The organism is Mycolicibacterium gilvum (genome assembly GCF_900454025.1).
GTDB lineage: Bacteria > Actinomycetota > Actinomycetes > Mycobacteriales > Mycobacteriaceae > Mycobacterium > Mycobacterium gilvum.
Map to the genome: position 1 here is coordinate 1 of NZ_UGQM01000008.1, position 50,603 is coordinate 50,603.

The 50,603-nt window shown below is 65.4% G+C and carries 49 protein-coding genes and 10 pseudogenes; 37 read left to right on the top strand and 22 right to left on the bottom strand.

Annotated features, from left to right (window positions below):
• Positions 1-793 (bottom strand): annotated as a pseudogene (locus DYE23_RS29945) (hypothetical protein); the annotation flags it as partial.
• Positions 794-1,320: 527 nt separating this feature from the next.
• Complete coding sequence (locus DYE23_RS29955; RefSeq protein ID WP_115329290.1) at positions 1,321-2,610, bottom strand: ISL3 family transposase; 1,290 nt, start codon at positions 2,608-2,610, stop codon at positions 1,321-1,323.
• Positions 2,611-2,996: 386 nt separating this feature from the next.
• Between DYE23_RS29955 and DYE23_RS29960 the strand changes: the two genes are divergently transcribed.
• Entirely contained in the window at positions 2,997-4,049 is a 1,053-nt protein-coding gene (locus DYE23_RS29960; protein WP_115329291.1) for a S1C family serine protease, read from the top strand.
• A 268-nt stretch (positions 4,050-4,317) separates the two neighbouring features.
• Positions 4,318-4,548 (top strand): annotated as a pseudogene (locus tag DYE23_RS29965) (SCO1664 family protein); the annotation flags it as partial.
• Between the two features lie 3 nt (positions 4,549-4,551).
• Here DYE23_RS29965 and DYE23_RS29970 read toward each other — a convergent pair.
• Positions 4,552-4,932 (bottom strand): STAS domain-containing protein, encoded by a 381-nt coding sequence (locus DYE23_RS29970; RefSeq protein WP_235660700.1) that lies wholly within the window; start codon positions 4,930-4,932, stop codon positions 4,552-4,554.
• 341 nt (positions 4,933-5,273) lie between these two features.
• On the opposite strand from DYE23_RS29970, the gene DYE23_RS29975 reads away from it, so the two are divergent.
• On the top strand, positions 5,274-5,726 hold the full coding sequence (locus tag DYE23_RS29975; RefSeq protein ID WP_115329292.1) for a DUF1931 family protein: 453 nt from the start codon (positions 5,274-5,276) through the stop codon (positions 5,724-5,726).
• 142 nt (positions 5,727-5,868) lie between these two features.
• The gene (locus DYE23_RS29980; RefSeq protein ID WP_115329293.1) at positions 5,869-6,333 is read left to right on the top strand and encodes an Hsp20/alpha crystallin family protein; all 465 of its coding nucleotides are present in this window, start codon (positions 5,869-5,871) and stop codon (positions 6,331-6,333) included.
• Here DYE23_RS29980 and DYE23_RS29985 read toward each other — a convergent pair.
• Positions 6,330-7,697 (bottom strand): PucR family transcriptional regulator, encoded by a 1,368-nt coding sequence (locus DYE23_RS29985; protein WP_115329294.1) that lies wholly within the window; start codon positions 7,695-7,697, stop codon positions 6,330-6,332. The two genes, DYE23_RS29980 and DYE23_RS29985, sit on opposite strands and share 4 nt — an antisense overlap.
• 721 nt (positions 7,698-8,418) lie before the next feature.
• On the opposite strand from DYE23_RS29985, the gene DYE23_RS29990 reads away from it, so the two are divergent.
• Genes DYE23_RS29990 through DYE23_RS30030 form a run of 9 tightly spaced genes read left to right on the top strand, consistent with a single transcriptional unit; the run spans position 8,419 to position 17,606 of the window.
• Positions 8,419-8,922, top strand: coding sequence for a YflT domain-containing protein (locus DYE23_RS29990; RefSeq protein ID WP_115329295.1), 504 nt, complete (start codon positions 8,419-8,421; stop codon positions 8,920-8,922).
• A 3-nt stretch (positions 8,923-8,925) separates the two neighbouring features.
• Positions 8,926-10,809, top strand: coding sequence for a molecular chaperone DnaK (gene dnaK, locus DYE23_RS29995; RefSeq protein ID WP_115329296.1), 1,884 nt, complete (start codon positions 8,926-8,928; stop codon positions 10,807-10,809).
• Positions 10,810-10,815: 6 nt separating this feature from the next.
• On the top strand, positions 10,816-11,340 hold the full coding sequence (locus DYE23_RS30000) for a nucleotide exchange factor GrpE (RefSeq protein ID WP_115329297.1): 525 nt from the start codon (positions 10,816-10,818) through the stop codon (positions 11,338-11,340).
• 6 nt (positions 11,341-11,346) lie between these two features.
• The gene (locus DYE23_RS30005) at positions 11,347-12,276 is read left to right on the top strand and encodes a DnaJ C-terminal domain-containing protein (protein WP_115329298.1); all 930 of its coding nucleotides are present in this window, start codon (positions 11,347-11,349) and stop codon (positions 12,274-12,276) included.
• Positions 12,273-12,590, top strand: coding sequence for a chaperone modulator CbpM (locus DYE23_RS30010; RefSeq protein ID WP_115329299.1), 318 nt, complete (start codon positions 12,273-12,275; stop codon positions 12,588-12,590). The genes DYE23_RS30005 and DYE23_RS30010 overlap by 4 nt, the downstream gene beginning before the upstream one ends.
• Entirely contained in the window at positions 12,572-15,196 is a 2,625-nt protein-coding gene (gene clpB / locus DYE23_RS30015) for an ATP-dependent chaperone ClpB (RefSeq protein ID WP_115329300.1), read from the top strand. Before DYE23_RS30010 ends, clpB begins: the two co-directional genes overlap by 19 nt.
• 13 nt (positions 15,197-15,209) lie before the next feature.
• Positions 15,210-15,662, top strand: a complete 453-nt coding sequence (trxA, locus tag DYE23_RS30020; RefSeq protein ID WP_115329301.1) for a thioredoxin — start codon at positions 15,210-15,212, stop codon at positions 15,660-15,662.
• On the top strand, positions 15,659-15,922 hold the full coding sequence (locus DYE23_RS30025; protein WP_115329302.1) for a UBP-type zinc finger domain-containing protein: 264 nt from the start codon (positions 15,659-15,661) through the stop codon (positions 15,920-15,922). The genes trxA and DYE23_RS30025 overlap by 4 nt, the downstream gene beginning before the upstream one ends.
• Positions 15,906-17,606: an FAD-dependent oxidoreductase gene (locus tag DYE23_RS30030; RefSeq protein ID WP_235660701.1), complete on the top strand. Its 1,701-nt coding sequence runs from the start codon at positions 15,906-15,908 to the stop codon at positions 17,604-17,606. The genes DYE23_RS30025 and DYE23_RS30030 overlap by 17 nt, the downstream gene beginning before the upstream one ends.
• 234 nt (positions 17,607-17,840) lie before the next feature.
• On the opposite strand, the gene DYE23_RS30035 is transcribed toward DYE23_RS30030, so the two are convergent.
• Both DYE23_RS30035 and DYE23_RS30040 read right to left on the bottom strand, forming a co-directional pair.
• Positions 17,841-18,308: a hypothetical protein gene (locus DYE23_RS30035; RefSeq protein WP_147292312.1), complete on the bottom strand. Its 468-nt coding sequence runs from the start codon at positions 18,306-18,308 to the stop codon at positions 17,841-17,843.
• 295 nt (positions 18,309-18,603) lie between these two features.
• Entirely contained in the window at positions 18,604-19,065 is a 462-nt protein-coding gene (locus tag DYE23_RS30040; RefSeq protein ID WP_115329305.1) for a hypothetical protein, read from the bottom strand.
• Positions 19,066-19,132: 67 nt separating this feature from the next.
• On the opposite strand from DYE23_RS30040, the gene DYE23_RS30045 reads away from it, so the two are divergent.
• Complete coding sequence (locus tag DYE23_RS30045) at positions 19,133-19,357, top strand: hypothetical protein (protein WP_172527972.1); 225 nt, start codon at positions 19,133-19,135, stop codon at positions 19,355-19,357.
• Here DYE23_RS30045 and DYE23_RS30050 read toward each other — a convergent pair.
• Entirely contained in the window at positions 19,345-19,719 is a 375-nt protein-coding gene (locus DYE23_RS30050; RefSeq protein ID WP_115329324.1) for a hypothetical protein, read from the bottom strand. The two genes, DYE23_RS30045 and DYE23_RS30050, sit on opposite strands and share 13 nt — an antisense overlap.
• Before the next feature lie 347 nt (positions 19,720-20,066).
• Positions 20,067-20,312: a hypothetical protein gene (locus DYE23_RS30055; protein WP_235660702.1), complete on the bottom strand. Its 246-nt coding sequence runs from the start codon at positions 20,310-20,312 to the stop codon at positions 20,067-20,069.
• A gap of 523 nt (positions 20,313-20,835) precedes the next feature.
• Between DYE23_RS30055 and DYE23_RS30060 the strand changes: the two genes are divergently transcribed.
• Positions 20,836-22,923, top strand: coding sequence for an alpha-1,4-glucan--maltose-1-phosphate maltosyltransferase (locus tag DYE23_RS30060; protein WP_115329307.1), 2,088 nt, complete (start codon positions 20,836-20,838; stop codon positions 22,921-22,923).
• A complete protein-coding gene (locus DYE23_RS30065; protein ID WP_235660704.1) occupies positions 22,924-23,208 on the top strand; it encodes a hypothetical protein in 285 nt (94 codons plus the stop codon). It begins immediately after the preceding gene.
• Between the two features lie 553 nt (positions 23,209-23,761).
• Here the strand turns inward: DYE23_RS30065 and DYE23_RS30070 are convergent.
• Positions 23,762-24,214 (bottom strand): annotated as a pseudogene (locus DYE23_RS30070) (ATP-binding protein); the annotation flags it as partial.
• 121 nt (positions 24,215-24,335) lie between these two features.
• Here DYE23_RS30070 and DYE23_RS30075 point away from each other — a divergent pair.
• Genes DYE23_RS30075 through DYE23_RS30085 form a run of 3 tightly spaced genes read left to right on the top strand, consistent with a single transcriptional unit; the run spans position 24,336 to position 28,125 of the window.
• The gene (locus tag DYE23_RS30075; RefSeq protein ID WP_115329308.1) at positions 24,336-25,517 is read left to right on the top strand and encodes a tyrosine-type recombinase/integrase; all 1,182 of its coding nucleotides are present in this window, start codon (positions 24,336-24,338) and stop codon (positions 25,515-25,517) included.
• Positions 25,514-27,685: a tyrosine-type recombinase/integrase gene (locus DYE23_RS30080; RefSeq protein WP_115329309.1), complete on the top strand. Its 2,172-nt coding sequence runs from the start codon at positions 25,514-25,516 to the stop codon at positions 27,683-27,685. Before DYE23_RS30075 ends, DYE23_RS30080 begins: the two co-directional genes overlap by 4 nt.
• Positions 27,682-28,125 carry a DUF6262 family protein gene (locus DYE23_RS30085; RefSeq protein ID WP_115329310.1) on the top strand — a complete coding sequence of 148 codons (444 nt, stop codon included), beginning with the start codon at positions 27,682-27,684 and terminating at the stop codon, positions 28,123-28,125. Before DYE23_RS30080 ends, DYE23_RS30085 begins: the two co-directional genes overlap by 4 nt.
• 45 nt (positions 28,126-28,170) lie before the next feature.
• On the opposite strand, the pseudogene DYE23_RS30090 reads toward DYE23_RS30085, so the two are convergent.
• The 4 genes and pseudogenes from DYE23_RS30090 to vapB all read right to left on the bottom strand — a co-directional run.
• Positions 28,171-28,497: pseudogene (locus DYE23_RS30090) on the bottom strand (ATP-binding protein); the annotation flags it as partial.
• A 63-nt stretch (positions 28,498-28,560) separates the two neighbouring features.
• A pseudogene (locus DYE23_RS30095) lies at positions 28,561-29,580 on the bottom strand (IS21/IS408/IS1162 family transposase); the annotation flags it as partial.
• 59 nt (positions 29,581-29,639) lie between these two features.
• Positions 29,640-30,050 (bottom strand): PIN domain-containing protein, encoded by a 411-nt coding sequence (locus DYE23_RS30100; RefSeq protein ID WP_115329311.1) that lies wholly within the window; start codon positions 30,048-30,050, stop codon positions 29,640-29,642.
• The gene (gene vapB / locus DYE23_RS30105; RefSeq protein WP_115329312.1) at positions 30,041-30,268 is read right to left on the bottom strand and encodes a type II toxin-antitoxin system VapB family antitoxin; all 228 of its coding nucleotides are present in this window, start codon (positions 30,266-30,268) and stop codon (positions 30,041-30,043) included. The genes DYE23_RS30100 and vapB overlap by 10 nt, the downstream gene beginning before the upstream one ends.
• 143 nt (positions 30,269-30,411) lie before the next feature.
• Between vapB and DYE23_RS30110 the strand changes: the two genes are divergently transcribed.
• Positions 30,412-31,383 carry a DUF4226 domain-containing protein gene (locus DYE23_RS30110; protein ID WP_115329313.1) on the top strand — a complete coding sequence of 324 codons (972 nt, stop codon included), beginning with the start codon at positions 30,412-30,414 and terminating at the stop codon, positions 31,381-31,383.
• Positions 31,384-31,428: 45 nt separating this feature from the next.
• Here the strand turns inward: DYE23_RS30110 and DYE23_RS30115 are convergent, their stop codons facing one another.
• Positions 31,429-31,653, bottom strand: coding sequence for a hypothetical protein (locus DYE23_RS30115; RefSeq protein ID WP_115329314.1), 225 nt, complete (start codon positions 31,651-31,653; stop codon positions 31,429-31,431).
• A 103-nt stretch (positions 31,654-31,756) separates the two neighbouring features.
• Between DYE23_RS30115 and DYE23_RS30120 the strand changes: the two genes are divergently transcribed.
• Complete coding sequence (locus DYE23_RS30120) at positions 31,757-32,134, top strand: hypothetical protein (protein WP_235660706.1); 378 nt, start codon at positions 31,757-31,759, stop codon at positions 32,132-32,134.
• A gap of 78 nt (positions 32,135-32,212) precedes the next feature.
• Here DYE23_RS30120 and DYE23_RS30125 read toward each other — a convergent pair whose 3' ends face one another.
• On the bottom strand, positions 32,213-32,758 hold the full coding sequence (locus DYE23_RS30125; RefSeq protein ID WP_235660708.1) for a hypothetical protein: 546 nt from the start codon (positions 32,756-32,758) through the stop codon (positions 32,213-32,215).
• A 215-nt stretch (positions 32,759-32,973) separates the two neighbouring features.
• Between DYE23_RS30125 and DYE23_RS30130 the strand changes: the two genes are divergently transcribed.
• A complete protein-coding gene (locus DYE23_RS30130) occupies positions 32,974-34,209 on the top strand; it encodes an IS256 family transposase (protein WP_115329316.1) in 1,236 nt (411 codons plus the stop codon).
• Positions 34,210-34,226: 17 nt separating this feature from the next.
• On the opposite strand, the gene DYE23_RS31820 is transcribed toward DYE23_RS30130, so the two are convergent.
• The 4 genes from DYE23_RS31820 to DYE23_RS30145 are packed head-to-tail and all read right to left on the bottom strand — an operon-like array spanning position 34,227 to position 35,418.
• Positions 34,227-34,352, bottom strand: a complete 126-nt coding sequence (locus tag DYE23_RS31820) for a hypothetical protein (protein ID WP_264033199.1) — start codon at positions 34,350-34,352, stop codon at positions 34,227-34,229.
• The gene (locus DYE23_RS30135; protein ID WP_235660710.1) at positions 34,352-34,798 is read right to left on the bottom strand and encodes a hypothetical protein; all 447 of its coding nucleotides are present in this window, start codon (positions 34,796-34,798) and stop codon (positions 34,352-34,354) included. Before DYE23_RS30135 ends, DYE23_RS31820 begins: the two co-directional genes overlap by 1 nt.
• 18 nt (positions 34,799-34,816) lie before the next feature.
• Complete coding sequence (locus DYE23_RS30140; protein WP_115329317.1) at positions 34,817-35,176, bottom strand: type II toxin-antitoxin system PemK/MazF family toxin; 360 nt, start codon at positions 35,174-35,176, stop codon at positions 34,817-34,819.
• Positions 35,173-35,418 (bottom strand): hypothetical protein, encoded by a 246-nt coding sequence (locus DYE23_RS30145; protein WP_115329318.1) that lies wholly within the window; start codon positions 35,416-35,418, stop codon positions 35,173-35,175. Before DYE23_RS30145 ends, DYE23_RS30140 begins: the two co-directional genes overlap by 4 nt.
• A 136-nt stretch (positions 35,419-35,554) precedes the next feature.
• Here DYE23_RS30145 and DYE23_RS30150 point away from each other — a divergent pair, with 136 nt between their 5' ends.
• The 8 genes and pseudogenes from DYE23_RS30150 to DYE23_RS30185 all read left to right on the top strand — a co-directional run.
• Entirely contained in the window at positions 35,555-36,754 is a 1,200-nt protein-coding gene (locus DYE23_RS30150) for a helix-turn-helix domain-containing protein (protein ID WP_115329319.1), read from the top strand.
• Positions 36,755-36,759: 5 nt separating this feature from the next.
• Positions 36,760-37,677, top strand: a complete 918-nt coding sequence (locus DYE23_RS30155) for a hypothetical protein (RefSeq protein ID WP_115329320.1) — start codon at positions 36,760-36,762, stop codon at positions 37,675-37,677.
• Positions 37,678-37,788: 111 nt separating this feature from the next.
• Entirely contained in the window at positions 37,789-38,091 is a 303-nt protein-coding gene (locus DYE23_RS30160; protein ID WP_235660714.1) for a hypothetical protein, read from the top strand.
• A 203-nt stretch (positions 38,092-38,294) separates the two neighbouring features.
• Positions 38,295-39,082 (top strand): annotated as a pseudogene (locus tag DYE23_RS30165) (IS3 family transposase); the annotation flags it as partial.
• A 291-nt stretch (positions 39,083-39,373) separates the two neighbouring features.
• Positions 39,374-40,597 (top strand): IS110 family RNA-guided transposase, encoded by a 1,224-nt coding sequence (locus tag DYE23_RS30170; protein ID WP_115329321.1) that lies wholly within the window; start codon positions 39,374-39,376, stop codon positions 40,595-40,597.
• Positions 40,598-40,619: 22 nt separating this feature from the next.
• A pseudogene (locus DYE23_RS32050) lies at positions 40,620-41,021 on the top strand (DDE-type integrase/transposase/recombinase); the annotation flags it as partial.
• A pseudogene (locus tag DYE23_RS30180) lies at positions 40,961-42,309 on the top strand (IS30 family transposase). The pseudogenes DYE23_RS32050 and DYE23_RS30180, both read left to right, overlap by 61 nt.
• Before the next feature lie 7 nt (positions 42,310-42,316).
• Positions 42,317-42,616, top strand: a pseudogene (locus DYE23_RS30185) (integrase core domain-containing protein); the annotation flags it as partial.
• A gap of 196 nt (positions 42,617-42,812) precedes the next feature.
• Here DYE23_RS30185 and DYE23_RS30190 read toward each other — a convergent pair.
• From DYE23_RS30190 to DYE23_RS30200, 3 genes are all read right to left on the bottom strand, one after another.
• Positions 42,813-44,018 (bottom strand): MFS transporter, encoded by a 1,206-nt coding sequence (locus tag DYE23_RS30190; RefSeq protein ID WP_051444579.1) that lies wholly within the window; start codon positions 44,016-44,018, stop codon positions 42,813-42,815.
• A gap of 37 nt (positions 44,019-44,055) precedes the next feature.
• Positions 44,056-44,559: a Chromate resistance protein ChrB gene (locus DYE23_RS30195; RefSeq protein WP_051444578.1), complete on the bottom strand. Its 504-nt coding sequence runs from the start codon at positions 44,557-44,559 to the stop codon at positions 44,056-44,058.
• Positions 44,560-44,778: 219 nt separating this feature from the next.
• Positions 44,779-45,180: a heavy metal-responsive transcriptional regulator gene (locus DYE23_RS30200; protein ID WP_036460033.1), complete on the bottom strand. Its 402-nt coding sequence runs from the start codon at positions 45,178-45,180 to the stop codon at positions 44,779-44,781.
• 114 nt (positions 45,181-45,294) lie between these two features.
• On the opposite strand from DYE23_RS30200, the gene DYE23_RS30205 reads away from it, so the two are divergent.
• The 7 genes and pseudogenes from DYE23_RS30205 to DYE23_RS30225 form a co-directional block, all read left to right on the top strand.
• Positions 45,295-46,647, top strand: a complete 1,353-nt coding sequence (locus tag DYE23_RS30205) for a dihydrolipoyl dehydrogenase family protein (RefSeq protein ID WP_036460031.1) — start codon at positions 45,295-45,297, stop codon at positions 46,645-46,647.
• A gap of 220 nt (positions 46,648-46,867) precedes the next feature.
• A pseudogene (locus DYE23_RS30210) lies at positions 46,868-47,117 on the top strand (recombinase family protein); the annotation flags it as partial.
• A 46-nt stretch (positions 47,118-47,163) separates the two neighbouring features.
• Positions 47,164-47,346, top strand: coding sequence for an abortive infection family protein (locus DYE23_RS30215; protein WP_163886446.1), 183 nt, complete (start codon positions 47,164-47,166; stop codon positions 47,344-47,346).
• A gap of 399 nt (positions 47,347-47,745) precedes the next feature.
• The gene (locus DYE23_RS30220; protein ID WP_308207181.1) at positions 47,746-48,504 is read left to right on the top strand and encodes a site-specific integrase; all 759 of its coding nucleotides are present in this window, start codon (positions 47,746-47,748) and stop codon (positions 48,502-48,504) included.
• 19 nt (positions 48,505-48,523) lie between these two features.
• Positions 48,524-48,664 (top strand): tyrosine-type recombinase/integrase, encoded by a 141-nt coding sequence (locus DYE23_RS31875; protein ID WP_308207180.1) that lies wholly within the window; start codon positions 48,524-48,526, stop codon positions 48,662-48,664.
• A complete protein-coding gene (locus DYE23_RS31880) occupies positions 48,661-48,783 on the top strand; it encodes a hypothetical protein (protein WP_308207179.1) in 123 nt (40 codons plus the stop codon). Before DYE23_RS31875 ends, DYE23_RS31880 begins: the two co-directional genes overlap by 4 nt.
• A gap of 308 nt (positions 48,784-49,091) precedes the next feature.
• The coding region (locus tag DYE23_RS30225) for a hypothetical protein (RefSeq protein WP_174905255.1) at positions 49,092-50,603 on the top strand (1,512 nt) is incomplete at its 3' end.

Here is a 50,603-nt window from a genome sequence, read left to right on the forward strand (position 1 = left end):
GGCGCTCCCACAAGTCGGCTCCCAGGATCAGGGTGGCACTCACCGCCCCGATCGCCATCACCGCCAGCAGGACCAGGCGCACCGGCCCGTAGGCCATGGCCAGTACCCATAGGTCCGAGGCCACCAATGTCAGCATGCCGGTGGCCGCTGCCACGACCATCGCCCGGGAGAGCCGGGCCACGAAGGCCCAAGGCTGGTTGGCGCGGATCATGCCCAGCAGCAACCGCACGTTGCCGCTCAGCACTCGGGCCGTGAACTGCACGACGTTGTCGTCCGGGCGTTCGTCGAGATCGGTGGACAGCTGGTGGGCTCTTCGAGCAAGATCCCGCTGGGCGTTGAGGTCTTCGGCGTCGTAGCCCAGGAGCTGCCCGACCACGTGCACGGTGGTCTCTTGCACCTTCTGCCGCACGTGCACGGCTCCCAGGGTTGGGACGGAGACCAGTCCTACCCCGTGCACGGGGCTGAGCTGGGTGAGCACCGGACGTCGGCCGGTCTTCAGGGGGATCTCGGTGAGCACCACGGCCAAATCCCAGTTCTCCTCCAGCACGCGGTTTCGGGCCGCCTCCAGCAGGTCCAAGGTCTCGGTGGGTGGATCGACCAGCCGGTCTTCGGCCATCTTCAGTTGCCAGCGCACTCCCGGATACCGCTGCACCAAAATCTTGCGCACCGAGGTGGTGACCTCGGGGCCGAGCATCGCACTCAGGGATGGTGAGACCACCAGGCCGATGAGCAGCTCGGCATCGGAAAGGGGTTCGGCAGGATCGGCGGTGGATCGGCAACGCTTAGCAGTCACCGCTCCATGGTGAGGCAACCACGGGCCGATTGCCACTGGCTCGATGGAGCCCCAAGGTTTCGTGCAGCACCGCGGGCCGGATTCGGTGGTCGCCTCGATCCCGGAGAGAGCGGTGCTGCTCACTGCGAAATCCTCTCCCCGCCGACGCCGCCAGCGCGAAGACATCACAGCCAGCGGGCCCGGGACCTGCCGGTGTCGAGGACGGCTTCTCGATGATGCTGCAGTGACGGATCGGTTGAAGTGCTTCGGCGGTGTGGGAGCAGTGATCAGCGTGGGGCCGGTCGATTCCGTTCGGACAGGTGATGCATCGACTGCCCAGCGGCAGGTGCGGTACTGATGCGGGGGTACCCGGTGCAGGGGTGTCAAGGCCCAGCTCCGAAGACGGCAAGCCGGGCACGTGAAAGGCGAATTATGGCCCGCCGCAACCCGAGCGGGAAGGCATGTGTGGCACGAGGCGCCGAAGACGGGCCGGGCGTTTACTGCAGAGATAAATGGCTCTCCGCATTTGAGCGGGGCGTGTGCTGATTTCATGCTGCTGGTCTCTGCCCTCGGGTGAGGGCGATGTGGACCATGATGCGCCTTCGGTAGTTGTCCATGTTGGTGAAGCCGCATCCGACACGCTTGGTTTGCTTGATGATCCGGTTGAAGCCCTCGGTGCGGGCGTTGGTCACGTCCTCGGTGAGCGCGACGAGCACCGCTGGCCACCAGGTGTCGATCGTGGTCGCCAGGCGGCTGGTTTCCTCCATGTCGGCGCGGGCGGCGGCGTCGTAGAAGTCGTACAGCCTGCGCCGGATCTGGTGCGGCTGGTGTTCGGCCAGCAGCAGGCGCAGGCGTTCCTTGACGGCATGCGCGGCGGCGATCTCGTTGGTCGGATCCTCGGCGGCGAGGGCGGCGTTGAACCGGGCCTTTTGCTTCACGGTGAGGTGCTCGTAGCCGGTGAGCAGCAGTTGCCGGCTGGCCCAGACTTTGTCGGTGGCGGTGCCGCGGCGGCCGTGCAGTTGCCGGGTGATCCGTTGACGGACCTGGGTGACCATGAGGTTGGCGAGGGCGACGAGATGCCACTTGTCGACTGCGATCCGCGCGTCCGGCAGGGCGGTGCGGATCCCGCCCGCGTACGGCGCGGACGGGTCGATCACGACCAGGTCGATGCCGGCCCGGAACGCGGGTGTCTGCAGCGCGAGCCAGTCGATCACGCACGCCCCGGAGCGTCCCGGGGTCAGCCCGAGAAGGTGCCCGGGCAGGGTGGGGTCGGCGTTGACGAACGAGGTCATCCACGGGTTCGACCGTGTCCAGCCGGCCTCTTCGAGCACCCAGCGCACCGACCGGGCGCGGGTCTCGTCGATGCCGAGCACGCGGGTGGATTCCGGCTCGGGCAGCCACTGGTTGGCCAGTGCGATGAGCGCCCGGTGCGCGGTCGACCACGCCACCTGGTACTCGCTAGCGACCTCGCTGACGGCGCGGTTGCCCGACGCGATCGCCGAACCGATCTTCTCTCGTAGCCGGGTCGTGAGCCGCGACCGTGCCGGCACAGCGCGGGACTGCTGCGTGAATGTCGCTGTCCCACAGGCCGGTTCGCGGCACACCAAGCGCCGTTTGAGCCACCACAGATCGGTTCTTTGGCCGGAGGCAGGCAAGTCCTTGACTCGAACCAGTGGCCGCTCCTTGATCCTTGAGGTGAGCACCCCGCACTCGGGGCAGGCGCCCTCCGGGTCGATGACCTCGATGACGACACGCACCGTGTCGGCATCGATTCGTTCGAGCTGCAGGACGGTGAACTCGTCCTCCAGCCCGAGCAGCACTGACGTACCCTCGTTCATGCTCGTGGCCTCGCTGTTGTCGCGTTGTGAGAGACCAACAGCATGTCGGGGCCACGAGCCCCATCAACTACCGGGCACCCCGCTCAAGCGCGAAGAGCCACTTTGGGGCTGCGCCCGTGGAGCAGGGATTTGGGGTTTCGTCGGCCTGTCAGGCCAGGTGACTGCATCGGGCTTGGGACTGACAGGACCATGTCGATCATGGCGTCGGGGTGCGAAGGTTCTCATACAGACGGTCGCGTCGGTAACGGGCTGGTACGGCCCCGAAGGGGACACACCACCGGGATTGATTGACGTACGCATCGATCCCGCAAGGACGCCTCCTCTAGCGGAGTGCTCCGCCGTAACCGGCACTGAAGTTATTGAGTGGAGACGGAGGCGCTGAGCTGATGCACCCATCGTCGACCGTACGGCCCGGGGTTTGGATACCGCGGCTGCTCGCCGTCACGTTCATCTTTCTTGCCGCATGCAGCAGCTCTACCAACTCCGGCTCGACCAGCACCACCGCAGCACCCACCAACTCCACTGCCCCAGCAACGGCAGCCGGCGCGGATCTACCGGCACTGGTCCGACAGGTCGAGCCCTCGGTGGTCACGGTGCTCACCGAGGGGGGCGTGGGCAGCGGCATTGTCTATAAAGCCGACGGCATTATCGTCACCAATGCGCATGTGGTCGCCGGCGTGCAGGACGTCACCGTAGCCCTCGCCGACGGGCAGCAGGTGCCGGCAAAGGTTCGTGGCGCCGATGAGGTTTCCGACCTCGCCGTCATCCAAGCCGACCGTACGGGACTGCCCGCTGCGACATTTCAGAAACCGCTGCCCCAGGTCGGTGAACTCGCCGTAGTCATGGGCAGCCCGCTGGGATTCGAGGCCACGGTCACATCCGGCATCATCTCGGGACTACACCGCCAGATCCCCGGGTCGGCTTCCACCGGCGCACCGCTGGTAGACCTAATCCAGACCGACGCCGCCATCTCGCCGGGTAACTCTGGCGGCGCGGTGATCGATGCGCAAGGAGAAGTTGTAGGTATGAGCGTGGCCTACATTCCGCCGACGGCGGGTGCGGTAGCCCTAGGTTTCGCCATCCCGGCCGCGACCGTCGTCGACGTCGCCGACCAGCTGCTGGCCACCGGGACCGCCCGCCACGCGTATATCGGTATTCAGCCCGCCACCCTGACCCCAGAAATTGCCCGGCTGCTGGGAATCAACCGCACCAGTGGTGTGGTCGCCATGCAGGTCGCGACGCGAAGTCCGGCAGCGGAGGCAGGCATCCAACCCGGCGACATCGTCATCGCATTCAACGGTCAGGAAACCGCGACGGCGGAAGAGCTTATAGCGGCACTTCGCGGCACCAAACCGGGCGACCGCGTCCAGTTGACCGTGCAACGCGGAGCCAAGACCGAACAGATCACGGTCACAGTGGCGGAGCGCCCCGCCACCTAGAGCCGATCTTCGGTGCCCATCTGACTGATGTCTTTCGACGACCGGTACACACGCTGCGAACGACTCAGTCCCCGATGTCACCGCTAGCTAGCGCCCGGTCCGCCTCCGCCGTCATCAGACACGCCGCTGCACGCGGATCACTCGACGCCGTCGACCATACCGACACCGCGCGGAATGTCTGAACAACAGTGCAGGGGTGGATTAGTGGGCACGAACCGGCTCTCAACCAGGTCACGAAGAACGCCCGACCCGGCGCGCACCGCAGAGAAAGCTGCGCACGGTGCTGTGCGGCCGGGCCGGTAAGCCGGTCGACGATGAGACGCTGGAGGAGGTGGCACGGCTGCGTGAGGCGTTGCGCGGTGACCTGGGTGAGCCGCTGTGCGGGCACCTCACCTGCCGAGCGGTGGACGCTCTGCACGCCAGAGTCGTTGCGCTGCTGGATAATCCGGTGATGACGACACCGGACCGGCGGCGGCCGATCTCGTGGCCCTCGTTCTGACGCTTACGTGTCGCTGTCTGCTGCGACGATCTCAAAGAGTTCCGTCAGCTCGGCGTCGGCGAGCGCGGTCCCGACAGGGTGTCCGTGCACCCCGACGAGGCAGAACGAGATATCGGATTCGCCGGCTTGCGTCGCCGCCGATACCAAGGCATCGATTCCCTCGGCGTCGATGCGGTTCACCCCGGTCAGATCGAGCGCCAATAGTGCCGGCGATCGGTTCAATTCATTGGCCACGACCCGGCGCATCGTCGCGGTTGCTCCGCGGAGCAGCTCACCGCTGACGTATATGACGCTCTTGTTGGTTGGGGATCGCTTCACGTCGACGGTGACGGAGCAGGTTTGTGCTTGCCGTCCTTCCGCCTGATTGTTCAATTCACCCTCCAAGTGCGCATTCTTATGGCGTTAGCGGAATCCATTGACGGCAATGGGATTAGCCACTGGGGCCCGATGTGCATGGCGTTAATGGTGGGAAGGCGGGCTCGGCGCCACACCGGCCCGGCGGATCGAAAAACACCGTTGAGGGTAGGCACGCCGGAACAGCATGTGGGCGCGGCAAGAGTGCTGCTCCGTTGCTTCTTCCGAAGTGCGTTCCCTAGTGCGTATTGACCTGTTAGGCCGAACCGGCCTGGCCAGATTGCACCTGCGGGTCCGGTTCGGTGTCAGCGGCAAACTGCCAGCCTTGGGTGCTGGAAGTCAGTCTGGATCTATGGACCAGGAGGTAACGCGTGACCCATCCGTCGGGTATTCCGGTGTTCGAACGGTTCTTCCGCTCGGTCGCAAGTATCAAGATCGACAAGAACGACGTACGTCGCTTCCGCGAATTCGTCGACGAGCAGATCGATGACATTGCCATTGCCGGGCGCAACTCGGCCAAGTGGAACGGGCGTGACGTGATCGTGGCGCAGGACCTTCCGATCACCAAGGGCATTCAGGAACGAATGCGCGAGTTCGACAAGCTCGAGGAGGCCGAGGAGATCCGCGAGCTGCTGCGCCAGGTGGTGCGGCAACCACCTGGGGAGGTTACGTTCGGCGAGGACACCGAGCAGCTGCTGCCAGAGCTGTTCGGCGGGTTGAGCATCGCGCTGGCTCGTTCGTTTCGCGTAGTGGACCCAACGGTGTCCAACCCGTCGACTGAGCACTGGAACCGGGTGTTCACGCTATTCCGGATGGTGTTCTGATGCCGACGGTCCCCACCGATCGTGACTGACCCCAGCGTGTGAAATCGCGGGCCTGAAATCGTCCCGACAGTGCGAGGCGCCCGGCCATTTCGACCGGGCAGTCTTTGACTACAACCGCTGATGAATTAGAAGGGGAGCTGACATGACTCTGTCCGTGAAAGGTTCTGCTGGTCAGGCGCAGTGGCGCCCGTTTCGCGAGTTCGAGAATCTCTATGCGGAGATGGATCGGCTGGCGCAGTCGGTATTCGGAGGCCTCACCGGTGAGGGTGCCTGGTTGCCGGCGGCCGACGTCGTAGAGACCGACAGCGCTTATGTCATCGAAGTCGAACTTCCGGGTGTGCGACGCGAGGACGTCGACGTCGAGCTGAACGGCGACGAGTTGGTGGTAACCGGCGAGGTGAAGGAGCGCAAGCGCGAGGGTCTGTTCCGCCGCCGGACCCGACGAGTCGGTGAGTTCGAGTTTCGCGTCACGCTGCCGGGCTACCGTCGGGACGGCGACATCGAGGCGTCGATGGCGCATGGCGTGCTGACCGTTCATGTACCCAAAGCGGAAAGCGCCAAGTCAAGCAAGATCACGGTGCGTGAGTCGGGCAACGGCTCACCCTAGAGGCCGTTGCGGCGGATCCCCGCCCAGTCATCGGGGTTCAGGAATCGCCACGCCCGCGTCGCGGCGTGCAGGTTGAACCGGGTATCGACCTTGCGGAGGTCGTGGCCGGTGAGTTCAGCGATGCGCGCCAGCCGGTAGCGCAGCGTGCTGCGATGAATGTGCAGCGCGGCCGCGGATTCGTCATAATTCCCACCGCACTCCAGGTAATCGCTCAGGGTCATCACCAGTTCGGAGTTCTTGCTGTCGTCGTAATCCAAGAGTGTGCCCAGCCATTCGCGCACGAAACTTTCGACCTCGCCGTGGCCATGGGCGGCGTCGATGAGGCGATAGAAACCGAGTTCGTCGAACGCCGCGGCGCCTTCCGGACTGACTGAGCGCAGCCGGATGTTCATGGCGCGACGCGCTTCGATGAAGGATTGCGGAAAATCGTTGGGCACCGCGCATCGAGAGCCGATACCGATCACGCTGGTGGTCCTGCCAAGGATTTCACTGATCGCGTGGTACAACGCCCGCGGGTCCGGGCGGCCGTCGGTGAGCAGAACAACCAGATCCGCATGACGCCCGAGCAGATAGTTCAGATCCAACGCGGTCGCGGCCCGCCCGGCGGCAACTGGCAGCGTGCTCTCGGTGCGACCGGTACTTTGCATCACCACCACATGGTGGGGCCGTCGTAGGTCATGGCCCAGGGCGTCGGCACGAGCGTAGGCCCCGTCCCGGTCGGTGCCGGCCAACAGATCGTCGACAAGATCGCGGCTCAGATTGAGTTCGATTTCAGCGACGGCTCGCTGGTGGGAAAGCTCCAACGCCAAAACGGTGCTGCCGTAGCGCAGGGCGAACAAGTTGTCCTCGGTCACCCTGACGTCCGGGTCGTTCAACGCGAGGACACCGAGGATCTCGGCCCGTGGCTGGACAAGTGTGAGTACTCGCCCTCCGATTCGTGCCTGACCGGTCTGTGCGGCCAGCTCGTGCAGCAGGAGTTCGCGCGCGTCCGCAGATTGTTTGGGGTAGGGCTTCGGTTGCCCGGGTCCGGCCCAGCAGCGCAGGTTGCCGAACCGATCCTCGATACCCACCGAATGTCCAGTCAGGTCATACAGCGCATCCGCAATACCCTGCTCGCCCATACCCGCGGCCACCGCCGTGCTCAATGTTTCGTGCACGTTCGTCTGCCGCTGCAGCCGCGACACCGTTGTGACAAGTTCACGGTTCGCTACCTCCAGATCGGCGTTCGCCCTTTCCAGCTTCGCCGCGCTACCGGAGTCGCGGTCATGCATTGCGGCATGTGCCAGGGCGGCGCCGGTCAGCTGGGCCAGGATGGTCAGCAACTGGATCTGATTTTTCGACGGTGCACTGGCGGCACTGACCACCAAACACCCGTTGACGGTGCTTCGGTGACTCAGCGGGAACGCCCACCCCCACCGGCCCGTCTTTTGCGTCGACCTGGCCGTCCCAGCCGGACTCGCGGTGCCGTTCGATGTCGCGGTGTGCCGGCTGGGAAGGTGGAAAGCGAACGAATCCGCCGTTCACCGACCGGTAACTGGCCTCGACTTGGCAGGATGCGAGGCCGCCGACGGCGGCCGTGGCGACGCGGAAGATCTCGCCGGCGTCGGAGTCACTGAAAGTGACACGCGACAGCGCGGCCAAACCCCCCGACGAAGCCCGTTCGGCCTGGGTGCCCTTTGCCGGGCTGTGCGATTCATCGTTCATGTTGGAGCGGCCAGGCACGGCTGCCTCCTCTCGAGCCACCGTGGCCGGAGGGGTCCGCTAAGGCGCCACGGGGGAACAGCATACCCGAAGTTGGCGTTCCGAACCGCCTTTCCGGGCCCGCAAGTGCCCACCCGGCGTCCGAAACGCAACCCTACTCCAGGGTGGTGCTGACAGGACGAATCAGAGTCCAGATTTTCGGCTCACCGGGAGCACGCGACAGCCGCTGCGGGTTGCCAGACTCCTTGTTTGGGAGCGAAATACGACGCGCGTTACAGCGCGTGCGCTGCTTTCCGCCGTTGTCGGCGCTTCCGTGAAACGACCTTCGCAACTTAGGAGACGCCATGACTGTGATCCGTATTCCCGGCAGGCGTAGGAGGAGTGATGGCTGAGCATTCGACGGTTTCAACGTCGGCGGTGCGGCCCAACGAGCCCGCCCGCCAGGTGATCGCCACCTTCGACAATTACGCCGACGCCGAACGCGCGGTCGACTACCTGTCCGACCAACGATTCGAGGTGAACCGGTTGGCAATCGTGGGCCGCGATCTCGAGTACGTCGAGCAGATCCTGGGCCGGTTGAACTACGGCGGAGCCGCGCTACGCGGTGCCGGTTCTGGCGCACTCGTCGGCACGCTGATCGGCTGGATCTTCGGGCTGTTCAGCTGGATCGAACCCATCATCTCGGCGCTGATGCTGGCCGGTTACGGCCTGATCTTCGGCGCTGTCTTCGGCGGCCTGATGGGACTGCTGCTTCACGCGCTACAGGGTGGCCGCCGCGACTTCCGCTCCGTCAGCGCACAGGTGCCTCGTCACTACGACCTCGTCGCCGACGTCGAAGTGGCCGACCGGGCATTGCAACTGCTCACCAGCAACAACCGGAAGGAATAGACCATGGCCGTAGCGGTAGGCATCGACCTGGGGACAACCAACTCGGTGATCGCCGCCTGGCAGGGCGGGGAGCCGATAGTGATCCCGAACGCCGAAGGCGCGCGTACGACGCCGTCGGTGGTGGCATTCACCGAAAGCGGCGAGCGCTTGGTGGGGCAGCTGGCCAGACGCCAGTCGATCATGAATCCGAAGGGAACCATCTCTTCGGCGAAGCGCTTCATCGGCCGCCGCTACGACGAGATATCGGAAGAAGCCAAGGCGGTCAGCTTCGACGTCGTCGAGGGCGAAGGGGGCGCCGCCCGGTTCGACGTGCGCGGCAAGCTGTACTCCCCTGAGGAGATCAGCGCACTGGTGCTGCGCAAACTCGTCGACGATGCCGGCAAGTTCCTCGGTGAACGGGTCAAGGAGGCCGTGATCACCGTCCCGGCGTATTTCAACGACGCCCAACGCAACGCCACCAAGGATGCCGGCCGAATCGCCGGCCTGGAGGTGTTGCGCATCATCAACGAGCCCACTGCCGCTGCTCTGGCCTACGGGCTGGACAAGAAGGGGCACGAGACGGTACTCGTCTTCGACCTCGGCGGCGGCACATTCGATGTCAGCCTGCTTGACGTGGGTGACGGTGTGGTCGAGGTTCGCTCCACAGCAGGTGATTCGCATCTGGGTGGTGATGACTTCGACCGCCGGCTCGTCGACTACCTGGCCGACGAGTTCCAGCGCGAGAACAACATCGATCTGCGGAAAGATCCGCAGGCGTTGCAGCGACTGTTCGAGGCGGCGGAGAAGGCGAAGGTGGAACTGTCGTCGGTGACACAGACGCAGGTCAACCTGCCGTTTGTCACTGCCGACGCCAACGGCCCCAAACACCTCACCATGACCATCAATCGGTCGAAGTTCGAGGAACTCACCCACGATCTGGTGGAGCGCTGCATGGGCCCGGTCAAGCAGGCGATGGACGACGCCAAAATGACGGCCAACGACATCGACGAGGTCATCCTGGTCGGCGGGTCGACCCGCATCCCCGCCGTGCAGGCCCTGGTGCGCCGGCTCACCGGCGGCAAGGACCCGAACATGACCGTCAACCCCGACGAGGTGGTCGCAATGGGTGCCGCGATCCAGGCGGGTGTGCTCAAGGGCGAGGTCTCCGACGTCTTGCTGCTCGATGTCACCCCACTGTCGCTGGGTGTGGAGACCGCCGGCGGCGTGATGACCAAGATCATCGAGCGCAACACCACCATCCCGGCCCGGCGCAGCGAGGTGTTTTCAACCGCCGCAGACAACCAGCCGGCCGTGGATATCGTTGTGCTGCAAGGCGAACGCGAGATGGCCAAGGACAATCGCGTACTCGGCAGGTTCAAGCTGGAGAACATCCGACCGGCCCCGCGCGGTGAGCCACAGATCGAGGTCACCTTCGACATCGATGCCAATGGCATCCTGCATGTCACCGCGCGCGACAAGGATACCGGCGCCGAGCAGGGCATCACCATCAGCGAACAGTCGAACCTCGATAAGAGCGAGGTGGAACGGATGCTCGCCGAGGCCGAGGCCAACCGCCGCGAGGACGAGCAACTGCGCAAGGCCGTCGAAGCGCGTAACGAACTCGACTCGGCGGCGTACCAGGTGGAGCGCCGGCTCGCCGAACTGGGCGACTCGGCGGCGCCGCACGACCGGGCACGCGCCGAAATGCTGATCGCCGACGCGCGCCAGGCCGTCAAGGAAGAGACCCCGCTGGACCGGGTGCAATCGCTGACATCCGAACTGCAGCAGGTGCTTTACGGGCTGCAACCCACGCCGTCCGGTGGCGGCAACGGGCAACCATCCGGCGACGGCCGGGGCTCTCCCGTCGGTGACGACGACGTGGTCGACGCCGAGTTCGACCGGGGCTGAGCCGCCATGGTCAGTTCGACAGAACATTCCAAAACCGACGAAAATGACGACCGGGTAGACCAAAATCCGCCAGAAGCGGTTGCCTCCCAACCCGATTCGGACGCCGAGCTGGCCAAGCTCGAGGACCGCTGGCGACGCGCGGTCGCCGATCTGGACAACCTGCGCAAGCGGTATGCCCGCGAGCTGGACCGCGAACGAACAACGGAACGGTCCAGGGTGGCCGGCGCGTGGCTGCCCGTCGTGGACAACCTGGAGCGGGCGATCAGTCATGCTGGTGACCAGTCCGACGCGGTCGTCGAGGGCGTGCGGAGCATTCTCGAGCAAGCGCTACAGGTTCTCGAGCAGCTCGGCTATCGGCGCGATGCGGAGGCAGGGGTGCCCTTTGACCCGGAGCGTCACGAGGTGGTCGGTGTGGTGGACCATCCGGACAGCGCGCCCGGGACGGTTGTCGAAGTACTTCGACCGGGCTACGGGCAAGGATCGAGGCAACTGCGGCCGGCGGCCGTGGTGGTCAGCCGACGCGGGGAGTGACGCCTCGTGGCCCGCGACTACTACGAAGTCCTCGGGGTGTCGCGGGACGCGACCGCCGATCAGATCCAGCAGGCGTTCCGCACACTGGCCCGCAAGCATCACCCGGACGTCAACAAGGATCCAGCGGCCGAAGAACGGTTCAAGGAGATCAACGAGGCCTATCACGTGCTGTCGGACCCCGAAACCCGCAAGCGCTACGACCGATTCGGCGAAGACTTCCGGAAGGTGCCCGAGGACTGGGAAGAGCGGGTGGGCGCGGGTGCCGGCGGCTTCCAGGGCGGCGGCTTCAGCGGCGCAGGGCCCTCCGGCGCGCGGGTGCGCTACGGCCAGGGCTTCGGCGGCGCCGGCGGCATCAACATCGAAGACCTTTTCGGCGACATGTTCGGCGGCAGTGGCGGATTCGGGCCGATTGCGGGCGCCGACCAGGAAGCGGTGCTGGAGCTGACCGTCGAGGAGGCCTACCGGGGCGGCAAACGGCAGATCTCACTAAATGGCCGCAACTACGGGGTCAACATTCCCGCCGGTGTCATCGACGGCCAGCGGATACGGCTGGCGGGAGAGGGCGGCCGAGGTAGCGGCGATGGACCGGCCGGAGATCTCTACCTGCGGGTGCGCATCAAGCCGCATCCCCGATTCCGGCTCGACGGACGCGACGTCACCGTCGATCTGCCGGTGGCGCCATGGGAGGCGGTGCTGGGGACCACCGTCGCTATTCGAACTCCCGGCGGCGAAGCGAAAGTTAAGGTGCCCCAAGGATCGTCGACCGGTCGGCGGTTGCGGCTACGCGGCGAAGGGATGCCCAACCCGCGCGGTGCCGCCGGCGACCTCTACGCAGAAATCAAGGTGATGGTGCCACCGAAACCCACTGCGCGGGAACGCGAGCTATTCGAGCAACTCGCGGCGGAGTCCACGTTCGACCCCAGGAGGGGACGATGACCGCACCACGCTATGTCCTGGCGCGGCGGCCCGGAATTCAACTCGACGTCTTCGCAACACGCTGCGGGTTGCATCCCGACATGGTGCGCCGGCTGGTCGCGCTCGGCCTCCTCGCTTGCCAACAGGATGCCCGCGGCGATCTCTGGTTCGAACCGTCTGCGTTGGTGACGGTCGCCCGCATCCAGCGGTTGAGGACCGGTCTGGGACTGAACTACGCGGCGATCGGGCTGGTGCTCGACCTGCTGGACCGCATCGAAGAGCTGGAATCCGGTTCCCGCCGAAGGAGGACATCACCGTGGACATCAACAAGCTGACCCAGAAGTCGCAAGAGGCGTTGGCCGAAGCGCAGAGCATCGCGACCCGGATGGGTCATATCGAGGTCGACGGCGAACATCTGTTGATGGCGCTGATCGACCAGCCCGAGGGTCTCGTACCGCGGCTGCTCGATCAGGCGGGCGCCGACACCGCGGACCTGCGCGCGGACCTGGAACGCGAATTGAATCGGCGGCCGAAGGTGAGCGGCCCGGGCGCCGCGCCGGGTCAGGTGTCTGTCACCCGGCGCCTGGCGAACGTTCTGGAGGCCGCCGAGCGGGAAGCCAAGCGGCTCAAGGACGAATACGTGTCGGTGGAGCACCTGGTGATCGCCCTCGCCGAAGAGGGTTCGGCGACTGCAGCCGGACGGATTCTGGCCTCTCACAACGTGACTCGGGACTCATTCCTGACTGCGCTGACCAAGGTCCGCGGTAACCAACGGGTCACCTCTGCGACCCCGGAGGGTGCCTACGAGGCGCTGGAGAAGTACGGCCGCGACCTGGTCGCCGAGGCCCGCGCCGGTAAGCTTGATCCGGTGATCGGCCGCGACGCCGAGATCCGCAGGGTGATCCAGATTCTGAGCCGCAAGACCAAGAACAACCCGGTTCTGATCGGCGACCCCGGAGTCGGCAAGACGGCGATCGTCGAGGGGTTGGCCCAGCGGATCGTGCGCGGCGATGTCCCGGAAGGCCTGCGGGACAAGACGATCTTCTCCCTCGACATGGGTTCGCTGGTGGCCGGTGCGAAGTATCGCGGTGAGTTCGAGGAGCGGCTGCAGGCGGTGCTGTCGGAGGTGAAGGCGGGCGAGGGCCGAATCCTGCTGTTTGTCGACGAGTTGCATACCGTGGTCGGCGCCGGGGCGACGGAGGGGTCGCTGGATGCCGGGAACATGCTCAAGCCGATGCTCGCGCGCGGCGAGTTGCACATGATCGGCGCCACCACCCTCGACGAATACCGTAAGCACATTGAAAAGGACGCCGCGTTGGAGCGGCGGTTCCAGACGGTGCTGGTCGACGAACCGGACGTGGAGGACACCATTTCGATCCTGCGCGGCCTCAGGGAACGCCTCGAGGTGTTCCATGGAGTGAAGATCCAGGATGCCGCCCTGGTGGGCGCCGCCACGTTGTCGCATCGCTACATCACCGACCGCTTCCTGCCGGACAAGGCGATCGACCTGGTGGACGAGGCGTGTGCGCGGCTGCGCACCGAAATCGACTCGTTGCCAGCCGAATTGGACGAGATCACCCGGCGGGTCACCCGGCTCGAGATTGAGGAGGTCTCGCTGGCGAAGGAATCCGATCCCGCGAGCAAGGCGCGCCTGGAAGAGTTGCGCAGGGAGCTGGCCGACCTGCGCGCTGAGGCCGACGCCAAGCACGCGCAGTGGGACGCCGAGCGGCAGGCGATCAAGCGGGTACAGGAACTGCGCGGACAACTCGAGCAGGTGCGACACGAGGCCGAGGAAGCCGAGCGAAACTATGACCTGAACCGGGCCGCCGAGTTGCGCTATGGCCAGATCACCGAACTGGAACGCAAACTGCAGGCCGCCGAGGAGCAGCTGAAGTCCAAGCAGGGCGATCGGCCGTTGCTTCGCGAGGTCGTCACCGAGGACGAGATCGCCGAGATCGTGTCGGTATGGACCGGTATCCCGGTCGCGCGGTTGCAGGAGGGCGAACGGGAAAAGCTGCTGCGGCTCGACGAAATACTGCACGAGCGGGTGATCGGCCAGGATGAGGCAGTCCAGTTGGTCGCCGATGCGGTGATTCGAGCCCGATCCGGGATCCGGGACCCTCGCCGCCCGATCGGCTCGTTCATCTTCCTGGGACCCACCGGGGTCGGTAAGACCGAGCTCGCCAAGACACTGGCCGCCGCATTGTTCGACAGCGAGGACAACATGGTTCGGCTGGACATGAGCGAGTACCAGGAGCGGCACACCGTCAGCCGCCTGGTCGGCGCACCACCGGGATACATCGGCTACGAGGAGGGTGGCCAGCTCACCGAAGCGGTGCGCCGCAAGCCCTACTCGGTGGTGCTGCTCGACGAGATCGAAAAGGCCCACGCCGACGTGTTCAACACGCTGCTGCAGGTGCTCGACGACGGCCGGCTCACCGACGCACAGGGACGTCAGGTCAACTTCCGCAACACGGTGGTCATCATGACCTCCAACATCGGATCGCACCACCTGCTCGACGGCGTCACCGCAGAGGGGGAGATCAAGCCCGATGCCCGCGAGCGGGTGATGGCGGAGTTGCGCGGGCACTTCCGGCCCGAGTTCCTCAACCGGGTCGACGACATCGTGTTGTTCACTCCGCTGTCAATGCTGCAGCTCGAACGGATCGTCGAGCTTCAGTTGGCCGAGCTGCGGGATCGGTTGGCGGAAAGGCAGATCGAGCTCGACATCACGCCGGACGCGCGCCGGCTGATCGCCGAACACGGCTACGATCCGGTGTACGGGGCGCGGCCGCTGCGCCGCTATATCGCCCACGAGGCCGAGACTAAGATCGGCCGGGCGTTGCTGCGCGGCGACATCGCGGGCGGCGGCAAGATCCGCATCACCGTGGAGAACGGTGAACTCGCCGTGGGCTATTCGGAACCGGCCCTGGCGGACTGACCGAGGAGGCGCCATGGAAACCGACATCGTGACGTGCCCGCACTGCGGAAAGCGCAATCGGGTACCCGCGGCGGCCGCGGGCAAGCCCCGGTGCGCCAACTGTCACCAGTGGCTGCCGTGGATCGCTGCGGCGGGTGACGGGGACTTCGCCGACGTCGCCGAGAAGTCCTCGGTTCCAGTGCTTGTCGACCTGTGGGCGACGTGGTGCGGGCCGTGCCGGATGGTGAGTCCGGCGCTGGAGCAGCTCGCCACCGAACGGGCCGGACAACTCAAACTGGTCAAGGTCGACGTGGACAAGGCACCGGCGATTTCGCAGCGGTTCACGGTGCAGGCGGTGCCGACACTGCTGGTCCTCGACCACGGGCAAATACTGGCGCGGCAGTCGGGTGCCGCTCCCGTTGCGGCGCTGCGCAATTGGCTGGATCAGGCGCTATCGGCCGGCAGTGCGAAGGAGGCACGGTCATGACATCTGTGGGTATCGATCCCCATGTGGCGGCGATCCGCCAGGTGCGCCCGCGCACGAACGGCTGTGAGGAATGTCTGCGGCTCGGTACACCGTGGGTGCACCTACGGCTGTGCCTGACGTGCGGGCATGTCGGCTGCTGCGACTCGTCACCGATGCGGCATGCCCGGGCGCACGCCGGCACCATCGGGCACCCGGTTGTGCAGTCCATGGAGCCCGGCGAGAACTGGCGCTGGTGCTACGTCCATGAGAACTATGTCTGAGGTCGCCGCCGCCGACCAGCGCACATCGATTCTGCTGGCCGAATCCCCCGACATATACGGCGCGTACCCGCGACTGGCTGACGAGCAGATTGCGACCCTCGAGGCGGGCGGCGCCCGGCGAGCAGTCAAAGCGGGAGAGACGTTGGTCCGCGAGGGTGAGCGCTCCGACTACTTTTTCGTCATTCTGTCCGGCAAAGTCGCCGTCACCACCACGGACGACGCGGGCAATCGGCACGTGATCCGGGTGCACGGCCCCGGGCGGTGCCTCGGGGAGCTGGGCGACCTCGAAGGCCAAGCGGCGTTCTACACCGCCGAAGTGGTGGAACCCGGCGAAGTGCTCGTGGTCCCGACAGAACGGGTGCAGGCTCTGGTCGCCCACGATCCGGTGCTCAGTGACCTCATCCTGCGCGCGTATCTGTTGCGCCGCTCGCTGCTCATTCAGGAGGGATCCGGATTCCGGATCATCGGCTCCTGCTATTCGCCGGACACCGCCCGGTTGCGCGAGTTCGCCGCGCGAAACCGATTGCCGCACCGCTGGCTTGACCTGGAACGTGACAAGCACGCCGAACGGCTGCTGCAGCGGTTCGGAGTATCGCCCCAAGACACCCCGGTGGTGATCTGGGGCGGTGAGGTGCTGCGCAACCCGACCAACACCGAGCTGGCCCGCCGGGTGGGACTGCCGGTACCCGACACGGTGCCCGACGAATCCGACGTCGTCGTGGTGGGCGCCGGTCCGGCGGGGCTGGGCGCTGCGGTGTATGCCGCGTCGGACGGCCTGACCACCGCGGCCATGGAGCGGATCGCAACCGGCGGCCAGGCCGGGACGTCGTCGAGGATCGAGAACTATCTCGGGTTCCCCGGCGGAATCTCCGGAGCCGACCTTGCCGAACGGGCAGTTCTGCAGGCCGGCAAGTTCGGAGCGCGGATCTTGGTGTCCGCGGAGATCACCCGGCTGGAATCCGGCGGCGGCCAGCACCGGGTAACGCTCGCGGACGGTGGGTCGGTGGTGGCCAGGGCCGTGGTGCTGGCCACGGGAGCCAGGTATCGAAGGCTCGCCGTCCCGGGAATCGAATCGTTGGAGGGCAACGGCGTGTACTACGCCGCCACCTTTCAAGAGGCGTTGATGTGCGGCACGGGGCCCGTCGTCATCGTTGGGGGTGGTAACTCCGCGGGCCAGGCGGCGATCTTCCTCGCCGCGCGGGTTTCCCGGGTGTACGTCGTGATCCGCGGCGACGACCTGAACAAGAGCATGTCCCGGTATCTCGTCGACCAGATCAACCGGCACCCCCGCGTGACCGTCCGGTCGTGCACCGAGATCCGGGAGGTGCACGGAAACGGTGCACTCAGCGCGGTGGTGACCGAGGACAAACGAACAGGCGAGCGGCACTCGATCCAGACCCGCGCCCTGTTCGTCTTCATCGGCGCGGATCCCAATACCTCATGGCTCGCCGGCGCCATCGAACTCGACGACCGCGGCTTCGTGCCGACCGGTCCGGCAGCGCTGTATTCGGACGCCGACGGTGCCCGGCGCAGCACCCAGCGCCAGCCGGGGATGCTGGAAACCAGCCAACCCGGTGTGTTCGCGGCGGGAGACGTGCGAAGCGGCTCGGTCAAACGGGTGGCCTCCGCGGTCGGCGAAGGCTCAATGGCAATCCGCCAAATCCACGAGTACTTCGGGACGTAGTCGGCAGCGCGGACCGCCCCGACCGGTCACCTGCCCGGCATTCGGCAATACTGAACCGGTCAGCCTGACTCAGACCGGTCTGTCTTGGAGTGCCCTGGCCACCTCCGTATCGGTGGGAGCACAGTGGCAACGCGCCGGCGACGGAGATCTTTCGAGGCGCAGGCCGCGATCGACCGGCTGGCTGCCGTCCCGACCCACCCCGGATTCGTGCCGCACGAGATAGCACTGCTACGGCTACGCGCGCTGCTGGCTCGAGCCCACGGCGATGAAGCCTCCTCTCGAGACCATCGGGACCGCTACCGAGCCATGGCGATATCGCTTGGATTTGAAGGGCAGATCGAGTGGGCCGAGGCGATGACAAGACCGCGGCCGAGTGGCGTCGCGGCGTGCGGCACTAAGACCAGCGAGATGGTGAAGTGCGAGGATGCTCACGCCGAGCAGCTGGCGCTCCACTTTGGTGGCGATCGCCAGGCCGCTACGGGCCTCCTGGACCGCAGCGAAAGTGGCCGCGACCACGCCGTCCGCACCAACGGCGACTTCTTCCTTAAGACCAGCGAGATGGTGAAGTGCGAGGATGCTCACGCCGAGCAGCTGGCGCTCCACTTTGGTGGCGATCGCCAGGCCGCTACGGGCCTCCTGGACCGCAGCGAAAGTGGCCGCGACCACGCCGTCCGCACCAACGGCGACTTCTTCCTCGCCCATGCGTGTAATCGGGAGCGCGCCCGCCTGCCGCTGTGCGACAAATTCGTGCGCGCTCACCCCCACTACGGGTGGTTAGCTACCGCAACGTCAGGTTTGTCACAGACCGTCGGAAGTCGCCGCAGGTCACCAGAAAGACCTCTATCTGCGTGTTCATTGCGCGACGACTGCAATCACCGCAGGGCAGGGAGGTTGCCACGATACGATTCACAACCCGTCGAGTGTGAGTTCGAATCTCACCGAGTGCACCACAATAACCACAGTTCACAGGCTATTGCTTGAGCCCAGATCGGCGGACTCAAGAGGTTCGGCACCCCCGCCACAGCCGGGCCGTCGCCAGGGTCACCGCGACAGCGGTGCCCAGCGTGAGCAGTTGCAGCACGTTGTGCTGGGCGTCGACGACTACGTCGTGGTTGTCGATCCCCGGCAGCAGCTTGGTCGTCTTTTCGTAGCCGTGGACGCGGTACCAGGCGGCGGATGTACCGAACAGGTAGGGCGGGTACCAGGTAGCGATTTGCAGTGCCAGCAACACCCAGCAGTAGCCGGCCATGAAGACGGCCGGCCACCGCCACCTGGCCAGCAGCGCCGCCGCGGTGACCGTGTAGGGGATCACCATCGACAGCGTGCTGCCAAGCTGGGGCCCCGCCTCGGTGAGGTTGTTCCACGGGTACAGCGGCACGTAGTTGTCGATCACAAAGTAGGCCGACGTGAGGGCCAGTAATGTCACCGCCGCAGCGGTGGCGCTGTCAACGCGGCGCATCGGCCATCACCCGCCCAAGGCATCAACGCCATCATTGCCCATTTCCCGCCCCCAGGTGCTACGGCTGTTGATCGAGGCAGCGTGGCATCACCGCAAGCCCTACCGCAATCCTGGCCCGACGATGCGGGCCCGCTGGGACATGACCCAGTCCGACTCGTCGTCGAGTTCGGGAGTCGTTTTCGTTGATTACGCGGGCAACGGCGCCCTGCTCAGGTTCGCGTACCCGACCGTGGCACCCCGCGGCGCGCTGCAGTGGTCGTCGGGCAGGCGCTCGGCCTGTTACTGCGGGTGAGTGGCAGCTGACCTCAGCAACGCTTCCAGCATGCCATGCAGGTGAGCCACCGCGAGTTCGATGTCGTAGTACTTGCGTTGTCCGGCACGCGATTCCGCCGCCAGCAGCCCGCAGCGGTGGACGTTCTGGAAGTCGCCGTATGGGAACTTGTAGCGGCCCTTCGTGTTCTCGTCGTGCTCGTCGTCAATCCCGAGATGCCACCGTGCGTACTCGGCGATCCCGTGCCGCTCGATGTAGTCGTTCTCTTGCCGGGCCGAGGGCTGGTGCTCGCTCCATGCGTCACGGTCATCAATCACGTACCTGCCCGCCGCGATCAGGTCCCGCGCGTGCTCGTAAGCCGTCTCGTTCAGTTTGACCGCCATGCATTCCATGCTCGCGGTCACGGCCGCTCGCGCCCTGGACCTGGCGTGCCAGAATTACTCACCCGTGTTTGTTCCAGCAGTGCGAGGCCTATTTCCCGTCGCGCGACCACAGGCAGACACGCTTCGTTATGGAATCAGTGAGCCGCCTGGAACGCTAGCCGGCCGTGGTGACTCCTGCCGGGACGTGAACCTTCAGTAGGTGGTCGGGTGTGGTGCGAACAGCCAGCTGATCGCGCCCACGGACATTTCTTGGAATAGACGCTCCGGGCGCCGATCAGGGTGCAGCCGTGCTGCGACACCCCTCCCGCCTCATGACATCGAGGGCATCGACCTGTTGCCGATCACCTTTATCGCTGCGCCACGGCCTCCCTCGGAATACCCGCCGCCGCGTACACTTCGGCTTCGTCGAGCGTCTCGTGGGCCAACAGCTCCGCGACGATACTGTCGAGCTTGTCGCGGTTGTCCCGTAACAGTTTCCGTGCCTCGGCGTAGCACTCGTCGATGATCCGGCGGACCTCACCGTCCACGACGCCAAGCATTGCATCGGATACCCCGGCCATGTGCGGGTCACCCTCCTTCGGCAGCACCGACACCGGGCCGATGCGGTCAATCGACTGCGCCGCGGGCTGTGTTGGTCGTCAGAGCCGACAGAATTCGCCGAGGACGGCCGACCCGACGCACGCACGCGATGATGCCGATCCCCAGGCCCAATGAGGCCCGACCCCACCGATACCTCACCTCGTTGGGCGCCGACAAATACCGCCTGAACGGCGCGTTGACAACACTCCTGCAACCTCGTCCCGCACGGCCCGATTGCGTCGCAGCCCCACCGGACCCAGCGCAACCAGCGCCGAGGCTTCGCCGTCGAGCACCGCGACCCGCCGATCCCAGAGACTGTCACGTCGAAGGTGCCGAGACGGCTGGTCAATGGCCTGTCGGCTGGCCACGCCCGGCGCGATCGCAGCAATGACGTCCTCGAGCCCGTGGGGTTGGCGTGGACATTACGGTGGGTATGGGGCGCGATGAGGCTGAGACCGGACAACAGGGCGCGGCCCGAGCGGTCCGCCGTACAACATCGCGTGGCTCCGCGCCGCGCCAAGCGAACGGAGTGGGTGGGTGGCCGGTCGTATCGAGATCGATGACGTCGCACCCGTCGTTTCCGGCGGAAGATTTCCGGCCAAAGCTGTCGTTGGCGAGGTGGTGCCGGTTCGGGCGACGGTGTGGCGCGAGGGCCATGACGCGGTCGCGGCCTCCCTGGTGGTGCGTTACCACGGCACCGCATATCCGCAGCTGGCCGAGGCCCCGGTGCCGGCCGCCACGGCCGTAGAACCGGTCCCGATCGAGGCCGTGGTCAATCCGCCGGCACGGGTCAAACCGCAGCGGTTCCCAATGTCGCTGGGCAGTACACCCGACGTCTTTCACGGGGTGTTCACCCCCGACTGCGTCGGCCTGTGGACCTTCCGGGTGGACGGCTGGGGCGACTCGATCGCTACGTGGCGGCGCGCCGTCACCGCCAAGCTGGACGCCGGCCAGGGCGAGACCGACTTGTCCAATGATCTGCTCATCGGCGCCCGGCTGCTGGAGCGGGCCGCGGCGGGTGTGCCCCGTGAGCTTCGCGATCCTCTGCTCCAGGCCGCGGAGGCGCTGCGCAAACCCGGCGATCCGTTCGCCCGCGCCGCCGCGGCGCTTTCGCCCGAAGTTGTCGAGCTGCTGGCGCAGTATCCGCTGCGCGAAATAATCACGCGCGCCGAACAATACGGCGTCTGGGTGGATCGTCCGCTGGCCCGTTTCAGCGCGTGGTATGAGATGTTCCCGCGGTCCACCGGCGGGTGGGACAACAAGGGCAAGCCGAAGCACGGCACCTTCGCCACCGCCGCCAAGGCGCTGCCGCGCATCGCCAATATGGGCTTTGACGTCGTCTACCTGGCTCCGATCCATCCGATCGGCAAGGTGCACCGCAAGGGTCGCAACAACACGGTGACCGCAGCTCCCAGCGACGTCGGTTCGCCGTGGGCGATCGGCAGCGACGAGGGCGGCCATGATTCCGTGCACCCGCAGCTGGGCACCATCGATGACTTCGACGATTTCGTCGCCGCCACCCGGGATGAGGGCATGGAGGTGGCGCTGGACCTGGCGCTGCAGTGCGCCCCCGATCATCCGTGGGCAAAGCAGCATCCGGAATGGTTCACCGTGCTGCCCGACGGCACCATCGCCTATGCAGAGAATCCCCCGAAGAAGTACCAGGACATCTACCCGCTGAACTTCGACAACGACCCCGCCGGTCTATATGACGAGGTGCTGCGGGTGGTGCGGTTCTGGATAGCCCACGGCGTCAAGATCTTTCGCGTCGACAACCCACACGCCAAACCGCCGAACTTCTGGGCGTGGCTGATCGGCGAGGTGAAAAACGACGATCCCGACGTGCTGTTCCTGTCCGAAGCCTTCACCCGTCCGGCCCGCCTCTTCGGCCTGGCGAAGCTGGGTTTCACCCAGTCCTACACCTACTTCACCTGGCGCATCTCGAAGTCGGAGCTGACTGAATTCGGCCAGCAGATCGTCGAACACGCCGACTACGCGCGCCCCAACCTGTTCGTCAATACACCGGACATCCTGCACGCGAGCCTGCAGCACGGCGGTCCGGGCATGTTCGCCATCCGGGCGGTGTTGGCGTCCACGATGAGCGCGTCCTGGGGCGTGTACTCCGGCTACGAGCTGTTCGAGCACCGACCGGTTCGCGAGGGGAGCGAGGAGTACCTGGACTCGGAGAAGTACGAGCTGCGCCCCCGTGATTTCGATGCAGCGCTGGCCAAGGGCGAATCACTGGAGCCATTGCTGGCCCGACTCAACGAGATTCGTCGCTTGCACCCCGCGTTAAGTCAACTGCGCACCATCAAGTTCCACCACATCGACAACGACGCGCTGCTGGCCTACAGCAAGTTCGATCCGGTGACCGGAGACACGGTGCTGGTAGTGGTGACCCTCAACGCGTTAGCACCCGAGGAGTCCACGCTGTGGCTGGATATGGGCGCGTTGGGGATGGAGCCCTACGACCGCTTCTGGGTGCGCGACGAGATCACCGGAGAGGAATACCAATGGGGACAAGCGAATTACGTTCGCCTCGATCCCGCCAAGGCGATCGCCCACGTGTTGAACATGCCGCAGATACCATCCGGATCACGACTGATCTTGCTGCGTAGGGAGTGAGTGGACGATGACTCGAACCGATCAATTTGTGATGGTCGAACGCGGCGCGTTGCTGGGCGCCGGAACCTGGAGACTACGGATTCGACGGCGACCGTTGTCAATCTGTATGACTGGGGCACGGTCAGCGGATTGCCCTACTTTGATGCGGCGTCTTCGTTCGCCGCGGCCGCCAAAGGTGGGCCCGAGGCCGCCGAAGCGTTCACGTCGATCCGCATCCGCCTATCTCGTGCGAACATGCGTCATGAAGCCGAATTATTGGCATACGCCGACGGCATGAAATACTAAGCGGCACAACATGATAGAGAATATGCGGCGGTTAATCATGGACAATAGAGACTATCCACGATATCCGGCGGAATCATGGTCATGGGGGAGTGGCTAAACACTCTGGCCCAAGCTTCACCAGTTCACCGCTCGAGCAAGTCGTAACGCCGCAAACTCGCACTATTTGCTGGTACCACGGGCGCGCCGGAATCTGTGCGCAATCCTGAACTCTGAGCGGGAAGTCGAGGTGTCGCGCGGCAGACCGTCCGCCCGTGCAGTTAGGTCCCCAATCGCTGCCAGAGTGGCGCGTGCGTCATTGAATAAGAGGCTCGCCAAATCGATCTCGTCGATAACCGCTGGTATCGATGAGATTCCTTGCGTGTGTTGCCTCGTCTGTCCGTGCCCGCGGCTCTCCCCTCCGCCAGCGTCCGCCAGTCGCGGAACGCCGCGCCGGCTGCTGATACCTGCTACTTGTTGCGCGCCGTGACAGTCAGCGGCGCGGCTGTCGACCGTCGCGTAATTCCCCCGGGGTGTCCGTCATGTAATTCCGCCACCGGTGGGCCTCGGTGTAGGTCTACCGGGTGGGCTTGGCGTTGTCTACCGGCGCGCTAGCGCCGGGTCTTTTTCGGGGTCGGTAGCTGGGTCCGTCCATCAGGATCTGGTGGCTGGTGTTGATCAGGCGGTCGAGCAGCGACTCGGCGACGACGGGGTTGGGGAACAGGTTGTACCAGTCCTTCGGTGATCGGTTGGAGGTCAGGATGAGGGGGCGGCCGTTGACGGCGCGATCGGAGATCAACTCGTAGAGGTCGTCGGCGTGCATCGCGGTGTGTTCGCGCATGGCGAAGTCGTCGAGGATCAGCACGAGCGGTTCGGTGTATTCGCGGATGCGTTGCCCCCAGGTGCGATCGGCGTGACCGCCGGCGAGGTCGGAGAGTATCCGGGAGGTCTTGGCGAATCGGACGTCGCCGCCGCGGCGGGCCACTGCGTGCCCAAGTGCTTGTGCCATATGGGTTTTCCCGACTCCGACGGTTATCAACGGGTAGTAACACGCTCGAATCTATGTATGCAACAAAGGGGTTGAAGCCTCGTTTGTCATTGTTGTTGCCGGTTTATCGGCGGGTGTTCTTCGACGTGAAGGAACGGCAACGATGGCGTATCCAGTGGCTGTGTGTCCTGCGGGTGGGCAGCGGACGTGGACTGTGCTTGGCGAGGACTTCGCAACGGTCGGTCCGATCGAGGAGTGGATCGAAGCTCACCGGCACCTGTGGTCACCGAACACGGTGCGTGGCTATGCGACGTCATTGGCGCAGTGGTGGAGCTTCCTCGAGCAACGCGGACAGACCGACGGTTGGCGTGAGGTCGGTGTCCCCGCCGTCACGGCGTTCCTGTCCTGGCAGCGCAATGGCCGCACGGTTCAACATCGGCTGACTGAGTCTGACCCGACGCCGACCGCTTCAACGTTGGAAGTTCGGCTTGCAGCGGTGATTTCGTTCTACCGATGGCATCAGGCACTGTCCGGGGTGGCGGTAGCGGGACGGCTACTGCGAGGAACACCGCGGCACCGACCAGCCCGAGGCTTGCTGGCCCATCTGGATGCGCGTTCGGCCCCGGCGGCATCTTCGCTGGTGCGCGTGCGACGTGACCGACGCCGGAACAGACCTCCCTTGCTGCTGCCGGAACAGATCCAGGCGATCTTGGATGGCTGCGCGGTCTTCGACGCCGAGTCCGGATCGTGGCGAGGCAACCTGCGGGACCGCTTCGTGTTCGCTCTGCTGGCCGAGACCGGGATGCGACTCGGGGAGACGTTGGGCCTGCGGATCGGTGAGTTCGTCCTCGGCCGCGGCGGCACCGCGTATGTGCAGATCGTGCCCCGCTGCGATAACCCGAACGGGGCGCGGGTGAAGATGATGCGACCGCGACGAGTCTATGTCGGTGCCGACCTCGAGCGGCTGTTCGCCGACTATCTCACCGACATCGCCTGCCGGGCAACCGAAGTCGGCATCGCCCTTACGGACACGTCGCCGCTACTGGTGAATGTGTTCCGACCACCGTTGTTGGCCGCATTGCGAGAGACGACGGTCCGGGAGAAAGTGGCCACACTGCGCCGCCGCGGCGTCGGGCCACCCGGGTGGACGCCGCATTGGTTCCGCCACACCCATGCCACCGCACTGCTTCTGGCGGGGACGCCGGAATGGGTGGTCTCCCGGCGCCTCGGGCACGCCCACGTGCAGACCACCCTTGACCTCTACGGCTGGGTTCGCGACGACGAAGCCCTGCGTGCAGCCGCCAACTGGGCGTCCTACGCCAGCAGCTGGCGTGTGGCCGAGTGATCGACGAGCATGGCCACCTGCACCTGCGTAGTGCCGAACACCTCGATCCGATCTGGCGACTCTGGGACGAGCTGCCGGCACAGTGGCGTGGCCCCGTGCTCGGGCCCGGCATCGAGAACTGGGCGTCGATCACCGAGAACGATTGGTCGCATCTGGATCTGAGCGGACTACCCGACCCGTTCGCCGCGGAGCTGGCGTGGATGGCGCACTGGCAGGCCAGCGATGGCACCCGCGTCTCTGTGCTGGCGATGGCGCAGTTGGCCAACATGATTCGGCGGGCCGTTGCCGAAGGTCGCGATTTCCCCTCATCGATCCGGGCCATGGATTACGACGCCGCAGCGGTGTTGCAGAGCTGGTTCTATATCAGCAGGGGCAAGCGACTGCCCTCCCCCCGGGGCCGGGGCCGGGTGCACGCTCTGTTCGGGTTCGCCCGGCACGCCCTGATCGCCGCTTGCCACGACGGCCCGTGGTGGCAACTGGACTTCTGGCACCCGCGCTGCGATCCGCGGATACCACTGACCGATCGTGAACCGGTCGCCAACTACGGCTGCTCACCCGGAGATATACAGCTTGGGTGGTTGCGGACCGCCGTGAAATGGCACCTGGGCACGTCCCTGGAATCTGGGGCGCTGCGCTGGACCACGGTCAGCCAGGAACGCATGCGGAGCTTCCGCCGGTTCGACAATTGGCTGACCGCCAGCTTCGACGACCCGACCATCATCCTGGGCGACCCAACGAGCGCGGTCGAACAGGCAGCTGCGTTCGCGCGGTGGACCGCGGTGGCCGCCAACCGCGTCACCCGCGAATCCGACACCCGCCACCTCGGAAGAACTGTGCCGAGCAGGGGAATCAACGACGACCTGCGAGCGGTGGCCGGCCTCCTGGAGTTCATTGCCGCCAATCCCGGGGAGGCTCGCAGCGTCCTCGGCGCCGAACCCTGGCAACGGGTGAGCGCCACGCACGCCGCCAGCTGGTTCGGCCGAGTCAGCCGGATACCGCATCACCGCGGATTCAACGACGCGAACTACATCGACGACCACGCACTCTCCCAGATCACCGCGGCGCTGCCGCTGATCGGGCTTCCCCGCAACGAGCAGATGACCATCACCCGCGGCGACGGCACCACCATCACCGCCAACGGACTCGAGGACCCGCAAGCAATGCGGATGATCCTGCTGCAGATCCTCACCGGCCGCCGCGCCAGCGAGATACGCACCTGCGACTTCGACTGCCTCTCCGCTGCGCCCAGTACCACCGCAGCCGCAGATGACGACCACACGCTGAGCAGGTTCCGTTACGCACAAAGCAAGATCGACGTCGCACCCGACACCATCCTCGTTGACCACGCGGTCACCGAAGTCATTGCCGAACAACACCGTTGGATACATGCACAGCATCCGGGCAGCAGCAGGCGCTTCCTGTTCACGCGGCGCCTAGGCAACCGCCGCGGCGACAAACCCTATCCAGCAGGCACCTACAACTGGGTCCTACGCACCCTCAGCGATCTCGTTCAGATCACCGACGCCAAGGGCCACGCCGTGCGATTGAGCCACACCCACCGCTTCCGACACACCCGGTTGACCCGACTGGCCGAACTCGGCCTGCCAGTCCACGTACTGCAGCGCTACGCCGGACACGCCACCCCTACCATGACCATGCACTACATCGCCGCCCGCGACGAACACGCCGAGCAGGCGTTCCTGGCCACCGCCAAGCTCCGATCCGACGGCACCCGCATCCAACTCTGCAGCGACGACCACGACAGCCTGCACCTGTTCCGCCGCGCCGACCGGTTCCTGCCCAACGGCTGGTGCACCCTGCCACCGCTGCAGTCCTGCGACAAGGGCAACGCCTGCCTGACCTGCTCAGTATTCGTCACCGACCACACCCACCGGGACGTCCTGCAACGTCAACTCCGCGAAACCACCGACCTGATCGACCGGGCCACAACAGAATTCGAGCAACGGCACGGCCATCCCATGCCCCAGGACAACGTATGGCTCACCACGCGCCGTACTGAACACCACGCCCTGGAAAGGCTCCTCGACGCCCTCGACCACAAACCCGACTCCGCGGCCCACGGCGCGATCTCCGAGTGTCATCGACCCAGCGCTGGACCCGTCCCGCTGACTCTCGACCTCACCCGCCACCGCAGGAGCACCCTATGACCGACTCCCGAGAACGCCGAATCACCGCCCTCACCGAGGCAGCGAAGGCCAAGTCCAAGAACAAGACCCGAGACGCTGACCAAGCCATCCGCCGACTGATCAAACGCGGCGAACCGATCACGTTCCAAGCCGTGCAACGTGAAGCTGGCGTCTCCCACGCCTTCCTCTACAACCACCCCGAACTGCGCAAACGAATCGAGCATCTACGCGGCGCCCGCCGCAAGGCCACCACCGACCAGCCTGCTGATGCCGACAACACCGTCGTCATCACACTGACCCGCCAGATCGCCGAACTCAAGAAACAGCACCGCCAGCAAGTGCAAGCGCTCCGCGACGCCCTCGAGCGAGCACACGGCGAGAACCTCGACCTACGGCGCGAACTGGCCCGCCGCGGCATCCACTCGCCGCCCAACGTTGCATCGATCGCAACAACGTCCTGAACAGGACAAACACATCCATTCCGAGCTCCAACCTTCGATAACGCCCGGTCCGTAGAGGATCACTGATTCGGCGGCGTCGAGCCACCGCAGTGCGGCCAGGTCGCGCAGCATCGCCGCGGGCAGCTTGGTGTTGGCGGTGAAGTCGAAGGATTCGAATGTCGATTGTTCCTCGAAGCGGGCTCGGCGGATGCGCCGGGTGAGGGCGGCGGATTCTCTGCGGGCGATCTCGTCTTCGCAGAGCACCTGGAGGAAGTCGAGGTTCCCGAGGGTGCCGTCGCGGGTCTGCGCCAGCCGGGCATCCAGGGTGTCGAGCATGCCGGTGAGTTTGAGGGTGCGCAGCGCATTGCGTAGTGCGGGGTCGAGGATGCTCATGGTGGTGATGTCCTTAGGTTCAGATCGAATGATGTTGGTTGCCAGCTGGATACGATGCGTTGATCACGCGATCTCTCCGGTGGTGGTGTCGAAGGCTTGCGGCCCGCGCAGATGCGCCGCGGCTTGCGGGGCGGCGGATTCGATGATGCCGTCGAGTTCGGTGCCGGCGGCCAGGATGCCCTTGACCGTGCGGTAGCTCGGGTCGCCGACGGTGATCGCCCGCGCGCAGGCGGCTTCCAGGCGGTCGTGGCCGACGGTCTTGAGCAAGGCGAGGACGCCTTGAGCGCTGCGCAGTCGGTGGATGGCGTTGACTTCCATGAATTCGGCGATCACCTGGGTACAGGCCGGTCCGACCTCGGCGGCTACTCGGCGACACCAGGTCGGGTTGCGCATCGTGAAGGCGATCTTCTCCGGCGGGTAGTGCTCGAAGTCGGTGGCCCGCCCACGGTGATGGGTGACGTGGGTGGCCACGACGTCGCCGTCGTGCACGATCTGCACCAGGTCGCCGCACGTGCGGGCGTGGACCTGTTGGCCCATCAGCCGCCACGGCACCGAGTAGAGCGCCTTGCCGACTTTCACGTGGCAGTCGGTGGCGACCTTGCCCGTCGACCACACCGCGAGTTGGAAATCACTGTGCGGCAACGGCAACAGGGCATGCTGTTCAACGGTGGAGAACACGAACCCTGGTTGCTCACCGTCGAGTGCCCGAGAGTTTCGCGCCCCGGCTACCTCACGGCACCAGACCAGCGCGGCGGCCTGCATCTGCTCCAGCGAGGTGAACTCGCGGCCCCGCCAGAACGAGTCCCGAATGTATTGCATCGGGCGCTCGACGCGTGGTTTGTCCTTCGGCTTGTTCGCCCGCGCCGGGTCGATCAGGCAACCGTAGTGGGCACCCAGTTCGGCGTAGGCCTTGTTGATCTTCGGGTCATAGAGATCCGGTCGAGTGACACCGGTCTTCAGGTTGTCCGGGACCAGCCGGGCCGGGACGCCACCGAAGAACTCGAACGCTGCCACATGCGAAGCGCACCAGGAGGATTGATGCATCTTCAGGACCGGTTGGACGAACAGATGCCGCGAATGGGCCCTCTGGTGCGGTCATGTCGGCGCCTTCCCTGCCAGGTGAAGGCTGCGCACGTGGGTGCTCATAGGCGCAGCCGTTCGACGGCTTGTCCGGTGACCTGCGCGATCAGGTCAAAGTCCCTGTCGAGTGCGAGCACGGTGAGGCCGGCCATCTCAGCGACAGCAGCCACGAGCAGATCCGGGATCGCCGGGGCACGGTGCAGCCCACGGTCGGCCAGCTGAAGCTGCACGCCCACGGCGCGGTCCTCGGCGGCCGGAGTTAGGTACTCGAGCGGCATCAATGCCAGCGGCGGCGCACCTGATTCGCTGCGGGCCTGAGGCCCGTTCCGAAACGAGTAGCCGATCTGTAGGCGAGTGACAGTGCTCATGCGCACGAGGCCACGTTCGATGCGCTCAACCCAGGCCTGAGCATCTGGGGAGGCGACCAGTCGCGTGTAGGCCGATTTGTCGATGAGCCAGTTGGTCACCGCCACGCGGCGTCCATGACGTCGGGATCATCGAGGTCGGTGGCAGCCGCGGCGGCACGGCGTAGATCGTCGACCGTCATGGTCCGCGTGGAGGCGCCCACCGAGCCTTCGGTCTCAAATCTGGTTCGCAGATACTCTTGGCGCGAGAGGCCGCGAGCGGCGGCGTCGGCGTCGATACGCGCGATCGCCGCGTCGGACAGGCCGCGGATCAGCACATCACCCATCTCGCATGACCTCCTGATATCATCGATATCAGCCTACAGGGCATCTAGTTGGCTCCCCGCCGCGACACTCATGACGACTGGTATCGCCCCGTTGCCCTGACTCCTGCTGTCACCAGGGCTGTCTATGCCCGATAATTGATGGCGTGACCATTCAGCTTGAGGCGGCCCAGGCGCTGGCGGTGGTCGAACGCGCGCGCTCCCTATTCGGTACACCTGGCCCCGCCGCCACGTCTGGCGTGCCACTGCAAACGGCAGCGGAGTCCGCCGCAGGCACGGGGCAACAGATGTCAGCGCTGTCCGGCCAGCTGGTTGATCGACATGCATCGGTTGCCGAGAAGCAACAGCGGGGCCTGAGTACGGCAGGGCGCACCGACACCACGTTGGAGTCCCATCTGAGCAGCGCCGCGCAGATCACCCACGGCGGAGCGCGCCAAATGGACACGATCGTGGCGCAGACACGCTCCATCGCTGACGTTGCCGCGTCGGCTCGCACACCGGCCGCGGAAATGATGGTGCTCAAAGCGCTACGCGCTCAGGTCGCTCAGGCACAGTCCGTCGTGGCCTCGACTCAGCAGCAAGCCAGTCAAGCCGCCGGACAGGTCAAATCACTGAGCTACGGCAGCGGCGAACTACCCCAAGCGCCAGCCGATCTGCCCACAGACAAGCCGGGTGAAGACCCCCCGCACGGCGAAGATCCGCGCTACTGGCTCGACGTCACGAAGGTGACCTACGTCCCCGAAGGGGAGCTAGCGCCGCCGAACTACAAGCAAGTTGGCCCTAACCTCTGGTATCCCGACCCCGAAGGCGGTATCGCATACGTGCCCCCGCCCCCGGCGGCGAAGTATCCACTTGATCTCGGCGACATTCGCGTGATCGACCCCGACTCTGACGCACTGTTCCCGCCCGGCTATCAGCAGTTAGCTCCCGGAATCGGGGTGCCACATCCGGATTCGTATTACGGAGCCCAACCCCCCTGGCCGCGACCGCAACAGCCCATCGATGTCCGCGACGTCATCCAAGTAGCGCCCAATCAGCTCGCGCCGTGGGGTTATGTCGAATACATGCCCGGCTGGTGGGTCCCTGATCCAGGCCGGCAGTCGCTGGTCGGTAACTAGCGGACACTCGACGACACGTGGTTGTCAGACCAATCGCGGGTGGCCCTACTGGTCCTCGACGATGCGGCGTTCGCGGCGAAGGAGCGCGTTTAGAAACGCGTTGATGTGTGTGACCGCGTGGTCGTTGAGGCGAACGGGCCCGTAGATGAAAACATGACCGGCGCCAGCGGTCAGTCCGACAGACTCTGGATCGCCACCGGCGCGAACGTGCATCTCCCAGTGGATCCGCAATCCGACATCATCGGCGCGCGCGTCGAGCACGGCAAGCATGCTCGGTGAAACCCCACCCGAAGAGCGTCAGTCCACTTCAATAAGTTGCTGTGCAACAATTTTGGCCGTGCACCTGGTGTCGCGCTAAGGCGGGCGGTGATCGGTGCGTTGGTCCGCTCAGGCCCTGCTGGACAAGGGATTGACCACGGTGTCGCAGACGGGCCTTAGCATCGGCGCCATGCTTGGTTTCTGGGTGACCGCGTGGGCCGGATCGTTTCTCTTCGCGACGTTGGCTGTTGAGACGTACGTGAAGCGCCGATGGCCATCAAGCAGCACCCTGGGGCTGGGCGCGGTCGTTGGGCTCAGCGCCATCCTGTTCGCGTTCGTTGGCATCGGCGCCCTCGTCGAAGGCGCCCTTCACAGTGCGGCATGGCTGCGCGACGACGAGATGGCGCTATGGGTCGGAATCTTGTGCATATGGTCCATCTTCGTGTTTGGCGCCATCCGAGCGATCCCCTGGGTGGTCGCGCAGCGGAAGTGAAGATGACAACGCACTTCCAGCTAGCCTGCTGGCCTGAAGACTCAAATGTTCAGCAGCACAGAAGAACTGAGACCCGCGTTAACTACCAGCTCGAACGGCGAACACCTCGTCTGCGACGCCTGCCAGGGCGGCGCGCGCATCGTCGAGATAGGTGAACATCGTCGCCCGGCCGACCAGGGCCGGGTGGCCGGGAATTCCTGTGAGGCCGACGTCGAGCCAGTCATGGTCGAGCCGGTCCGCCGACACCAATTGACGACCAGGCCGGCCGGCACTGTCGAGGGCAGAAGCAACCGCCATGCCTGAGTTTGTCGGCAGCATCGTGTGGATGACCTCGGCCACCGACCAGGGGCGCAGCCGGGAGGCGGGCATGAGGTCGTCGACGATCGCGGCCACCACCGGCAGAACGGTGAATATTGGCATACCGTCGAAGAATTCGATGTGCTCGTCGAGCGCCGACTCAAGTTCCCCTCCGTTGAACAGCTCTCCGAAACGGGCCTCCCGAGTGCCCAATTGAGCGAGACGGTCAGCGACCGGCTGGCGGCTCTGTCCGAGGTGCACCAGCACGAAGTCCACCGCTCCAACCGTCACCGCGGGGGAGGCGACCTCGGCGGCCAGATCGGTCATTCGTATCTCTGCGCGCCAATCGCGACACCAACTGACCGTGGCTCTGTCGAGGCTTTCGAAGTGCAGCACCGGCAGGCTCAGGGTTGCGTCCAGCAGAGTGGTGTACGAGTCGGACCTGATCAGCGGTACCGGCGTGTCGTAGCCGAATGATTGAAGGTCATCGCGTGATTCTTCGAGAGACCGACCAAAGTCACTCGAGCAAAGGAACCAACGCGATGACCACTGCCCACAATATCGACCTGCCCACCGTGCTGGCCGAACGACTCACCACCACCCACCCCGACGTGCTCCGTGAGCTGCTCGCCACCTTCATCCACACCCTGATGGGTGCCGAAGCCGACGCTCTGTGCGGCGCCGGATACGGCGAACGCAGCACCGAGCGCACCAATTCCCGCAACGGCTACCGTCACCGCCAATTCGACACCCGCACGGGAACATTGGATCTGGCGATCCCGAAGCTGCGTCAGGGCTCCTACTTCCCGGACTGGCTGCTGGAACGCCGCAAACGCGCCGAACGAGCCCTGACCACCGTGGTCGCCACCTGCTACCTGCTCGGGGTCTCCACCCGGCGGATGGACAAACTCGTCGAGACACTCGGCATCACCAGCCTGTCGAAATCCCAGGTCAGCGTAATGGCCAAGGAACTCGACACCGCCGTCGAGGCGTTCCGCACCCGTCCACTGGACGCCGGTCCCTACACGTTCGTGGCCGCCGACGCGCTGGTCCTCAAGGTCCGCGAAGGCGGCCGGGTGGTCAACGTGCACGCCCTGATCGCGGTCGGGGTCAACAAGGAGGGCTACCGCGAAATCCTGGGCATCGACGTCACCACGGCTGAGGACGGTGCGGGTTGGTTGACGTTCTGGCGGTCGTTGACCGCCCGCGGCCTCTCGGGTGTGAAGTTGGTGACCTCCGACGCGCACGCCGGGCTGGTGGCCGCGATCGGGGCCACCCTGCCCGGGGCGGCCTGGCAGCGCTGCAGAACCCACTACACGACCAACCTGATGGCCGTCACTCCGAAGGCGTCGTGGCCGTGGGTGCGGACCCTGTTGCATTCGGTGTTCGACCAGCCCGACGCTGAATCCGTTGCTGCTCAATATGATCGGATCATCGACGCGCTCGCCGACAAGCTTCCCAAGGTCGCCGATCATCTCGAGAACGCCCGGCCGGATCTGCTGGCGTTCACCGCGTTCCCCAAGCAGATCTGGCGCCAGATCTGGTCGAACAACCCCCAAGAGCGGCTCAACAAGGAGATCCGCCGGCGCACCGACGTCGTCGGGATCTTCCCCGACCGCAACGCCCTGATCCGCCTCGTCGGAGCAGTGCTGGCCGAACAACACGACGAATGGGCTGAATCGCGCCGCTACCTCGGCCTCGACGTCCTGAGCAAATCACGCGCCGCCAACGACACCCCGACAGAACAGGAGGACACCCCGGCGGCACTGACCGCCTGAACGATCACGACGAAGAATCACACGACGACGTCGTACACCACGTCCCTGGACTTGACCAGGCTCAGCTCCGCGGCGCCTCGGCGCGCCACTTGCGGCCTGCGTAGGTACTGGGCGAGGGCAACAACAGCAGCTGGTGAGCTCATCAGGTTGCACACTCCTCGGCCACTGACCAGGGGCGCAACCGGGAGGCCGGTATCAGGTCGTCGACGATCGCGTCCAGCACTAGCAGGGCGGTGAATATTGGCATGCCGTCGCAGAACTCGTCGTGCTCGTCGAGGTTCGGTTCGAGTTGTCCTCTATCGAACAGCTCTCCGAAACGGGCCTCCCGGATACCGAGCAGCGCCAGGCGATCGGCGACCGGCCGGTGCCCCTCGCCCATCTGCACCAGCACGAAGTCCACCGCACCGACCGTCACCGGGGGTGCGGCCACCTCGGCAGCCAAATCGGTCATCCGAAGCTCGGCGCGCCAATCCCGACACCAACTAACCGTGGCGGCGTCGAGGCTTTCAAAATGCAACATCGGCAGGCTGGAGCTGGGCGGCGCCCCGGCGCGACACTTCGGGGTGCTCAGGTAGTCGACGACGTCCATAGCAAGCCCTCTATTTCATCACCGTGACGAAAGGTCGTCGTGCAGGAAGTCGCTGAGCCACCGCCGAATCGACGCCAGGCAGCGACTGTCGACAGCCCCAGCGGCGCTGGCGATCCGCTGCCGGCTGACGGTGCGAGGCTGTTCTGTCATCGCGTAAGTGGGGCGGGGAAGGGTTAGGCCGGGTCCGGTGAGCTCGACGTGCTGCGGCCAGCCGCGGTCAGTGGTCGTGGCTGGAACCACGATGGCCAACTCGGTGACGGCCTCCAAGTAGCCAGACGATGCGACGATGACCGCGGGCCGGCGTCCGGCCTGTTCTCGGCCCAACGTCGGGTTCAGGTCGACCCACACCACCGAGCCGGGCAGCAAGGGAACATTCACCGAGTCGCCTCGGTGTCTATATCCACTGCGGCCCACTCAGCCGTTTCCGCACGCCAGACGGACAATGCCGGTTCGTCGGCACCGCGGATAGCCTCGGCGACCGCGGCCATCCGCTTATGTCGGTCGTGTTCGTCCATGAGCTGCTCTAGAAACTTCTGCACCGTGGCATCTTCTTGTCCGGCCGCTGCGCTGATGCGCTCACGCAACGGCTTCGACACTTTGATCGTCGTCAGGTCCGCCATTGCGTCATGCTAGCATCCGGTATCCAACATTAGCATACTTTTGGTATGCCGATAATAGCGATTATGTCAACTCACAGTTGGCACATATGCTAACTTACACTTGACGTAGGCATACTGTCGCAGAATACTTGGCGGCATGGCAATCCCCCGCCTCGTCGAGTTGATCGACAGGTATCGGACCGCGCACGGCGTGAGCGAATCCGAAGTGGCCCGCCGGATTGGCATGTCCCGCGAGAACCTGCGCAAGTGGCGGATTAACGGTGTCAGCCGCCTCCCGGACCGCGAGAATTTGGCGGCCGTCACCCGCGTGATCGGCAAGCCCTATCGCGAGGTCGTTTCTGCGGCCCTCTTCGACACCGGATACCTCACCGACGACCAGGCGTCCACACCGAGGCCTCACGATGAGGTCCTCCACGACGCGATCAGCGTACTTACCGAGGCAACCCGGCTGACCAATCAACCTATGCGGCAAGCGACGTCAGGCCAATGGGAGGTCGATCCCGATCCCCGCGCCGCGCTGCGCATCGACTGGGCCGCCTTCGTAACGCTGGCCCTGGCGGGCGCGGCGGCCAACGTCGGGAGCATCGAGGAGGCACTGGCAGGCCGGCCAGGCTCGTGGGAGGCCGAAATGGTGCGGCGCACACTACAAGCCACGGTCTTTGACGACAAAGACTTACTGCGCCATCGCACCGAGCCGGTCGTGGTCGATCTCTGGGTGGAAAGCATTCTTGCCCAGATCGACGACGGCAGCGACGACGCCTATGCCGACGCACAACTCGAACTCGACGCCCGCGCCGACGCCATTCCTGAGCCCACCGACCTGCCGCCAGGCCCCTTCTCCCCCAACGACCCCCGCATCGCAGCCGTGGACTGGGTGAACGTAGACGACAACGGCTACCTAGTCATCACCCACGATGGCTGGACCGGCGACGCTGACGACGTGGCCCTGCTCTCCGAACTCTCAGCGGAGGCCGAGGCCTCCCGCGATCCAACCCCCGGCGAGATCGCCTATGAGCAAGCCATGCAGTCGATCGCTGCCCTGGTCGACGCACTCACTGAGCAGCAGAAACGCGAATACACCGAGTACGCGACCCGGCTCACCGAGGCCATCCACGCGCAGCTCGCGGCCCTAGAGCTGACGGTACCGCTGTCGATCAATATCACCCTTGCCCCCGAGACTTGGGCTCACGAGGACTTCGACAAGCACGCACCGTCGACGTACTCAAGCAGCGCCATCGAGGGCGCCATCGAAAGCGCCGTCATGGACACCCCCACCCCTGCAGCCCTCCCCGGCAGTCCCCTCGAACGGCTCGAAGCAGGTCGAAAAGGTCAGTAGCAACAATGAGCGAGGTACTTCTTCACCACGTCGAGTGCGGCCCCGTGCAACTGCTCAACAGCGCGCCGACACCGGCCACAGTGCTGGCCAGCCCGCCCGGACCTGACGGCGCCGACCAGCTATGCATTCAGCTGGCGACACCCGTTAAGCACCGCCTCCCTGCGGGCGCGTCGGACGCCGACTACCCGCCGGGCCAACGCGGCCGAGACGCACACGGGCCATTCCTGTGGATCTACTACGCGGCTTTGCATCCCCGCGTCCCCGGGACCGACCTTGCAAAGCCTGCCCTCGATCTCCCCGTCGACGTCTCCTACATCCTCGACCCCAGCATCGGCCAGGCTGACGTCCTCGATGCCACGAAGATGGTGTGGGTCGCCACCGCGTTCCTGGACCACTCCCCCACACCGCTGCCATCATGGCCAGACCTGGAGGACCTCGAACCAGGCATCCGCACTCCCGGCGGCCCGCCGCCTTACGAGGCCCTAGAGCACCGCATTGAGCACGCCTTGGCGCAACTGACTGTGGTCGCCAGGATTTCGGCAAGGCGGACCCTCCCCCGCCCGCAGTTCCAAGCATTTCCCGCAGTCGATGCCTCCGGCGCCGCCTATACCGTCGATGCGGACGGCTCTCTCCACTATCGGTGCATGGATGTCCTGACCGGCCAGCCAGGCACGCGTCAAACTGTCGACGCCGACGAGTTGCTGTACTGGATCGTCGACGACGCGGCCCGCGCGATCGCCTGGAATTTTGCCTACCGCTCCCCCGCCGCGCGCGGCGCCGACGCCGACACGCTCAAGGCGACCGTGGCCCTGCCATTGTGGGCCGCCTTCGTCAGTGCACTCGACCCGCGGTGGGGCTCGAAGACACAGGCCACGATTGACGCTCTCCTGCACAACTCTAAACCCACCCGACGCGTGAGCTAACGACCAAATGCGCAGGTGAGGGACGCGACGGCCCAAGCGCTGCACGGTCATTTTCTAGGGTTGATCCCCAGCACGAAAGTCGTGCATAAGGGAAGGAAACCCGACGTGACCATGAAGACTCGTACTTCGAAGATTCTCGTTTTTGATGTCGCTCCCAGCCGCTTGATGGAGATGAGCGTCGACTACTACCGCGAGTGCCAGATCGCGGGAGCCGGCAGCGTTGAGGTCGACGTCGCCGATGATGACACCACCATCGTCTCCGCGACCCGCTACCTGCCCGCCGACGCCGACGTTGCCGCGGTCGTCCACGACGGCGTTCTCCAGGTGCTCTGCACGCGCGCACACCGCGCCCCGATCGTCATGTGCGAGTTCCCTGAGTGGACGAACTACACCGTGCACCGCTCGCGCCGGTGAGCCGTGCATGCGCCCTCTCATGTGAACATCAAGCGGAGACATCGACTGGCGTTAGCAATGCGCCGAACGGTGTCTCAAGAACCGCGATAAGGTGTTGACCGACCCCGACGACTTGTGGGCTGAGTATTGAGTTCGGGCCTGTTCACTGTCATTGACCCGTCCCGGCGTTTCCGGAGACTTCCGATCTTGGGAGGATCTGAGTTATGGGACGTGTCAGCAAGTACCCCGAGGAGCTGCGTGAGCGCGCGGTACGCATGGTCGCTGAGGTGCGCCCGCAGTACCCGTCCCAGTGGGCGGCGATCACCGCGGTCGCGGGCATGTTGGGGATCGGCACCCCGGAGACGTTGCGGACCTGGATCCGCCGCGCGGAAGTCGACACCGGCCAGCGCCCAGGGGTCACCTCTGAGATGGCCGAAGAGAACAAGGCGCTGCACAAGGAGATCGCCGAGCTGCGTCGGGCCAATGAAATCTTGAAAGCAGCGGCGATTTTCTTCGGGGCCGAGCTCGACCGGCCCGGGAGACGGTGATCCGGTTCATCGCCGAACACAAGGACCATCAGGTGACCGGCCCCGACGGTGGGGCAGGGTTGCGCTGGGGTGTCGAGCCCATGTGCGCCGTGCTCTCGCAGCACGGTGTGTCGATCAGTCCGTCGACCTACTACGAGTGGATCGCTAAGACCCCGACGCAACGGCGGGTGCGTGATGCCGAGTTGGTGGAGATCATCACTGCGGCCAGGGAAGACAAGAAGAAAGGTCGGTTCGTTCAGACGCTCGGGTCGCGCAAGTTGTGGATCTGGCTGCGCGGTCAGGGTCACGATGTCGCCCGCTGCACGGTGGAGCGGATCATGCGCGAGAATGGTTGGGAGGGTGCGCGGTACGGGTCCAAGCATAAGACCACCACTGCCGATGACAGTCACGTGGGCTATCCCGATCTGGTCGATCGCCGCTTCTATGCTGCAGCGCCAAACCGGTTGTGGGTGGCCGACTTTACGTAATGGGAGAGTCGGGCTTTGTTCCGACACGCAGGAGGCGAACCGGCAGGGGTCACTGAGATTTTACCGATCCGGGCGCAGTCTGGTTGGTGAGCTGCCAGCAGGTGATCACTGCATGTGATGACACGGACGCGTCAGAGATCTCTACGTAGACGGTGACCCTGCCGGTCCGCCCACGAGTTAGGTGATCGGCTTGTGAGATGCCGCGCCACCGAGCGCTGTCCATTAGGTCGCCGCACCAAACTCGAGCTCGATACGGAGGAGAACTCGACACGAACGGAGACATGTCACATGAAACTGACTTGCGGGGTCGATTGGGCCGAGGCGCATCACGACATCGCGTTGATCGACGAGGGCGGGGCTGTGGTTGCGCGTTCCCGGATTGATTCTGGCGCAGCCGGATTCAACTGTCTACTGTCGCTAATCGGCGAACATGGCGGGAGCGTCGAGGACACTCCCGTGGCGATCGAGACCGATAAGAATCTCCTTGTCGTGGCGTTGGTTGAGGCCGGGTTCACGGTATACCCGATCAACCCTCGCGCGGTGGCGCGCTACCGGGAACGCCACTCACAGTCCGGAGGCAAGTCAGACCCCGGAGACGCCGCTGTGCTCGCGCATATCCTGCGCACCGACCGGCACATGCACCGCCAGATGCCGGCGGTCAGTGAGCACGGCCGAGCTGTCAAGGCGTTGGCCCGCCAGCACCAGGAAGCGATCTGGGCGCTGCACCAGACGGTTAGCCGCCTGCGGTCGGTGCTGCTGGAATTCTATCCGCAAGCCTTGCAGGCATTTCCGAACCTCAAACATAAGGCGGCTTTGAGTGTGCTGGCCGCTGCACCGGCCCCGGCGGCCGGTCAACGGCTGACCCGCCGTCGAGTGATCAGTCTGCTGCAGCGGGCCGGGCGCGGCAATCATCCCGAATTAGTCGAGCAGATCCTCACCGATCTGCACACCCCGGCGTTAAGGCAACCCCCACGCGTCGAGGCGGCCCTCGGACACACCGTGTCCGGTCTCATCGCCATCGTGATCGCGATGGCACGCGCCGTCGAGGACCTCGAAGCCGAGCTGACCCGCCAGTTCGAGCTGCATCCACAGGCACAGATTCTGCGCTCAACACCGGGCCTCGGTCCGATACTGGCCGCCCGCGTGTTGGCCGAGATCGGCGACGATCCAGCGCGATTCAACGATGCGAACAGTCTGCGTGCCTTCGCCGGTACCGCGCCGGTCACGATCGCATCAGGCCGTTCGCGCTACGTCAAGGCCCGGAAGGTTCGCAACAAGCGGCTCGGCGATGCCTGCCATTGGTGGGCGTTCTCGATGCTCACGAAATCCTCGGGAGCCCGTGAGCACTACGACAAACGCCGCGCTGCCGGCGATCGCCACAACGCCGCGTTGCGCAACCTCGCCAACAAGCTGCTCGGACGCCTGTGGTGGTGCCTGGCCAACAACGCGCCGTGGGACGACGCCGCCGCCTGGCCCCACCGAGCCGAGCACCCGCATCCCGTCGCCGCTTGACACCTCACTGGCGTGGGATGTCTACGTATCGACGTGGATGGGGTTCGTCTACGTGGCGTTCGTCATCGACGCCTACAGTCGCCGGATTCTGGGGTGGCGGGCCGCCCGATCGATGACCACCGACCTGGTCCTCGACGCCGTCGAGCATGCTTTCTTCACTCGCGCCCAGAACGGCACCACCAGCCTGCACGGGTTGATTGCTCACAGCGACGCGGGCGCGCAAGGCGGATTCAACTGGTCGTCGCAACACCTTGACCGTGGAGGTGTTCAGCAGTGGCGACGAAGGACTGGGCCGCGAAGACGAGTGATGTGCCCGAGGGTGCGCGTCGGCAGTGGCGTGCGGATCGAGCGTTGCGTCCGCCGATGCGGTCGCCCGGGCGGCCTGAGCCGTCACGGGCGGTGCAGCGGCAGTTCTGGCGTCTGATCGCGACGGGTATCACCTCGGCCGAAGCGGCGCTGAAGGTGGGCGTGTCCGTGCCGGTCGGAACCCGTTGGTTTCGCCACGCTGGCGGCATGTCACCGATCTCGCTTGTCGTGCCCACCGGCCGCTACCTGTCCTTCGAGGAGCGCGAGGAGATCGCGCTGCTGCGCGCCAAGCAGATCGGCGTTCGTGAGATCGCGCGCAGGATCGGCCGCGACCCGGCAACGATCTCCCGCGAACTGCGCCGCAACGCGGCCACGCGCAGCGGGAAGCAGGAGTACCGGGCGTTGGTGGCGCAGTGGAAGGCTCAGCAGGCGGCGAAGCGACCGAAAACGGCGAGGCTGGCGACTAATGACAGGCTGCGCGAGTACGTACAGGAGCGGCTCGCGGGAACGTGCGCCGGCCGGACGGCAGTATCGTCGTCGGGCCGGGGGCGCCCGCGTGGAAAGGGCTGAACAAGCCGCACCGGCAGGACCGGCGGTGGGCGACCGCGTGGAGCCCGGAGCAGATCTCGCACCGGCTGAAGGTCGACTTCCCGGATGATGAGTCCATGCGCATCAGCCACGAGGCGATCTACCAGTCGCTGTTCATCCAGGGCCGTGGTGCGCTCAAACGCGAGCTCGTCACTTGCCTGCGAACCGGCCGCGCGCTCCGCCAGCCACGGGCTCGAGCGCAGAACCGCCCGCAAGGGCATGTCACCGCGGACATCGTGTTCTCTCAGCGCCCCGCGGAGGCAGCGGACCGCGCCGTCCCCGGACACTGGGAGGGCGATCTGATCATCGGCACGGGCCGTTCCGCGATCGGCACGATCGTCGAACGCAAGAGCCGCTCGACCCTGCTGGTGCATCTGCCGCGGCTGGAAGGCTATGGCGAGATACAGCCCGTCAAGAACGGTCTCGCGCTGGGCGGTTACGGCGCCGTCGCGATGAACGCCGCGCTCATAGCGTCAATGACGAGGCTTCCCGAACAGCTCCGGAAGACGCTCACCTGGGACCGCGGCAAAGAACTCTCCGGCCACGCCCAGTTCGCTCTCGAGACGGGCACGAAGGTGTTCTTCGCCGACCCCCACTCGCCCTGGCAACGGCCGACGAACGAGAACACCAACGGGTTGCTGCGTCAGTACTTCCCGAAGGGCACGGACCTTTCACGGTGGTCCGCGGAAGACCTCGAGGCAGTCGCTCTCGCGCTGAACAACCGACCCCGCAAGAGCCTCGCCTGGAAGACACCTGCCGAGGTGTTCGACGAGCAGCTACGCTCACTCCAACAACCCGGTGTTGCAACGACCGGTTGAACCCAGGCAATACACCTCGGTGGCGTTCACCCAGCGGCTCATCGACGAGGGTGTCGATCCCTCGGTCGGATCGGTCGGTGACGCCCTGGATAACGCGCTGGCCGAGACCACGGTCGGGTCGTTCAAGAACGAACTCATCCGCCGGCAAGGCCCGTGGCGTGACGTCAATCAGGTCGAACTTGCGACCGCCGAGTGGGTCGTCTGGTTCAACACCGAACGCCCGCACGAGTACCTCGACGACTTCACCCCCGAAGCCGCTGAGGAGTTCTATTACGATCACAGACGCACCCCACCAAAGGCAGGGTGATTCAACGAACGCAGCCTCCGGAAACGCCGGGACGGGTCATCACGCCATGGGGCCACCCTTCGGGGGCGGCCCCATTTTGGTGTCTCAGATCTAGAGAAACGAGGTCGATCAGTTCTTGTCTCAGGTGGAGGTGTGTAGCGGCGATCTAGGGCCGGTGGCAAGTTCGGCGGCGGGTGATGCGGATCGGTGGAGATGACTAGGTGTCATTGCTGGTTTGGGCGTGACGACCGGCGGTGGGCGCGGTGCTGAGCGCGGCGGTGGCGGCTAGGGCAGTAGCGAATACCAGTAGCGCAGGGGTCAAGGTGGCCGCGGCGGCGAGGGCGCCGACGAGTAGTGGCCCACCGGCATCTCCGAGTTCGCGGCCCACTTCGGCAGAGCCCATGGTTTGGCCGAGCCGTTCAGCGGGAGTGGACGCGGCCAGAGAGGCGAACCCGATCGGGGTGACGACGCCTACGCCAATGCCGATCAGTACGGCAGCGCTGGCCAGGCCCATGATTCCTGGTATCACCACCGCCGCGCACCCGGCGGCAGCGAGCAGTAGGCCGGTTGACAACCCGGTGCGGTCCCCGATGCGCCCGTCATCGCGAGCGCGCCCAACCCCGGGCTGAACTACGGCGGTCGCCGCTGCCAACACCGAGACGACCGCTCCGGTGAGAAGTGGGCTGAGGCCGCGGCTGGCGCCGATGACGGGGAGGAAGCCAACACCGACCGATAATGCGGCGGTGGCCGCGGCTAGTGCGAGGGTCGGGCGCAGAAAGCCCGGGCTGGCGAGTCGGCGGCCCAGGTCGAGTACCGTCTGGCGGACCCGCGGCAACGGTGCCACCCCCGGCACCATCAGCAGCGCCCACGCTGCGACCGCCGTTCCTAGTGTGGCGAGCGTGGCGAAGAGCAGGGTGTAGCCGCCCCAGGTGATGAGCACCCCTCCCAATACCGGTCCCAGGGTGTAGCCAAGTCCTTTCCAGGCACCGTAGCGACCGAAGCCGCGGCCTTGCTGCCCCGGCGCGGTTAGCCGCGACACCAATACCCCGGCGGCAGGTGAGAATGCTGCTGCGGCGGCGCCCTGAGCGAATCGGGTCACGCCCAACCAGGCAGGATCTCCAGCGATGACGAAGGCAGCGGATGCCGCGGCGAAGGCGAGCAGTCCGCCGAGCAGAACTGGGCGGGCGCCAATGCGATCGGCCAACGATCCGAATACCGGTTTGAGGATGACTTCGGCTCCGTCGTAGATGGCCAGCAGCAGGCCCAGGGTGAGCAGCGATGTGTACGGCCCGTCGATATAGCCGCCCAAGGTGGCGGCAATGCTGTGAGCGCCGAATGCGGTGACGAATCCCGCCGCGTACAAAGGCAACAACTGAGTTCGGGTCCCCCCGAGGCCTGTATCGGCAGAGTTGGGCGTACTCATGCCGGTGACAGTGGGTTTGTGCCGGCGGTGGCGAGTGTCATAGCTGGTGCAACGCGGTGAAAACCCGCTCGGTGTAGTCGGCGAGGCGTTCGATGCAATGCTTGAGCTGCTGGTTGGCCTCGGTCACCTCGGGGGCGCCGAATACATCACGCGCGGTCAGTTCGCGGTGCCATCGACGCAGTCGCTCTAGGCTGTGTTCTTCTTCTTCGAGCTCAGCGATCGTGAACTTGGCGATTCGAATCTCTTTGTCGATTTCGGCGTCGAAATTGGCGCAGTCGGAGATGAACTCAGCCCACTCCTCGCTCCGTTCAGCGGTGAACAAGGCTTCCAGACGCGCAGCGTCGGATTCATTGCGTCCGGACGCGGCCAGCACCGTCACCTCGCCGTCACCGCGTTCAGCTAGCTCTTCGGTTCGGGCGATTCCATCGGCGAATACCGGGGCATCGGGCACCGCCCATACCCCCTGCCCCAACAGGGTGGCCCCAGCGCGCCGCAGCTCGCGCCACACCGCGACTCGGTGCCGCGAAGGCTCCGCAGGCATTCGTACCACCAGAACCAACCATCGGACCGATGTCTCTGCCACATCTAAAAATGTATCAGCGGTTACATTCGGGCGGCGACCACACCCCCGGGTCGCATTAACGCCGGTCTCAGTTCAAAAAGAAACGAGGCCGATCACATCCTGTCTCATCTGGAGTCCCCGTCCCTTTGACGCCGGAGCGGCCCGGCCAGGCCCTGCCACCAGACTCGATCACGCCCATCACGGAGCCTCGCTGAGGATGTGACAGATGCGGGCGTCGGTGCAGTTCAAAGGATTCAGCGTCCGGCTGCGGTGAAGGAGTCGACGCAGTTCTGTTGCTAGCGATGCCAGCTCTTGTTGGCGCTGTGTTATGTCGTCGAGCTTGCCGCTGAGTAGCGCGTGTACGTGCTCGCAGGGTGCCGTTCCGTGGTCACGAAGGTCCACGATGCTGGCGATATCGTCCAGGGTCAGTCCGGCGGCTTGTCCGGCGCGGATGAAGTGCAGTCGGGTGATCGCAGTGCGGTCGTAGCGCCGGTAGCCATTGGTGCCGCGGCGAGGTGCTGGCAGTAGTCCGCGTCGTTCGTAGAAACGGATGGTCTGCGGCGATAGATCCACGGATCGTGCCAGCTCTCCGATCAGCATCCTTGCCACACTAATCCTTGACCTTGTACTGCACTGCAATGTTTAGCGTGACCTCATGACTTGCAAACGTGTGCACCGAGGGGCCGGTTGCGGTGCGATCACCCAGGTGGGGCGATGACTGCCCGCTTCGATTTGATCGTGATCGGTGCCGGCATGGCCGGTATCGCCGCCGCCAATAAGTGCGCCGCCCAGGGCTGGCGCGTGGCGATCGTCGACGCGTTGCCCTACGGCGGTACCTGCGCGCTGCGCGGATGCGACCCGAAAAAGATCCTGCGCCGTGGCGCCGAAATCATCGACGCTTCCCAACTGATGCGCGGAAAAGGTATCGACGATGGCCAGATCCGCATCAACTGGACCGATCTGATGCGCCACAAACGGGGCTTCACCGATCCGGCACCAGCGAACATGGAAAACGACCTACGTCGCCACGGCGTCCAAACACTGCATGGTCAGGCCCAGTTCGTAGACGCCCATCAGATCAGCATCGGAAACGACTCCCACCACACAGACCGGGTCTTGATTGCTACTGGAGCGCGGCCCCGACCGCTGCAGTTCCACGGAAACGAACACCTCATCGACAGCACCGAGTTCCTCGAATTGGAGGTTTTGCCACCGCGAATCGTGTTCGTTGGGGGCGGTTACATTTCTTTCGAGTTCGCCCACATCGCCGCCCGGGCGGGCAGCCACCCGATCATCCTCGATCACGGTCCGCGCCCACTGAAGGGGTTCGACCCCGATCTAGTCGACCTGTTGATCGCCGGCGGCGACGTTGCCGGAGTTCACGTGCAGCCGTCCACCACGGTCACCGCTGTACGTGCGACGGCGTCCGGATACCAAGTCCAGGTCGATCAGGATGGAACTCTTACCACCATCGATACAGACTTGGTGGTTCACGGCGCCGGACGCGTCCCCGAGCTGGCCGAACTCGACCTCGACCGTGCTGGCATCGCGTGGTGTGAGCGAGGAATCAGTGTGGAGCCGTACCTGCAAAGCACCACACACCCCGGCGTCTACGCCGCCGGGGATGCCGCAGACACCGCCGGCCCCCCGTTGACGCCCGTGGCCGTCATCGAAGGCAAAGTAGCCGCCTCCAACATGCTCAAAGACGCCAGCACCGTGCCCGACTACACGGGTATCCCGTCGGCTGTATTCACGATCCCCGAACTGGCGCGCGTTGGGTTGCTCGAAACAGAAGCCCGCGACCTGGGATTGAAGATCGACGTGCGCTACACCGACGCCAGCACCTGGTATTCGAGCTACCGCCTCGGCGAAGATACCGCCGCAGCCAAGATCCTCGTCAATAAGGACGACGACCGAATCGTGGGCGCACACCTGCTCGGACCGGACTACACCGAACACGCCAACATCGTGGCCCTGGCCATCAAACTAGGCCTCACCACACGCCAGCTCAAGACAACCACCGCGGCGTACCCCACCCTGGGCTCCGACCTCGGCTCGATGCTCTAAGCGGCCGCTATTGAGCCCACGCCCGACGGAAGACGAAAAGCGACGTCCCATGCTGTCTCGTTTCTAGAGAAAAGAGACACCATCGGTGCTGCATCGCTATCACCGCGTAGTCGCAGGTCGCGCTGTCTCATTTCTTGTCTCACCACGCGTATCTCAGACCCTCAATGTCGGAGCTCGATGAGACTGTGGTGGCGCGACAACGATCCTTGGGTATGCGCGGGTGAGCACCGCGGGCCAAGACCTCGATGGACAGCCGATCGCACTTGCAGTCCAGGGCGTCGAATCCGGCCAGGTTTTCACCGACAAGCTCTCAGGTGCTGTGAACACCGACAGACCGGGCCGGGCCGCCCAGCTGCACTACGCCCGCGAGGGCGACACCGTGGTCGTCACCGCACCTGTTGCGCGCCTTACACGAAGGCATAGATACCGACACACCTACAGGCCGCGCGGTGGCCGCCATCATGGCCACCCGGCGGAGCTGCCGAAGTTGGATCCCGACCCGCACCGTGCAGTGCAGTGCAGTGCATATTCCTGCTGGCCACCGCGGTTAATCGACTCCGAAACGACGCCGGCACCGGCCACGGACGACCTGGACCACCACGCAAGACCAGCGAACTGAGCGCAGCAGAGGCCCGCCTCGTCGCTCACGCGACCGCACTCGTCGCAGGAGCGTTGCTCGACAAACTCGACGGCGGCTGAGGCGCTACCTGGGGTTGTGTCTAAACTGTGGTGTCCCGGGCATCGAAGTGCCGAATACCGCCAACGAGGTCGATCAGAACAACCCGGATCACGCCCCCGACGTTAGCGCGAGAGGCCCTGTGCTCTAGGCATGCACGTATTCCAGCCACAAGGCGCTTAGTGGACCTACAGACGTTCGCGACGTTCGACGGACTACGTGAGGGCTGCCGGACCGGGCCTGGTGTTGGATTCGCCGCCGTGAGGGCCACGGGGCGTAGCTGGCGTCTCGAGCCGCCCCACTACTGCCAAGTCGCACCAGAGGAGCGACTGAGCCTAGTTCCGCTCCCCTCCCCCATAGTGTCGCCACGGCTGTCCCGGCAATTCTTCGCTCTGGTAATTATCCATGAAGTACTGGCGGGCATGGCCGACGCTTCCGAGCGGTGCGACGACGCTCAAGGGTTGCGTCCGGAATGGTTCGCCGCTTTCTTGGCCGACCGAGGTACGCGTAAGCCGTCGGTGCACACGATGAAGGCTTATCGTCAGGATTTCGACGCGATCGCGACTCTGATCACAGGTCGCGCCGATGAGGTGGCGCGGATGGCGTTGGGCGACATCACCACCGAGTCGATGCGTACCGCGTTCGCCCAGTACGCCCAGTACGCCCAGACCCATGAGGCCGCGTCCATTCAGCGCTGCTGGTCGAGCTGGAATGTGTTGTGCACCTTCCTGTACACAGCGGAGTTGATCGGGGCCAACCCGATGTTGCTGGTGGGGCGGCCCAAGCTCGCGAAGACTCTGCCCAAGGCGTTGCCGACGGACTCGGTGGTCGCGCTGTTGGCGGCACTGGAGGCAGATCCGCAGCCGCGGCGGCGCAGCGACTGGGTCGAACGCGACCGGGCCCTCATTGTGACCGCCCTGCTGGCGGGGTTGCGTGCCGATGAACTGTTGCGCGCCAATGTGGGGACCTTCGCCGCACTGACGCCGGCGCGGTGGTGCATGTCCGCGGAAAGGGCGGGAAGGATCGCCGGGTCCCGGTCGATCGGTGTTGGTCGACATCCTCGAGCGTTATCTCACCAGCCGCACGCTGCGGTTCCCTGCCACGACCAAGCGCCGCTCCCCCGGCACGGGACTGGCCGCCTGGCCGGCCAACGCACCACTGTTCGTCGGTGCGGACGGTGAGCGGATCTCCCGCGGCACCTTGCAGTACCGGGTGCTGCGGGCGTTTCGCCGCGCCGGAATCGACGCCGGCCGTGCCCGCGGCGCTGCGCTGGTGCACGGGTTGCGCCATACCTTCGCCACCGAGCTCGCCAATTCAGAGGTCAGCGTCTATACGCTGTGACGCTGCTCGGCCACGAATCGATGGTGACCTCGCAGCGCTACGTCACCGCGGCAGGCGTCGAAACGCGCGCTGCCGCAGCTCAAAACAAGCTCTACGCCCTCCTGCAAGACGGACACTGACACGACTGATGGGTCACGACACCAGTGCGCCAACTCCTCGGCGTCGGACCGAGACGATCATGTGTCCCACCGACTTCGCGCCAACTAGGCCGGCAATGCGCCTGGCACACCACGGTTGGTCCGGTTCGCCCGGCCGTGGAGCCGCTGAGGAAGCCTGTGGGGACAGCCGGTGAGCAGGCGCTCTTGATGGCCGCGTCGTCGGTCACTGCGATCCTTCAGGGCGGGTGGGCGCCCGTGGAGAGTTGTGCTGTTGGCATCACCGGCGCGATTGTCGCTGGCATCGGCGACCGCCTGCTCAGGCGTGCGAGGTGAGCGCCACCGCAGCCGAATCCGCCACCTGGTGGGACGGTGTCCACGCCATGCCGCAGACCCCGATCCGCGATCTGGTGCCAGCTTTGACCGAGGTCGCTGACCAACCCGTCCCGTACGGCTGGCTGCCGGCCCGTGCCCGCACGGTGTTCGGCGAACAGCTCACGACCTGGTCGGACTTGGCCGATGAGACGATCTCGTCATTGCTCGATCGACCCAAGGCCGGGATCGGCACGGTGCGTGCCATCATACTGGCTGCCCGCGACGCTGCGATGTCTCGGTCGGCCCCGGCTGAGACCACGGCGGACGCGCCGAGCGCTATCGGCAGGCTGCTGGACCGCTTGAACCGCTACGACTACACGGTGTTGGCGGCGCGCGGCTGGGCGCTACGCCCCCTCTCGGTGAGCGCGACCGCCGAACAACTCGGGGTGGCCCCGGTCAACGTTCACCGTAACCAGCCCCGCGCGGATCGCCGGTTGCGCGATCTGCTCGCCGACCCCGCCCACGTCGCGGTTCTCGACCACGCCCAACGGCTGCGCCGCCGGCTTGGACCCCTGACCCGCGAGCACACCGCCGAGGGTGCCCTCAACGATCTCGGCCTCGATCTGGGCACCGCCGCCGGGCAGCTGCTGCTGCACGTCGCTGGCCCGTACACCTGTGTCCAGGGGTGGCTGGAAGGCGCACAGGCTGACGGGTTGGCCACGGTCACCGCGACGCTGGACGCGGCGTTCGAGCGCTGGGGCGCACCGACGGTCGACATTGTGCTTCGACAGTTCGAGCACATCGGCGTCCCGCGCGACACCGCCATCGACTTCATCGAAAGCCAGCCCGGGCTGCGCCGGGTCGACGGTCGATGGGTGCGCTGGGGTTGCAGCGTCGCCGCCCGGGCCGAAGCCGCTCTGCATCTGGCCGGCACCCCGCTCTCGGCGCCGGCCATCACCGCCGTCATCGGCGGCGACTACCTGCAACGCTATGTCCGCGACGTGTTGAACTCCGATCCGCGCTTCACCCGCGCCACGCGGCTGACGTGGGCGCTGTCCCGCTGGGGCGTCGAGCGCTACACCGGGGTGTTTTCTGAGATCGCCGCCCGCATCGACGACGCCGGCGGCGCCGTTGACATCAACGCCCTGGTCGAGGACATGGCGGCGGCGTTTCCTGATGTCGCTGAAACCTCGATACGCACCTACTTGACGACCCCTGGTTTCGTCACCAGCCGCAACATGGTCCGTCGTCGAACCCCCGCCGACGGGTGGCCGCCTGTTCCGCCACCGACGACGATCCGCGGCACGTTCCACAACGGCCGCAACGAGATCCGTGTCGCAGTGCCAGTGACCTTCGATCTGCTGCGTGGATCCGGACAGAACGTCGCGCCCGCGGTCGCCACCGCACTGGGCGTCCATCCTGGCCACCGGCGGGTCTTCACCGGCAAGCGCGCGACGGTCAGCCTGTTCTGGCCGTTGTCATCCACCAACGGCGCCAAACTCGCATCGCTGCGTGCGCTGGCCACAACC

What these genes read in the sequence shown, in the direction of transcription:
- DYE23_RS30200 (WP_036460033.1), bottom strand. Translation starts at nt 45,180, where the DNA reads ATGCTGATCGGAGAGCTGGCACGATCCGTGGATCTATCGCCGCAGACC.
- DYE23_RS30130 (WP_115329316.1), top strand. Translation starts at nt 32,974, where the DNA reads ATGACCACTGCCCACAATATCGACCTGCCCACCGTGCTGGCCGAACGA.
- DYE23_RS30160 (WP_235660714.1), top strand. Translation starts at nt 37,789, where the DNA reads ATGAAGACTCGTACTTCGAAGATTCTCGTTTTTGATGTCGCTCCCAGC.
- DYE23_RS30170 (WP_115329321.1), top strand. Translation starts at nt 39,374, where the DNA reads ATGAAACTGACTTGCGGGGTCGATTGGGCCGAGGCGCATCACGACATC.
- DYE23_RS30150 (WP_115329319.1), top strand. Translation starts at nt 35,555, where the DNA reads ATGGCAATCCCCCGCCTCGTCGAGTTGATCGACAGGTATCGGACCGCG.
- DYE23_RS29990 (WP_115329295.1), top strand. Translation starts at nt 8,419, where the DNA reads ATGGCTGAGCATTCGACGGTTTCAACGTCGGCGGTGCGGCCCAACGAG.
- DYE23_RS30145 (WP_115329318.1), bottom strand. Translation starts at nt 35,418, where the DNA reads ATGGCGGACCTGACGACGATCAAAGTGTCGAAGCCGTTGCGTGAGCGC.
- DYE23_RS30190 (WP_051444579.1), bottom strand. Translation starts at nt 44,018, where the DNA reads ATGAGTACGCCCAACTCTGCCGATACAGGCCTCGGGGGGACCCGAACT.
- DYE23_RS30220 (WP_308207181.1), top strand. Translation starts at nt 47,746, where the DNA reads ATGGCCGACGCTTCCGAGCGGTGCGACGACGCTCAAGGGTTGCGTCCG.
- DYE23_RS29960 (WP_115329291.1), top strand. Translation starts at nt 2,997, where the DNA reads ATGCACCCATCGTCGACCGTACGGCCCGGGGTTTGGATACCGCGGCTG.
- DYE23_RS30135 (WP_235660710.1), bottom strand. Translation starts at nt 34,798, where the DNA reads ATGGACGTCGTCGACTACCTGAGCACCCCGAAGTGTCGCGCCGGGGCG.
- DYE23_RS30050 (WP_115329324.1), bottom strand. Translation starts at nt 19,719, where the DNA reads ATGGCGGTCAAACTGAACGAGACGGCTTACGAGCACGCGCGGGACCTG.
- DYE23_RS30040 (WP_115329305.1), bottom strand. Translation starts at nt 19,065, where the DNA reads ATGCGCCGCGTTGACAGCGCCACCGCTGCGGCGGTGACATTACTGGCC.
- DYE23_RS30205 (WP_036460031.1), top strand. Translation starts at nt 45,295, where the DNA reads ATGACTGCCCGCTTCGATTTGATCGTGATCGGTGCCGGCATGGCCGGT.
- DYE23_RS30155 (WP_115329320.1), top strand. Translation starts at nt 36,760, where the DNA reads ATGAGCGAGGTACTTCTTCACCACGTCGAGTGCGGCCCCGTGCAACTG.
- DYE23_RS29980 (WP_115329293.1), top strand. Translation starts at nt 5,869, where the DNA reads ATGACTCTGTCCGTGAAAGGTTCTGCTGGTCAGGCGCAGTGGCGCCCG.
- DYE23_RS29955 (WP_115329290.1), bottom strand. Translation starts at nt 2,610, where the DNA reads ATGAACGAGGGTACGTCAGTGCTGCTCGGGCTGGAGGACGAGTTCACC.
- DYE23_RS30035 (WP_147292312.1), bottom strand. Translation starts at nt 18,308, where the DNA reads ATGGGCGAGGAAGAAGTCGCCGTTGGTGCGGACGGCGTGGTCGCGGCC.
- DYE23_RS30030 (WP_235660701.1), top strand. Translation starts at nt 15,906, where the DNA reads ATGAGAACTATGTCTGAGGTCGCCGCCGCCGACCAGCGCACATCGATT.
- DYE23_RS30025 (WP_115329302.1), top strand. Translation starts at nt 15,659, where the DNA reads ATGACATCTGTGGGTATCGATCCCCATGTGGCGGCGATCCGCCAGGTG.
- trxA (WP_115329301.1), top strand. Translation starts at nt 15,210, where the DNA reads ATGGAAACCGACATCGTGACGTGCCCGCACTGCGGAAAGCGCAATCGG.
- vapB (WP_115329312.1), bottom strand. Translation starts at nt 30,268, where the DNA reads ATGGGTGATGTGCTGATCCGCGGCCTGTCCGACGCGGCGATCGCGCGT.
- DYE23_RS31820 (WP_264033199.1), bottom strand. Translation starts at nt 34,352, where the DNA reads ATGAGCTCACCAGCTGCTGTTGTTGCCCTCGCCCAGTACCTACGCAGG.
- DYE23_RS30000 (WP_115329297.1), top strand. Translation starts at nt 10,816, where the DNA reads ATGGTCAGTTCGACAGAACATTCCAAAACCGACGAAAATGACGACCGG.
- DYE23_RS30010 (WP_115329299.1), top strand. Translation starts at nt 12,273, where the DNA reads ATGACCGCACCACGCTATGTCCTGGCGCGGCGGCCCGGAATTCAACTC.
- dnaK (WP_115329296.1), top strand. Translation starts at nt 8,926, where the DNA reads ATGGCCGTAGCGGTAGGCATCGACCTGGGGACAACCAACTCGGTGATC.
- DYE23_RS30085 (WP_115329310.1), top strand. Translation starts at nt 27,682, where the DNA reads ATGACCGACTCCCGAGAACGCCGAATCACCGCCCTCACCGAGGCAGCG.
- DYE23_RS30075 (WP_115329308.1), top strand. Translation starts at nt 24,336, where the DNA reads ATGGCGTATCCAGTGGCTGTGTGTCCTGCGGGTGGGCAGCGGACGTGG.
- DYE23_RS30115 (WP_115329314.1), bottom strand. Translation starts at nt 31,653, where the DNA reads ATGCTTGCCGTGCTCGACGCGCGCGCCGATGATGTCGGATTGCGGATC.
- DYE23_RS30195 (WP_051444578.1), bottom strand. Translation starts at nt 44,559, where the DNA reads ATGCCTGCGGAGCCTTCGCGGCACCGAGTCGCGGTGTGGCGCGAGCTG.
- DYE23_RS30125 (WP_235660708.1), bottom strand. Translation starts at nt 32,758, where the DNA reads ATGACCGATCTGGCCGCCGAGGTCGCCTCCCCCGCGGTGACGGTTGGA.